This window comes from Streptomyces sp. NPDC031497 (assembly GCF_055580905.1).
In genome coordinates this window covers 135,257-191,085 of sequence record NZ_JBVIKO010000010.1, presented here as the reverse complement: position 1 = coordinate 191,085, position 55,829 = coordinate 135,257, and the positions used below count along the sequence as shown (strand labels likewise).

The 55,829-nt window shown below is 71.9% G+C and carries 50 protein-coding genes and 3 pseudogenes (1 of these 53 cut by a window edge); 29 read left to right on the top strand and 24 right to left on the bottom strand.

The window, feature by feature from the left end:
- Positions 1-778: the 3' portion of an N-acetylmuramoyl-L-alanine amidase gene (locus ACZ5K7_RS22570; protein WP_351698663.1), read on the top strand. Its footprint begins 1,214 nt before the window's first position; 778 of the gene's 1,992 nt are visible here — the last part of the coding sequence; its start codon lies beyond the left edge, outside the window; the stop codon is at positions 776-778.
- Between the two features lie 24 nt (positions 779-802).
- On the opposite strand, the gene ACZ5K7_RS22565 is transcribed toward ACZ5K7_RS22570, so the two are convergent.
- A complete protein-coding gene (locus tag ACZ5K7_RS22565; RefSeq protein WP_468915700.1) occupies positions 803-1,537 on the bottom strand; it encodes a hypothetical protein in 735 nt (244 codons plus the stop codon).
- A 238-nt stretch (positions 1,538-1,775) separates the two neighbouring features.
- Between ACZ5K7_RS22565 and ACZ5K7_RS22560 the strand changes: the two genes are divergently transcribed.
- The 4 genes from ACZ5K7_RS22560 to ACZ5K7_RS22545 all read left to right on the top strand — a co-directional run bounded on the left by ACZ5K7_RS22560 (position 1,776) and on the right by ACZ5K7_RS22545 (position 6,409).
- A complete protein-coding gene (locus ACZ5K7_RS22560) occupies positions 1,776-3,659 on the top strand; it encodes an ABC transporter transmembrane domain-containing protein (RefSeq protein ID WP_468915698.1) in 1,884 nt (627 codons plus the stop codon).
- The gene (locus ACZ5K7_RS22555; RefSeq protein ID WP_468915537.1) at positions 3,656-5,437 is read left to right on the top strand and encodes an ABC transporter ATP-binding protein; all 1,782 of its coding nucleotides are present in this window, start codon (positions 3,656-3,658) and stop codon (positions 5,435-5,437) included. The genes ACZ5K7_RS22560 and ACZ5K7_RS22555 overlap by 4 nt, the downstream gene beginning before the upstream one ends.
- Positions 5,438-5,632: 195 nt before the next feature.
- Positions 5,633-6,103 carry a DUF5709 domain-containing protein gene (locus tag ACZ5K7_RS22550; RefSeq protein ID WP_351698651.1) on the top strand — a complete coding sequence of 157 codons (471 nt, stop codon included), beginning with the start codon at positions 5,633-5,635 and terminating at the stop codon, positions 6,101-6,103.
- Between the two features lie 45 nt (positions 6,104-6,148).
- The gene (locus tag ACZ5K7_RS22545) at positions 6,149-6,409 is read left to right on the top strand and encodes a type B 50S ribosomal protein L31 (RefSeq protein WP_351698649.1); all 261 of its coding nucleotides are present in this window, start codon (positions 6,149-6,151) and stop codon (positions 6,407-6,409) included.
- Positions 6,410-6,426: 17 nt separating this feature from the next.
- On the opposite strand, the gene ACZ5K7_RS22540 is transcribed toward ACZ5K7_RS22545, so the two are convergent.
- Positions 6,427-7,221 (bottom strand): metal-dependent hydrolase, encoded by a 795-nt coding sequence (locus tag ACZ5K7_RS22540; protein ID WP_351698647.1) that lies wholly within the window; start codon positions 7,219-7,221, stop codon positions 6,427-6,429.
- Positions 7,222-7,366: 145 nt separating this feature from the next.
- Between ACZ5K7_RS22540 and ACZ5K7_RS22535 the strand changes: the two genes are divergently transcribed.
- Together ACZ5K7_RS22535 and ACZ5K7_RS22530 are read left to right on the top strand one after the other, a co-directional pair.
- Entirely contained in the window at positions 7,367-9,880 is a 2,514-nt protein-coding gene (locus tag ACZ5K7_RS22535) for a DEAD/DEAH box helicase (protein ID WP_468915534.1), read from the top strand.
- A 34-nt stretch (positions 9,881-9,914) separates the two neighbouring features.
- Entirely contained in the window at positions 9,915-10,781 is an 867-nt protein-coding gene (locus ACZ5K7_RS22530; RefSeq protein WP_351698643.1) for an acyl-CoA thioesterase, read from the top strand.
- A gap of 30 nt (positions 10,782-10,811) precedes the next feature.
- Here ACZ5K7_RS22530 and ACZ5K7_RS22525 read toward each other — a convergent pair whose 3' ends face one another.
- Positions 10,812-11,690 carry a DUF6397 family protein gene (locus tag ACZ5K7_RS22525; RefSeq protein WP_468915532.1) on the bottom strand — a complete coding sequence of 293 codons (879 nt, stop codon included), beginning with the start codon at positions 11,688-11,690 and terminating at the stop codon, positions 10,812-10,814.
- A gap of 126 nt (positions 11,691-11,816) precedes the next feature.
- Positions 11,817-12,230 carry a roadblock/LC7 domain-containing protein gene (locus tag ACZ5K7_RS22520; RefSeq protein ID WP_351698639.1) on the bottom strand — a complete coding sequence of 138 codons (414 nt, stop codon included), beginning with the start codon at positions 12,228-12,230 and terminating at the stop codon, positions 11,817-11,819.
- Positions 12,231-12,325: 95 nt separating this feature from the next.
- Here ACZ5K7_RS22520 and ACZ5K7_RS22515 point away from each other — a divergent pair, with 95 nt between their 5' ends.
- Positions 12,326-12,754, top strand: coding sequence for a PPOX class F420-dependent oxidoreductase (locus ACZ5K7_RS22515; RefSeq protein ID WP_351698637.1), 429 nt, complete (start codon positions 12,326-12,328; stop codon positions 12,752-12,754).
- A gap of 4 nt (positions 12,755-12,758) precedes the next feature.
- Here the strand turns inward: ACZ5K7_RS22515 and ACZ5K7_RS22510 are convergent, their stop codons facing one another.
- The 6 genes from ACZ5K7_RS22510 to ACZ5K7_RS22485 all read right to left on the bottom strand — a co-directional run bounded on the left by ACZ5K7_RS22510 (position 12,759) and on the right by ACZ5K7_RS22485 (position 17,922).
- Positions 12,759-13,370 (bottom strand): GTP-binding protein, encoded by a 612-nt coding sequence (locus tag ACZ5K7_RS22510; protein WP_351698635.1) that lies wholly within the window; start codon positions 13,368-13,370, stop codon positions 12,759-12,761.
- Positions 13,371-13,372: 2 nt separating this feature from the next.
- On the bottom strand, positions 13,373-13,600 hold the full coding sequence (locus ACZ5K7_RS22505; protein WP_468915529.1) for a hypothetical protein: 228 nt from the start codon (positions 13,598-13,600) through the stop codon (positions 13,373-13,375).
- Between the two features lie 84 nt (positions 13,601-13,684).
- Positions 13,685-14,098, bottom strand: a complete 414-nt coding sequence (locus ACZ5K7_RS22500) for a DUF742 domain-containing protein (protein ID WP_351698631.1) — start codon at positions 14,096-14,098, stop codon at positions 13,685-13,687.
- Between the two features lie 16 nt (positions 14,099-14,114).
- Positions 14,115-14,552, bottom strand: a complete 438-nt coding sequence (locus tag ACZ5K7_RS22495) for a roadblock/LC7 domain-containing protein (protein ID WP_351698629.1) — start codon at positions 14,550-14,552, stop codon at positions 14,115-14,117.
- Positions 14,549-17,053 carry a sensor histidine kinase gene (locus tag ACZ5K7_RS22490; RefSeq protein ID WP_351698627.1) on the bottom strand — a complete coding sequence of 835 codons (2,505 nt, stop codon included), beginning with the start codon at positions 17,051-17,053 and terminating at the stop codon, positions 14,549-14,551. The genes ACZ5K7_RS22495 and ACZ5K7_RS22490 overlap by 4 nt, the downstream gene beginning before the upstream one ends.
- A 95-nt stretch (positions 17,054-17,148) precedes the next feature.
- Positions 17,149-17,922 carry an MHYT domain-containing protein gene (locus tag ACZ5K7_RS22485; protein ID WP_351698625.1) on the bottom strand — a complete coding sequence of 258 codons (774 nt, stop codon included), beginning with the start codon at positions 17,920-17,922 and terminating at the stop codon, positions 17,149-17,151.
- A 150-nt stretch (positions 17,923-18,072) separates the two neighbouring features.
- Here ACZ5K7_RS22485 and ACZ5K7_RS22480 point away from each other — a divergent pair, with 150 nt between their 5' ends.
- Positions 18,073-18,672, top strand: coding sequence for a class I SAM-dependent methyltransferase (locus ACZ5K7_RS22480; RefSeq protein ID WP_468915526.1), 600 nt, complete (start codon positions 18,073-18,075; stop codon positions 18,670-18,672).
- Here ACZ5K7_RS22480 and ACZ5K7_RS22475 read toward each other — a convergent pair.
- Positions 18,669-19,418 (bottom strand): alpha/beta fold hydrolase, encoded by a 750-nt coding sequence (locus ACZ5K7_RS22475; RefSeq protein WP_468915524.1) that lies wholly within the window; start codon positions 19,416-19,418, stop codon positions 18,669-18,671. The genes ACZ5K7_RS22480 and ACZ5K7_RS22475 overlap by 4 nt on opposite strands.
- 117 nt (positions 19,419-19,535) lie before the next feature.
- Between ACZ5K7_RS22475 and ACZ5K7_RS22470 the strand changes: the two genes are divergently transcribed.
- From ACZ5K7_RS22470 to ACZ5K7_RS22460, 3 genes are all read left to right on the top strand, one after another.
- The gene (locus tag ACZ5K7_RS22470; protein ID WP_351742309.1) at positions 19,536-20,069 is read left to right on the top strand and encodes a PadR family transcriptional regulator; all 534 of its coding nucleotides are present in this window, start codon (positions 19,536-19,538) and stop codon (positions 20,067-20,069) included.
- A 105-nt stretch (positions 20,070-20,174) separates the two neighbouring features.
- Positions 20,175-20,471: a hypothetical protein gene (locus tag ACZ5K7_RS22465; RefSeq protein WP_468915523.1), complete on the top strand. Its 297-nt coding sequence runs from the start codon at positions 20,175-20,177 to the stop codon at positions 20,469-20,471.
- Between the two features lie 134 nt (positions 20,472-20,605).
- Positions 20,606-21,448 carry a hypothetical protein gene (locus tag ACZ5K7_RS22460; RefSeq protein ID WP_468915521.1) on the top strand — a complete coding sequence of 281 codons (843 nt, stop codon included), beginning with the start codon at positions 20,606-20,608 and terminating at the stop codon, positions 21,446-21,448.
- 52 nt (positions 21,449-21,500) lie between these two features.
- Here the strand turns inward: ACZ5K7_RS22460 and ACZ5K7_RS22455 are convergent, their stop codons facing one another.
- Complete coding sequence (locus ACZ5K7_RS22455; protein WP_181809683.1) at positions 21,501-21,683, bottom strand: hypothetical protein; 183 nt, start codon at positions 21,681-21,683, stop codon at positions 21,501-21,503.
- A gap of 189 nt (positions 21,684-21,872) precedes the next feature.
- Here ACZ5K7_RS22455 and ACZ5K7_RS22450 point away from each other — a divergent pair, with 189 nt between their 5' ends.
- Positions 21,873-22,277, top strand: coding sequence for a hypothetical protein (locus ACZ5K7_RS22450; protein ID WP_468915519.1), 405 nt, complete (start codon positions 21,873-21,875; stop codon positions 22,275-22,277).
- Between the two features lie 72 nt (positions 22,278-22,349).
- Positions 22,350-22,800 (top strand): annotated as a pseudogene (locus tag ACZ5K7_RS22445) (esterase-like activity of phytase family protein); the annotation flags it as partial.
- Between the two features lie 26 nt (positions 22,801-22,826).
- On the opposite strand, the gene ACZ5K7_RS22440 reads toward ACZ5K7_RS22445, so the two are convergent.
- A complete protein-coding gene (locus tag ACZ5K7_RS22440; protein WP_468915518.1) occupies positions 22,827-23,297 on the bottom strand; it encodes a hypothetical protein in 471 nt (156 codons plus the stop codon).
- A 206-nt stretch (positions 23,298-23,503) separates the two neighbouring features.
- On the bottom strand, positions 23,504-24,670 hold the full coding sequence (gene xylA / locus ACZ5K7_RS22435; RefSeq protein ID WP_351698609.1) for a xylose isomerase: 1,167 nt from the start codon (positions 24,668-24,670) through the stop codon (positions 23,504-23,506).
- Positions 24,671-24,888: 218 nt separating this feature from the next.
- Between xylA and xylB the strand changes: the two genes are divergently transcribed.
- From xylB to exaC, 7 genes are all read left to right on the top strand, one after another.
- A complete protein-coding gene (gene xylB / locus ACZ5K7_RS22430) occupies positions 24,889-26,334 on the top strand; it encodes a xylulokinase (protein WP_468915516.1) in 1,446 nt (481 codons plus the stop codon).
- A 54-nt stretch (positions 26,335-26,388) separates the two neighbouring features.
- A complete protein-coding gene (locus ACZ5K7_RS22425) occupies positions 26,389-27,597 on the top strand; it encodes an ROK family protein (protein ID WP_468915514.1) in 1,209 nt (402 codons plus the stop codon).
- A 346-nt stretch (positions 27,598-27,943) separates the two neighbouring features.
- On the top strand, positions 27,944-29,467 hold the full coding sequence (locus ACZ5K7_RS22420) for an APC family permease (protein ID WP_468915513.1): 1,524 nt from the start codon (positions 27,944-27,946) through the stop codon (positions 29,465-29,467).
- Complete coding sequence (locus ACZ5K7_RS22415) at positions 29,464-30,477, top strand: acetamidase/formamidase family protein (protein WP_468915511.1); 1,014 nt, start codon at positions 29,464-29,466, stop codon at positions 30,475-30,477. The genes ACZ5K7_RS22420 and ACZ5K7_RS22415 overlap by 4 nt, the downstream gene beginning before the upstream one ends.
- Positions 30,478-30,525: 48 nt before the next feature.
- On the top strand, positions 30,526-31,131 hold the full coding sequence (locus ACZ5K7_RS22410; RefSeq protein ID WP_351698599.1) for an N-acetylmuramoyl-L-alanine amidase: 606 nt from the start codon (positions 30,526-30,528) through the stop codon (positions 31,129-31,131).
- Between the two features lie 52 nt (positions 31,132-31,183).
- On the top strand, positions 31,184-32,476 hold the full coding sequence (locus tag ACZ5K7_RS22405; RefSeq protein WP_351698597.1) for a GAF domain-containing protein: 1,293 nt from the start codon (positions 31,184-31,186) through the stop codon (positions 32,474-32,476).
- A 95-nt stretch (positions 32,477-32,571) separates the two neighbouring features.
- Positions 32,572-34,095 (top strand): acetaldehyde dehydrogenase ExaC, encoded by a 1,524-nt coding sequence (gene exaC, locus ACZ5K7_RS22400; RefSeq protein WP_468915509.1) that lies wholly within the window; start codon positions 32,572-32,574, stop codon positions 34,093-34,095.
- Between the two features lie 161 nt (positions 34,096-34,256).
- Here exaC and ACZ5K7_RS22395 read toward each other — a convergent pair whose 3' ends face one another.
- The gene (locus tag ACZ5K7_RS22395; RefSeq protein WP_468915508.1) at positions 34,257-35,714 is read right to left on the bottom strand and encodes an enoyl-CoA hydratase/isomerase family protein; all 1,458 of its coding nucleotides are present in this window, start codon (positions 35,712-35,714) and stop codon (positions 34,257-34,259) included.
- A gap of 28 nt (positions 35,715-35,742) precedes the next feature.
- Between ACZ5K7_RS22395 and ACZ5K7_RS22390 the strand changes: the two genes are divergently transcribed.
- Positions 35,743-37,089, top strand: a complete 1,347-nt coding sequence (locus tag ACZ5K7_RS22390) for a CoA transferase (protein WP_468915506.1) — start codon at positions 35,743-35,745, stop codon at positions 37,087-37,089.
- Complete coding sequence (locus ACZ5K7_RS22385; RefSeq protein WP_468915504.1) at positions 37,086-38,486, top strand: amidohydrolase family protein; 1,401 nt, start codon at positions 37,086-37,088, stop codon at positions 38,484-38,486. The genes ACZ5K7_RS22390 and ACZ5K7_RS22385 overlap by 4 nt, the downstream gene beginning before the upstream one ends.
- Here ACZ5K7_RS22385 and ACZ5K7_RS22380 read toward each other — a convergent pair.
- Positions 38,418-38,837 carry an NAD-binding protein gene (locus tag ACZ5K7_RS22380; protein ID WP_468915696.1) on the bottom strand — a complete coding sequence of 140 codons (420 nt, stop codon included), beginning with the start codon at positions 38,835-38,837 and terminating at the stop codon, positions 38,418-38,420. The genes ACZ5K7_RS22385 and ACZ5K7_RS22380 overlap by 69 nt on opposite strands.
- 217 nt (positions 38,838-39,054) lie before the next feature.
- Positions 39,055-39,426, bottom strand: a pseudogene (locus tag ACZ5K7_RS22375) (hydroxylase); the annotation flags it as partial.
- 1,664 nt (positions 39,427-41,090) lie between these two features.
- Here ACZ5K7_RS22375 and ACZ5K7_RS22370 point away from each other — a divergent pair.
- The 4 genes from ACZ5K7_RS22370 to mgtA are packed head-to-tail and all read left to right on the top strand — an operon-like array spanning position 41,091 to position 47,730.
- Positions 41,091-41,939, top strand: a complete 849-nt coding sequence (locus tag ACZ5K7_RS22370) for a GAF and ANTAR domain-containing protein (protein WP_468915503.1) — start codon at positions 41,091-41,093, stop codon at positions 41,937-41,939.
- A gap of 31 nt (positions 41,940-41,970) precedes the next feature.
- Positions 41,971-42,696, top strand: a complete 726-nt coding sequence (locus ACZ5K7_RS22365; protein ID WP_468915501.1) for a GAF and ANTAR domain-containing protein — start codon at positions 41,971-41,973, stop codon at positions 42,694-42,696.
- 25 nt (positions 42,697-42,721) lie between these two features.
- On the top strand, positions 42,722-45,130 hold the full coding sequence (locus ACZ5K7_RS22360; protein ID WP_468915500.1) for a phosphoketolase family protein: 2,409 nt from the start codon (positions 42,722-42,724) through the stop codon (positions 45,128-45,130).
- Positions 45,112-47,730 carry a magnesium-translocating P-type ATPase gene (gene mgtA / locus ACZ5K7_RS22355; protein ID WP_468915498.1) on the top strand — a complete coding sequence of 873 codons (2,619 nt, stop codon included), beginning with the start codon at positions 45,112-45,114 and terminating at the stop codon, positions 47,728-47,730. The genes ACZ5K7_RS22360 and mgtA overlap by 19 nt, the downstream gene beginning before the upstream one ends.
- Positions 47,731-47,809: 79 nt before the next feature.
- Here mgtA and ACZ5K7_RS22350 read toward each other — a convergent pair whose 3' ends face one another.
- The 5 genes and pseudogenes from ACZ5K7_RS22350 to ACZ5K7_RS22330 all read right to left on the bottom strand — a co-directional run bounded on the left by ACZ5K7_RS22350 (position 47,810) and on the right by ACZ5K7_RS22330 (position 51,534).
- Positions 47,810-48,790 (bottom strand): slipin family protein, encoded by a 981-nt coding sequence (locus ACZ5K7_RS22350; protein WP_468915496.1) that lies wholly within the window; start codon positions 48,788-48,790, stop codon positions 47,810-47,812.
- 141 nt (positions 48,791-48,931) lie between these two features.
- Positions 48,932-49,341, bottom strand: a pseudogene (locus tag ACZ5K7_RS22345) (DUF5994 family protein).
- 43 nt (positions 49,342-49,384) lie between these two features.
- Complete coding sequence (locus tag ACZ5K7_RS22340) at positions 49,385-49,804, bottom strand: hypothetical protein (RefSeq protein ID WP_468915495.1); 420 nt, start codon at positions 49,802-49,804, stop codon at positions 49,385-49,387.
- A gap of 258 nt (positions 49,805-50,062) precedes the next feature.
- Positions 50,063-50,500: a DUF5994 family protein gene (locus ACZ5K7_RS22335; protein ID WP_450972337.1), complete on the bottom strand. Its 438-nt coding sequence runs from the start codon at positions 50,498-50,500 to the stop codon at positions 50,063-50,065.
- A 32-nt stretch (positions 50,501-50,532) separates the two neighbouring features.
- Positions 50,533-51,534 (bottom strand): acyl-CoA desaturase, encoded by a 1,002-nt coding sequence (locus ACZ5K7_RS22330; RefSeq protein WP_468915494.1) that lies wholly within the window; start codon positions 51,532-51,534, stop codon positions 50,533-50,535.
- A 915-nt stretch (positions 51,535-52,449) separates the two neighbouring features.
- Between ACZ5K7_RS22330 and ACZ5K7_RS22325 the strand changes: the two genes are divergently transcribed.
- Entirely contained in the window at positions 52,450-52,677 is a 228-nt protein-coding gene (locus ACZ5K7_RS22325) for a hypothetical protein (protein WP_468915493.1), read from the top strand.
- Here the strand turns inward: ACZ5K7_RS22325 and ACZ5K7_RS22320 are convergent.
- Both ACZ5K7_RS22320 and ACZ5K7_RS22315 read right to left on the bottom strand, forming a co-directional pair.
- Positions 52,647-54,107 carry a phytoene desaturase family protein gene (locus ACZ5K7_RS22320; protein WP_468915492.1) on the bottom strand — a complete coding sequence of 487 codons (1,461 nt, stop codon included), beginning with the start codon at positions 54,105-54,107 and terminating at the stop codon, positions 52,647-52,649. The genes ACZ5K7_RS22325 and ACZ5K7_RS22320 overlap by 31 nt on opposite strands.
- Complete coding sequence (locus tag ACZ5K7_RS22315; RefSeq protein WP_351698801.1) at positions 54,104-54,361, bottom strand: DUF3556 domain-containing protein; 258 nt, start codon at positions 54,359-54,361, stop codon at positions 54,104-54,106. The genes ACZ5K7_RS22320 and ACZ5K7_RS22315 overlap by 4 nt, the downstream gene beginning before the upstream one ends.
- Before the next feature lie 633 nt (positions 54,362-54,994).
- Here ACZ5K7_RS22315 and ACZ5K7_RS22310 point away from each other — a divergent pair.
- Positions 54,995-55,829: ice-binding family protein (locus ACZ5K7_RS22310; RefSeq protein ID WP_468915489.1), on the top strand; the 835-nt coding region annotated here is incomplete at its 3' end.

The following is a 55,829-nucleotide window of genomic DNA, read 5'->3' as shown; positions in this document are numbered from 1 at the left end:
CGAGATGCACGAGGACCCCGGGCCCTTCTGGGACTGGCAGCACTACTTCGACCTGCTCGGCGCGCCGTTGAAGGCCACGGCCGGACCGGACAGCGACATGGTGATGATCCTGCCGGACTACGCCACCCACAAACCGCGGTACACCGGGTGCGAGGGCGACGGGAAGCGGTGCCAGCCGCACGGCTCCAGCGCCGTCCGCCTGCACACCCAGCCGGCCGACGACGCCCCGCTGATCCAGGACCCGGGCCGCAGGCCGGACGGCGACGAGTCCACCGAGGACGTCAGCGACCTCGGTTCGCGCGTCTCCACCGGCCAGACGTTCGCCGTCGCCGACCGCAGCGGCGAGTGGACGGCGATCTGGTTCCAGGGCAACAAGGCCTGGTTCAAGAACCCCAAGGACCACCCGACGGCCGTCGGTGCCGGCGGTCGCATGGTGACACCCAAGGAGGGCCTGGACGAGATCCCGGTGTACGGGCGCGCCCTGCCGGAGGAGGAGGCCTACCCGGAGGGAATGGAGGAGGAGACCGACTCGCCGCTCCCGTACAGCCTCCGGGCGGGCCAGCGCTATGTGACACAGTCCGGCGTCGACAGTTCCTATGTCGACAGGTCGACCTTCTCCGGCACGCCCCAGCCCGTGGTACTGGGCCAGGAGAGGTACTACGAGATCCAGTTCGGTCACCGGCTCGCCTATGTCCGGGCCAACGACGTGGACCTGGTGCACGCGAGCACCGGCTCGGCGGGGGCGCCCGAGCAGCAGCCCGGCCCGGCCGGCCGGTGACCCCGCGCGGCACCCGGGGGCTCGTCAGGCCAGCAGGTCCGCCCGGTCCCCCATCACCACGACGGGATCACGGTCCGGGTCGAGCGTGCGGAGCAGGAACCGCATGGCCTCCCCGGAGAGGCTGACGCAGGCCGAGGTGCCGCTGCCGTGGTCGAGGTGCAGCCAGATGCCGCCGCCCCGCTCGGCACCCCAGGGGCGGGTGACGTCGTGCGGCGGTGCGCCCCGCAGCCGGTTGTAGTCGATGGCGATGACGTAGTCGAAGTCGTGCTGGTGCGCCGAGTCCCAGTAGTACGGGGGCGCGTAGGCGTCCACGTCGTGGGCGTAGGAGAGCCGGGTGCCCGGGTCTGGGAGCACACCGCCCGCGTCGGTAAGGGTGAACACGCCGACCGGACTGCGTCCGTCGCCCGCGTGGTGGTCGGTGGTCCAGCCGTTCCGCCCGTTGTGGGCGGGCCAACTGCCCACCGGGTGCCAGCCGTCGCCCCGCAGGCTGTACAGCACGACCGTGGCGTCGGCCGACTCCTCGCCCTCGCCGTACACCGCCAGGACCTGGCTGGAGCCGGCGGGGATCTCCGCGTGCAGCCGCTCGCCGACGCCGGGCAGCGCGGTCGGATCGCCTACGGGGACCGCCGGCCTCGGCTGCGCGGCCCGGCCCGGCCCGGCGGCTCCGCCGGGCGTCCCCGGTACGCCGTTCTTCGCGCCGCCGCCGCTCTCCGGTCCCCCGCAGGCACTGAGGGCCATCAGGACGGTTCCGAGGGCCATCGCCGTCACGGCGGTCGCGCGCCGAACGCTCTTGATCTGCACCCGGCCATCCTGGCATCACATATGCAACTATCAACCGAATTTCCTGACATGGTCCGTGTGTTGGGCGGCACGCTCTGGCCGGAAGACGGTGGATTCTGCCGATCGCCCGGGAAAACCGTTTGATTTCGACCACGCTCCGACGCGAACCTTTCACGGCTTGTCGCCACCTTCCCCCGACACGAGCCGCTGGGACGTCATGCACATTCAAGATCTTCCGTATTCCGATCCGGGCGTGCCGGACGCACGTTCGGGTCCTCGCTTCCTGTGGTGGCTCGGGCGCAATCAGCTGGGTGGCCAGCTCAAGGCGCTGGCCTGGGGATTGCTGCACTTCGTGGCCGTCTCCGCGCTCCCCTTCTGCGTGGGGTTCGCCGTCCAGGCGGTCGTCGACCGCTCAGGCACCCGGCTGGCGCTGACGGGCGGTCTGCTCGTGCTGTGCGGCGCCGCGATCGCCCTCGGCGACACCTTCCTGCACCGGGCCGCCGTCACCAACTGGATCACCGCGGCCGCCCGCGTCCAGCAGCTGCTCGCCCGCAAGGCCGCCCAGCTGGGCTCGGCGCTGACCCGGCGGGTGGCGGCCGGCGAGGTGGTCGCCGTCTCCACCGGCGACGTCGAGAAGATCGGCTGGTTCGTCGAGGCGGTCTCCCGGTTCACCGCGGCCGCGCTGACGGTCGTCGTGGTCGGCGTGGGGCTGCTCTTCTACCAGCCCGCGCTCGGCTGGATGGTCGCCGCCGGGCTGCCGCTGGTGGCGCTGGCCGTGCTGCCGCTGCTGCCCCGGGCGACCCGGCGCGCCGACTTCCAGCGCGCGAAGGCCGGCCGGGCCACCGAGCTGGCCTCGGACACCGTGGCGGGGCTGCGCGTGCTGCGCGGCATCGGCGGCGAGGACCTCTTCCTCGACCGTTACCGCCGCGCCTCCCAGGAGGTGCGGCGGGCCGCCGTGCGCAGCGCCCGGATGTGGTCCCTGATCGCCGCGATCCAGGTGCTGGTGCCCGGGCTGCTGCTGATCGCGGTGGTCTGGCACGGCGTCCACCTCGCCCGGCAGGGCCGTGTCACCGTCGGCGAACTGGTCACCGTCTACAGCTCGGTCATGATCCTCAACTACCCGTTGCAGCACTTCACGGAGATCGCCATGGCGTACTCCTTCTCGCGCCCCTCGGCGAAACGGGCCGCCCGGGTGCTCTCCCTGGAACGGGCCACCGACACCGGCGGCTCGCGCGCGGCCGCGGTGCCGGACGGCGACCTGTACGACCCGGACACCGGTCTGCTGGCCCCCGCGGGCCGACTGACCGCCGTGGTCTGCGGCGACCCCGACGCGGCCGGCCGCCTCGCCGAACGGCTGGGCGGCCACCCCGCCGAGGCCTCCGCCTCGGTGCTGCTCGGCGGCGTACCGCTCGACGAACTGCCTCTGGACACCGCCCGCACCGCGGTGCTCGTCCAGGACAAGGACCCGGTGCTGCTCTCCGGTTCGCTGCGCGAACTGCTCGACGTGCCGGCCTCCGGCGCCGTGCGACCCGAGGACGCGCTGGCCGCCGCCCAGTGCGCGGACGTCCTGGAGGCCCTGGTCCAGGGCTCGTTGGACGTCACCGACCCGCTGGACGCCCGGATCACCGAGCGGGGCCGCTCCCTGTCGGGCGGCCAGCGCCAGCGGCTCGCGCTGGCCCGGTCGCTGATCACCGACCCCGAGGTGCTCGTCCTGGACGAGCCGACCTCCGCCGTCGACTCGCACACCGAGGCGCGGATCGCGGAGGGCATCCGCGAGGTGCGGTCCGGCCGTACGACCGTGCTGTTCACCTCCTCGCCGCTGCTGCTCGACCGGGCCGACCGGGTCGTCCTCGTCCACGAGGGCGAGGTCGGGGCGGTCGGCGTGCACCGCGAACTGGTGCGCACCGAGCCCCGGTACCGGGCGGTGGTGACCCGGGAGACGGACGACGAAGCCGCTCTCCGGAACACGAGGGACGAAGACGGCGCGCTGCGAGGCGGCGTGCTCAAGGAAAAAGAGGCCGTGCTGCGAGGCGGCACCCCCGAGGAGAACGAAGCCGCGCTGCTGGGCGGCGCGCTGGAAGAGATCGAGGAAAGCGCATGATCGGCGTCGCACCCCCGGCGTACGACCCGGCGGCCCCGACAACGGCCACCACCCTGCCCGTCGGCGCCACCTCGACCGTGCGCGCCTACGTGGCCGAACTGTTCCGCCGGCATCGCCGGGCCTTCTCCGTGCTCATCATGGTCAACACGGTGGCCGTGATCGCCTCCATGGCCGGCCCGTACCTGCTCGGCGGACTGATCGAGCGGGTGTCGGACGGTGCCCGTGAACTCCACCTGGGCCTGACCATCGGCCTGTTCGCGCTCGCGCTCGCCGTCCAGGCCGTCTTCGTGCGCGAGGTGCGACTGCGCGGCGCCGTGCTCGGCGAGCGGATGCTGGCCGACCTGCGCGAGGACTTCCTCGTCCGGTCCGTCGGGCTGCCGCCGGGCGTCCTGGAGCGGGCGGGCACGGGCGATCTGCTGTCCCGGATCACCACCGACATCGACCGCCTCGCCAACGCCATGCGGGAGGCCGTGCCGCAGCTGTCGATCGGCATCGTGTGGGTGGTGCTGCTGCTCGGCGGCCTCGTGGTCACGGCGCCGCCGCTGGCCGCCGCGGTGCTGCTCGCCCTGCCGATCCTGGTGATCGTCTGCCGCTGGTACTTCAGGCGGGCGCCGTCCGGCTACCGCTCCGAGGCCGCCGGGTACGCGTCCGTGGCCGCCGCCCTCGCGGAGACCGTGGACGCCGGGCACACCGTCGAGGCGCACCGGCTCGGCGTCCGGCGCATCGCCCTGTCGGACCGCCGGGTCAAGGAGTGGACGGCATGGGAGCGCTACACGCTGTGGCTGCGGTCGGTGCTGTTCCCGGCCATGAACGCCACCCACACCACCGTGCTGGGCTCCGTGCTGATGATCGGCGGCGTCCTGGTCCTCGACGGCCGGCTCGACGTGGGACAGCTGACCACGGGCGCGCTCATCGCCCAGATGCTCGTCGAGCCGGTGAACCTGATCCTGCGCTGGTACGACGAGGTCCAGGTCGCCCAGGTGTCGCTGGCCCGGCTGGTCGGCGTCCGCGACATCGAGCCGGACGCCGGTGACGCCACGCTGGCCCCCGACGGCCGGGAGGTGCACGCGGACCAGGTCCGCTTCGGCTACCTGCAGGGCGTCGACGTGCTGCGCGAGGTCTCCCTGGAGGTCGCGCCCGGCACCCGGCTCGCCCTGGTCGGCCCCTCGGGCGCCGGCAAGTCCACCCTGGGCCGGCTGCTCGCCGGGATCTACGCGCCCCGCGACGGCCGGATCACCCTCGGCGGCGCCGAGCTGTCCCGGATGACCGCCGATCGGGTCCGCTCCCATGTCGCCCTCGTCAACCAGGAGCACCACGTCTTCGTGGGCTCCCTGCGCGACAACCTGCTGCTCGCCCGGACCGGCGCCGAGGACGCCGAGCTGTGGGCGGCGCTGGGCGCGGTCGACGCGGACGGCTGGGCGCGGGCCCTGGAACAGGGCCTGGACACCGAGGTCGGCTCCGGCGGCCTCACGCTGACCCCGGCGCAGGCCCAGCAGATCGCGCTGGCCCGGCTGGTGCTGGCCGACCCGCACACCCTGGTCCTGGACGAGGCGACCTCGCTCCTCGACCCGCGCGCGGCCCGCCATCTGGAGCGGTCCCTGGCCCGGGTTCTCGACGGCCGCACCGTGGTCGCCATCGCGCACCGGCTGCACACCGCCCATGACGCGGATGTCATCGCCGTGGTCGAGAACGGCCGGATCAGCGAGCTCGGCAGCCACGACGAGCTGGTGGCGGCCGACGGCGCCTACGCGGCGCTGTGGCGGTCGTGGCACGGGTGACGGGCCGTGGCACGGGGTATGCGCCGCAGGTCGCGCCCCGTGCCGTTGCGCGGGTACGAGCAGGGGTGGAAGGCTGGAGAGCGGCACCGGTTCGGGGACGGGCCGGGAACCCCACGGTTCACGGCGCGTGAGGCCCGTGCCGAGCGTGCCGGCGGCCCGCCCCTCGGACCGCCGCCTCACCCCCTGGAGGTAGCCGTGACCACCGCCGACGGATGGGGGGACGACGTCTACCAGCCCGACGGATCCGAGATTCGCGAGGACACGGGACTCCTCGACGTGGAGGACACGCTGGAGTCCGACGGCGTCAGCGATCCCCTGGACCGCGGCTGGTCCCCGCCCGAGCGGCCGTGGGCCGTGGAGCACACCGGGGTCACCGCGGCGGAGGGCCACCGGGGCGAGACCCTGGACCAGCGGCTCGCCGAGGAGCTGCCCGACGCGGCCGCGCCCGACGGCGACGGTATCGGCGACTGTCAGGGCAGCGACGGCGAGCTGCTGGACAACGAGGTCGGCGACCTGCGCTCCGGCCGCCTCGTGGCTCCCGACGAGGGGGCGCACGAGGACGACGAGAACGGTCTGGTCGCGACCGACATCGGCATCGACGGTGCCGGGGCCTCCGCCGAGGAGGCCGCGATGCACATCGTCGACGAGGACACCTCCTACGGCTGAGCACCCCGGCCGTCCCCGCCCGCACGCCCCGTCCGAGGAGCCGCCATGCAGCAGGACAAGCACCCCGACTACCACCCCGTGGTCTTCCGCGACCGCGCCGCCGGATACGCCTTCCTGACCCGGTCCACCGCGACGAGCGACCAGACCATCGACTGGGACGACGGCGAGACCTACCCGGTGGTCGACGTGGAGATCTCCTCCGAGAGCCACCCCTTCTACACCGGGAAGGCCCGCACGGTGGACACCGAGGGCCGTGTCGCCGCGTTCGAGCGGCGCTACGGAGGCGGCTCCGGGGACGCCGGCTGACCCTGGGGTCCCTGCGGTCAGATCACGTTCAGGGCGGCCGCGCAGCCTATGCCGCCCAGCACCATGAACACGGGCATCAGCACCTTGAGCTCGACCCAGCTGCCGGCGCGGAACCGCATCACCTTCGGCGGGCCCAGCGGGTACCAGCGCTTGCGGCCGATCGGGATGGGCCACAGGATCGGGCAGCCGGAGACGGTCAGGGCGTCCCCGATGTCGTGGACCAGCGCCCCCAGCACCACCGGCAGCCCCAGCCACAGGTACTCCTGGCCGGGCTGGGTGAACAGCCAGTCCGAGCCGTTGCCCGGCTTGTCCAGGACGCCCGCCAGGATCCAGGCGCTAGTCCCCGCGAGCAGCCACACCAGTATGTCGCTGCTGGAGCCGCGGGCGGCCCGCCACAGCAGGCCCTCGATCGCCAGCACCATGTGCGCGAAGAGGATCGCCAGGACCGCCCAGCGGCCGCCGAGGATCGCCGCGGCGGAGCAGCCCCCGCCGATCAGCACCGCCCACACCCAGGTGTGGGTCAGCGTCCGGTGGCCGCCGTTGCGGCGCGGGTCGCCCGGCTTCCGGGTCGCCTTGTAGACGGCGTAGGAGAGCTTGTCGACGATCTCGCAGACCCAGCGGGACAGCGGTCCGAATGCGCGCGAGATGGTGGCGGCCTTGTGGTCGAGATCCGGGGCGAGCGCGGCGCCGGCGCAGATCAGTGCCCCCACCAGGAGCACCGGCCAGGGCATTCCGTGCCCGGCCGCGGCGGCCGCGGCTCCGACGCCGAGCCAGGCGGCGGCTCCCGATAGTGAGTGTGCTGGTCCCATCATGGCCGCTGTGCGCCCCATTCCTCGTATGCCGCTGTCCAGTTGACCGGGTGCGATGACGCTCCGTCGGCGACACAGCATAGGGGTCGTGATCTTCGGGCTCGCAGCCGATTCCCCCCTCGGCGGTCGGGCCAGGCAAGATGGGTGCGTGACCCTCATCGATCGACTGCCGCCGACCGCCGACCCCGACGCCCTGTACGAAGCCTTCGAGTCCTGGGCTCAGGAGCGCGGTCTCACGCTCTACCCCCACCAGGAGGAGGCGCTGATCGAGGCGGTCTCCGGGGCGAACGTGATCGTGTCGACGCCGACCGGCTCCGGCAAGAGCATGATCGCCGCGGGCGCGCACTTCGCCGCCCTGGCCCGGGACGAGGTCACCTTCTACACGGCGCCGATCAAGGCGCTGGTGTCGGAGAAGTTCTTCGAGCTGTGCAAGATCTTCGGCACCGAGAACGTCGGCATGCTCACCGGCGACGCCTCCGTGAACTCCGACGCGCCCGTCATCTGCTGCACCGCCGAGGTGCTCGCCTCCATCGCCCTGCGCGACGGCAAACAGGCGGACGTCGGCCAGGTCGTCATGGACGAGTTCCACTTCTACGCCGAGGGCGACCGCGGCTGGGCCTGGCAGATCCCGCTCCTCGAACTGCCGCAGGCGCAGTTCATCCTGATGTCCGCCACCCTCGGCGACGTCTCCTTCTTCGAGCAGGACCTCGCCCGCCGCACCGGCCGTCCCACCTCGGTGGTCCGGTCGGCGACCCGCCCGGTGCCGCTCTCCTACGAGTACAAGTTCACCCCGCTCACCGAGACGCTCACCGAGCTGCTGGAGAGCAGGCAGGCGCCGGTGTACATCGTGCACTTCACCCAGGCGCAGGCGGTGGAGCGGGCGCAGGCGCTGATGAGCATCAACATGTGCTCGAAGGCGGAGAAGGAGCAGATCGCCGAGCTGATCGGCAACTTCCGCTTCACCACCAAGTTCGGCCAGAACCTCTCCCGGTACGTCCGGCACGGCATCGGCGTGCACCACGCCGGCATGCTCCCCAAGTACCGGCGGTTGGTGGAGAAGCTCGCGCAGGCCGGTCTGCTGAAGGTCATCTGCGGCACCGACACCCTGGGCGTGGGTGTCAACGTGCCCATCCGCACGGTGTTGTTCACGGCCCTCACCAAGTACGACGGCAACCGGGTGCGCACGCTGCGTGCCCGGGAGTTCCACCAGATCGCCGGCCGGGCGGGCCGGGCCGGCTTCGACACGGCCGGGCTGGTGGTCGCGCAGGCGCCGGAGCACGTCATCGAGAACGAGAAGGCGCTGGCGAAGGCGGGCGACGACCCGAAGAAGCGGCGCAAGGTGGTGCGCAAGAAGGCGCCGGAGGGCTTCGTCGCGTGGACGGAGACCACGTTCGAGAAGCTGATCGCGTCCGAGCCGGAGCCGCTGACCTCGCGTTTCCGGGTGACGCACACCATGCTGCTGTCGGTGATCGCCCGCCCGGGCAACGCCTTCGAGGCGATGCGTCATCTGCTGGAGGACAACCACGAGCCGCGCAAGCAGCAGCTGCGGCACATCCGCCGGGCGATCGCCATCTACCGCTCGCTCCTCGACGGCGGCATCGTCGAGAAGCTGGACGAGCCCGACGCCACCGGCCGTATCGTCCGCCTCACGGTCGACCTCCAGCAGGACTTCGCGCTCAACCAGCCGCTGTCCACGTTCGCCCTCGCCGCGTTCGAACTCCTCGACCCCGAATCGCCGTCCTACGCCCTCGACATGGTGTCCGTCGTGGAGTCCACCCTGGACGATCCGCGGCAGATCCTGGTCGCCCAGCTGAACAAGGCGAAGGGCGAGGCGGTGGCCGCGATGAAGGCGGACGGCGTCGAGTACGAGGAGCGCATGGAGCGCCTCCAGGACGTCACCTACCCGAAGCCCCTGGAAGAGCTGCTCTTCCACGCGTACGACACCTACCGCAAGAGCCACCCCTGGGTCGGCGACCATCCGCTGTCGCCCAAGTCGGTCATCCGGGACATGTACGAACGGGCGATGTCCTTCACGGAGTTGGTGTCCTTCTACGAGCTGGCCCGCACCGAGGGCATCGTGCTGCGCTACCTGGCGAGCGCGTACAAGACGCTGGACCACAACATCCCCGACGACCTCAAGTCCGAGGACCTGCAGGACCTGATCGAGTGGCTGGGCGAGATGGTCCGCCAGGTCGACTCCAGTCTGCTGGACGAGTGGGAACAGCTCGCCAACCCGGAGGAGATGACGGCCGAGGAGGCCCAGGAGAAGGCCGACGAGGTCAAGCCGGTCACCGCCAACGCGCGCGCCTTCCGGGTCCTGGTCCGCAACGCGATGTTCCGCCGCGTGGAGCTGGCCGCCCTCGACCACGTCGACGAACTGGGCGAGCTGGACGCGGAGTCCGGCTGGGACGCCGAGGCCTGGGGCGAGGCCATGGACAAGTACTGGGACGAGTACGAGGACCTGGGCACCGGCCCCGACGCCCGCGGCCCCAAGCTGCTCGTGATCCAGGAGGAGCCGCAGAACGCGCTGTGGCGTGTCCGGCAGATCTTCGACGACCCGAACGACGACCACGACTGGGGCATCAGCGCGGAGGTCGACCTGACGGCCTCCGACGCCGAAGGCCGCGCGGTCGTCCGCGTCACCGATGTCGGCCAGCTCTGACCCGGCCCGTTCTGACCACAGGAGAACCCCACCCATGACGAACCCGGCCGAGAGACTGGTCGACCTGCTCGACCTCGAGCAGATCGAGGTCAACATCTTCCGTGGCCGCAGTCCCCAGGAGTCCATCCAGCGGGTCTTCGGCGGCCAGGTGGCGGGCCAGGCGCTGGTCGCCGCCGGCCGCACCACGGAGGGGGACCGCCCGGTGCACTCGCTGCACGCGTACTTCCTGCGCCCGGGCCGGCCCGGCGTGCCGATCGTGTACCAGGTCGAACGGATCCGGGACGGGCGGTCGTTCACGACGCGCCGGGTCACCGCCGTGCAGCACGGCCGCACGATCTTCAATCTGACCGCCTCCTTCCACAAGCCTGAGGTGGGAGCTTTCGAGCACCAGCTGCCGCCGGCCCGCGAGGTGCCGCACCCGGAGTCGCTGCCGACGCTCGCCGACGAGATCCGCAAGTATCTGGGCGAGCTGCCAGAGCAGTTGGAGCGGATGGCGCGCCGCCAGCCCTTCGACATCCGCTATGTCGACCGGCTGCGCTGGAACCCCGAGGAGATAGCGGGCGCCGAGCCGCGCAGTGCGGTGTGGATGCGTGCGGTCGGCCCGCTGGGCGACGATCCGCTGGTGCACACCTGCGCGCTGACCTACGCCAGCGACATGACCCTCCTGGACGCGGTGCGGGTCCCCGTCGAGCCCCTGTGGGGGCCGCGGAACTTCGACATGGCCTCGCTGGACCACGCCATGTGGTTCCACCGGCCGTTCCGTGCGGACGAGTGGTTCCTGTACGAGCAGGAGTCCCCCATCGCCACGGGTGGCCTGGGCCTGGCTCGCGGGCGGGTCTACGACCTGGAGGGGCGACTGCTGGTTTCGGTCGTTCAGGAGGGCCTGTTCAGGGCTCTGTAGGAGAGAAGAGCCCTTGGGCCCGGAGTTCTCTCAGGGCGTCCTCAGTGGGCGAGGCGGGGGGGTTCTGCGGCGCAGCCAGCCACGCAGGCCGTGCGCGGGCCTCGGTTGGGCCGGTGCCGGGTGCTGCCCATGCGTGACAGGGCGGGGCACGGGGTGGGATGTGCGGGCCTCCGCCACGGCCCGTGCCAGGTCGTTCCGGAACCAGTCGATCTCCTCCGGCTCGTCCGCCGTCATCAGCTCCTCGGCGAGCAGCGCGGCCGGCGAGCCCGGTGCGCCGTGAGCGGGCGGGGCGGGCCGGAAAACCTGCACGTACGCCCGCTCGTGAGGATCCGTCAGAGCATCTTCGATCTCACCGGGGTCCAGGAAACCGGCCACCACCCCGGCCCGCTCCCACGGCCCGGCCGCCGCCCGCAGCAGGAAACCGCAGTGGCGCCCGCGCCAGTTGCGGGCCCGCTGGTCCGCTCCCGCCCTGAGCCGGTCACGCAACTCCTCGGGTGTACGGCCGGTGAGCAGCCGTGCGTTTTTCTCGTCGGCCGCGAACTGCCGTAGCTCCTCCGCCAGATAGAGCCAGACCACGGCCCGATAGCGGTTCGGATACCAGGTCACGGGAGTCACCAGGCCGAGTTTCGCGAAGCGGGTGAACCTGCCTGCCGGGATCTCCATCAGGGCCGCGCCCTCGGTCGTACCGACGGCTCGCACGCTCTCGCGGAGGGTTTCTGCGCTGTCCTGGAGCCGCTCGATCTCGCTCCGGGAAACGCGGCGGCCTCCGCCGCCCTCGTCGGGCACTGTGCGGATCCGGCCAAGATGTACCGCGAGGTCGAACTCGCCTCGCCTGAGGCCCAGTTCACGTGCGGCGCGGCTGAACGTGCAGGTGAGCCGGCGGGGTCGGGCGATGGTGGTGCCGGACATGGTCGTTCTCCCCCGTGGAGCGGGTGGCTCGCGCCGGGTGCGCTCGCCGTGGAAAAACCGTAGCCGCTCCGGCGAATCTCGTGGCGGGCCTGTGGATAACTCCGCAGCAGGGGGCGAAACAGCAGGTCAGAGGTCTATCACCGAGGAACGCTCCGGTTGCCGGGCGTCCACGCCGAGGTGTTCGCCGACCCGGTTGACGAGCAGAGTCATCTCGTAGGCGATCTGGCCGATGTCCGCCTCCGCGCCACTGAGAACACACAGACAGCTGCCGGTTCCGGCGGCGGTGACGAACAGGACGGCTTCGTCGTACTCGATCATCGTCTGACGGACCTGGCCCGCGCCGAAGTGGCGTCCCGAGCCCTTGGCAAGGCTGTGCAGCCCGGAGGCGACGGCGGCCAGATGCTCCGCGTCCTCCCGGCGAAGGCCCGTGCTCGCTCCGGTGACCAGCCCGTCGTTCGACAGGACCAGCGCGTGACGTACGTGCTCCACGCGCTCGGTCAGGTCGTCGAGCAGCCAGCCGAGTCCCTGGTTCTGCGCCATGTCGTAGCGTCTCCCCGTGTGCCGTCTCCCCCTGGCTGGAGGATCTCCCCGCCAGCCTTCACCACCACCGGCCTCCGGGCAAGGAGGATGAGGACATGGCACAGAAGATGACCGACGAGGAATGGCGGGCGTTCGTCTCGCACGGCACCCGCACCGGCAAACTGTCCACCGTCAACGCCGACGGCAGCCCGCACGTGGCACCCGTCTGGTTCCTGCTCGACGGGGACGACCTGGTCTTCAACACCGGCAAGGAGACCGTGAAGGGCCGCAATCTCACCCGCGACGGGCGGGTCGCCCTGTGCGTGGACGACGACCGGCCCCCCTTCCATTTCGTGGTGCTGAACGGGCGCGCCCGGCTGTCCGAGGAACCGGGTGAGCTGCGTGATACGGCCACCCGGATCGCGGCCCGCTACATGGGAGAGGAGCGCGCGGAGGAGTTCGGCGCCCGCAACGGCGTCCCGGGCGAGCTGGTGGTCCGGGTCACCGTGGAGAAAGTGGTGGCGCTCAAGGACCTCACGGGCTGAGGCCTCAGCCCACCGAGTCGAGGAGCCGGGCGGTGTGCATCCGCCCGGCGTACTCGACGAGCCGGATCAGCACTTCCTTGCCGGAGTCGCGGTCCCGGGCGTCGCACAGCACCACGGGCGTGCCCTGGTCCAGGTCCAGGGCGCGGGAGACGTCGCGTGCGCCGTAGGTCCGGGTGCCGACGAAGCAGTTGACGGCGACGACGAACGGGATGTGCCGGTGCTCGAAGTAGTCGACCGCCGGGAAGCAGTCCTCCAGGCGGCGGGTGTCGGCGAGCACGACGGCCCCGAGGGCTCCTTGCGACAGTTCGTCCCAGAGGAACCAGAATCGGTCCTGGCCCGGGGTGCCGAAGAGGTAGAGGGAGAGCCCGGAGCGGATGGTGATGCGGCCGAAGTCCATGGCGACGGTGGTGGTGACCTTCTGGTCCACCCCGTCCGTGTCGTCCACCAGCTGGCCTGCTTCGCTGAGCATTTCCTCGGTGCGCAGGGGCCGGATCTCGCTGACGGCGCCGACCAGGGTCGTCTTCCCGACGCCGAAGCCGCCGGCGACCAATATCTTGAGCGCCAGGGCCGACGTGTCGTCGTCGTCGGCAGCGGGCTCGGAGTACTCGGAGACCATGATCACTTCTCTCGTGAAGGCCGGCTGTGGTCGACATGCTCGGGAGGCTCGGGGGTCGGGGTGGGCCGCCGGCACGGCTCGCGCTGCGCCGGACGCCGCTCGGTCGGCTTGGCCGGGTCGGTGCGTTTGGTCCGCAAGGGCCGCTTGGTCCACTCGGTGCGTTTGGTCCGCACGGTCCGCTTGGTCCGCTCGGTCAGCTCGGTCAGCTCGGGACGTGAAGCCAGCATCATGACAACTGTGGCTCCCTCGCGGGCGGTTGTACCGGAACGTGCCTGTTCTGACCGGCGCGCGTCCGGTTGGTTCCGGATGCTCATCTACAGTGCCCGCAATCCCGCGATGACCTCGCGCAGAATCCGTTCGTCGGGAAGCTGGGCCGGCGGCACCGGACGGCTCACGGTGACAGAGCCCAGTTCCAGCAGGTCGCCCAGGAGCACCCGGACCACGCCCACGGGAAGGTCGGCGCCGGCCGCGAGTTCGGCGACGGACTGCGTCTCCACCCGGCACAGGTCGATCAGCGCCCGGTGTTCGGGGCCGAGCGCGGTGTCGTCGTCGACGCCGGGCGCGCCCGGGTCGAGTGTGACCAGGGCGATCAGGTCGAACCGCACTCCGGTGGGGCCGGGTCTGGTGCGGCCGCCGGTCATGGCGTAGGGGCGGACGAGTGGCCCGGCCTCGCCGTCGTACCACTGGCTGCCCGGCTCGCGCGGGGCGCCGATCGTGTATTCGGTCATCGGTGATGCTTCCGGGTCATCCGGCAGCGGGCGGCCGGACGGCGACCCGCGGCGCGGTGTAGAGGTGTTCGCCGACGCGCTTGACGAGGCGTGCCATCTCGTAGGCGACCAGGCCGATGTCGGCGGTGACGGCGGTGAGCACGGCGAGGCAGGAGCCGTCGCCGGCGGCGGCCACGAACAGGAAGGCGTCGTCCATCTCGACCATGGTCTGGCGCACTCCGCCCGCTCCGAAGTGCCGTCCCGTGCCCTTGGCGAGGCTGTTGAAGCCGGAGGCGACAGCGGCGAGGTGCTCGGCGTCCTCACGCCCAAGGGCGGTCGAGGCGCCGACGGCGAGGCCGTCGTTGGACAGCACCACGGCATGCTGTACTTCCTCGACGCGCAGCACCAGGTCGTCCAGCAGCCAGTCGAGTTCGCCGGAGCGGCGGTCGGCCCTCATGCTCGGGTCCTGGATCATGCGCGGTCTCCTTCGGTGCTGTCGGTGCCCTCTTCGGGTTCCGGGGTGGCTGCGCGGCCGGGTTGCCTGCCGCCGCCGCGCGCCCAGCCGTCGCGGTAGGCCGCCATGCGGTCGCGGACGAGTTCGGGGCTGCGCTCGTCCCGTCGCCGGGCGGGCGCGGGTTCCTCGGTACGTGGATCGCGCAGTTGGGGGGCGAGGTTCGCCTGCCGTACCCGGCGTGGGAGGTCGTCGTCGCCGGCCTCGGAGTCGTGCGGTGGGCGGCGGTTGGGCCTCAAGGTCGTGACTCCGGGGGGTGGTGGCTCGGGCACCGGGTGCGGGGTGGTGTGGGTGGTGGCGAGGGCGGGACGGGCGGCGGGGGCGGCGGCCTGGGGAAAGGGGGTACCGGGCACGCGCGCGTACTCGCGCTCCGGTGCCTGTTCGATGCCGACCGCCGGACGGCCGGAACGTTCCGCCGCACCACCGTGGAGCAGGGCCTTCGGCAGCAGGACCACCGCGGTGGTGCCGCCGTAGGGGGAGGTGCGCAGGTGCACCTTGATGCCGTGGCGGGCCGCGAGCCTGCTGACGACGAAGAGGCCGAGCCGGTCGCTGTCGAACAGGTCGAGGGCCTCGGACTGCTCGATGCGCCGGTTGGCTTCGGCGAGGGTCTCCTCGCCCATGCCGAGTCCGCGGTCCTCGACCTCCAGGGCGTAGCCGTTGCCGACGGGCTCCCCGGTGACGCGCACGCGCGTGTGCGGGGGTGAGAACTGGGCGGCGTTCTCGACGACCTCGGCGAGCAGATGGGTGAGGTCGGCGACGGCCGTGCCGACGACGGCCGCCTCGGGGAGTTGGCGTACCTCCACGCGCGCGTAGTCCTCGACTTCGGACACGGCGGCCCGTACGACATTGGTCAGGGACACCGGCATGCGCCAGGCCCTGCCCGGGGCCGCCCCGGAGAGGATGATCAGGCTCTCCGCGTGGCGGCGCATGCGGGTGGTGAGGTGGTCGAGGCGGAAGAGGTCGCTCAGTTCGTTGGGGTCGTCGGAGCGGCGTTCCATGCTGTCCAGCAGGCTCAGCTGACGGTGGACCAGGACCTGGCTGCGGCGGGCGAGGTTGACGAACACGCCCGAGATGCCGCTGGCCAGTTCGGCGCGCTCCACGGCGGCACGCAGGGCCGCACGGTGGACGGTGCCGAGGGCCTCCGCGACCTGTGCGGTCTCGTCCTCCGCGGGCGGCCCCGGGGGTGCCTCCGCGCGGATGTCGATCTCCTCTCCGGCCCGCAGTCTGCGCATAGCCTCGGGGAGTTTGCGCCGGGCGATCTCCAGAGCACCGTTGCGCAGGCTCACCAGCTCGACCACGAGGCCGCGTCCGATGCGTACGGAGATGACGAGCGAGGCGGCCACCGCGAGGAGACCGAGCAGGACGGCGGCTCCGGCCGGGGTGAGCAGACCGCGTGCGAACGGATCGGCCCGGCCCGCGACCGCGTGTGCCGTTCCGGTCTGGACGGTCCGCATTCCGTCCTGCACGCGCGCGTGAGCGGTGTTCCAGGTCGCTTCCGGGGCCGCGTCAAGTGCCTTGGCTCCGGGTTGACTCGCGAGGATCTTGTCCTCGGCGGCTCCCAGCGCGGTGTAGTCGTCGCCGTGGGCGAACCGGTGCCAGACGGTGCGCTGGGCGCCGGGCAGGTCGGCGACGGCCGTGTCGGTGAGGACACGGCGGGTGTCGACGGCGCCGGTGAACAGCCGCAGTCGCTCGCCGTCCAGGCCGCCGGCCGGCCGGGCGCCGGCGAGGATCGCGTCCTCCTGGGCCAGCGCCTCCCCCGCGCGGGAGAATTCGAGCAGCACGCGCGCGTCGGCGCCCATGTCGTCGGCCTGGATGCCGGTGAGGGCGCCGTCCACGGCGAAGGCCGCGGCGATGGCCTGTGTGTACCGCCCGTAGGTCTCGTCCCAGCCGGCGCCCCGGTTCCGTACCGCCGCGCGCAGTGTGCGCAGTTGCTCGGCGCCGGTGACGAAGGTCCGGAGGCGCTGGGCGACACCGGAGGGCAGTTCCTCGCTGTCGGCAACGGTGCTGTCCTTGCCGAGCCGCAGTTCGGCCACTGCCTGGTCGGTACGGGCACCGAGCCTCTTGAGGTCGCCGGCCTGTTCGGCGGTGGGGTCGGTCGCGTACCGGACGGCTGCGGTGCGCTCGGCCTGGAGCGCGGCGACGGCGTCGGCGACCGGGGTCCGCAACGCGGCGTCGACACGTTGGGACTGACGGAGCCGGGAGACGTCCTGTGCGGTGGTGACCGTCGCGTACGCCCACAGGGCGAGCAGGGACATGACCGGCACCATGAGCAGGCAGACGACCTTGGCCCGCACGGTCCGGGGACGGATCCGCCAGCCTCCGGTGGGCGCGTTGCCGTCCGCGCTGCCGACGACGTCGTCGACCGGTTCGTCGGCGGGTGGTCCGGCGTGCGCGCGGCGGCCTCGGGATGGCCGCTGGGAGGGTGTCGGCGGGCCTGCTGTGGGGGTCCTACGGGGTGTACGCATGGCCTCCTCGCTCGGGAGTGGGTCGGTGGACCGTGGGGCCGGGCCGGATCAGCGTGCGACGCTCGGTCGCGGCGCGGGGCCGGGACCGGGGCCGGTCAGCGTGCGGGGCTCGTGACGGGCCGCTGGGCCGAGGCGGACGCCTCGCGCTCCCCGGCCGTGGGCGAGAGCGCGACGAAGGCCGAGGTGAGGAACAGGTAGGACCCGAGGCCGACGGCGAGGGGGAAGATGAACTGCATCGCCGTGGCCCCGGGCAGGGGGGTGCCGGAGGGCGTGACGTGCACGCTGACCGCGAACATCCCGGTGTAGTGCATGCTGCTGACGGCCGCCCCCATGACCAGGGAGGCGATGGTGACCGCGACGGGTGACTCGATGTTGAGCGCCGCCCACAGGGCCGCGGTCGCGGCGGCCACGGCGATGAGTACGGAGAGCCCGACGAGCATCGGGTCGTAGTGCACGTCACCGTGGAGCCGGACCGCCGCCATGCCGAGGTAGTGCATGCTGGCGACGCCCAGGCCGGTGGTGAGCCCGCCCAGCAGAAGTGCTCGGTTGCGGTCACGGCTGTAGCCGACGGCGAAGACGCCGGCGGTGACCACGATGACGGCGACGAGCAGGCTGAGGATGGTCAGCGGCACGTCGTAGCGGATGTCGGTGCCGCTGACGCCGAAGCCGAGCATGGCCACGAAGTGCATGGTCCAGATGCCGGTGCCGAGCGCGGAGGCCGCGGTGAGGAGCCAGTTGCGGCGCGAGCGGCCGGTGCTGCCGAGTGCGCGGACGGTGCAGCGCAGCCCCAGTGCGGCGCCTATGCAGGCCATGACGTACGACAGTACGGGGGTCAGCCAGCCGAAGGTGGCGTGGTCCAGGTGTCCCATGGCCAAGGGACGCTAGGGGGCACGGAAGCACAAAGGGGGCGCATTTCGAAAGGTGTTGCAATATGACTCAGAGATGCGCTTGAACGATCGCGTCCGGCTCGAACGTGCGCGCAGGTTCGTCCTCCGTGACGGTGAGGGAATATGCGGAACATGAGCGATGACCACACGCACGTCCAGGAGTTCTTCGCCGCGCGAGTGGCCGACTGGGACACCAAATTCCCCGACGACGGTCCCGCGTACGCGGCGGCCGTGACCGAGTTGGGGCTGCGCGCGGGTGACCGCGTGCTCGACGCGGGCTGCGGCACGGGCCGCGCGCTGCCACCGCTGCGCGCGGCTGTGGGGCCCTCGGGCGCGGTCCTCGGGATGGACCTGACCTCGGCGATGCTCCGGGCCGCCGTGCGGGCCGGGCGGCACCGTGACGGGCGGTTGCTGCTCGCCGACGTCGCCGCGCTGCCGGTGCGCTCGCGGTCCCTCGACGCCGTGTTCGCCGCGGGTCTGATCGCACATCTGCCGCGGCCCGCCCGGAATCTGCGGGAGTTGGCCCGCGTGGTCCGCCCCGGCGGCACGCTCGCCCTGTTCCACCCCATCGGCCGGGCCGCCCTGGCGGCGCGCCAGGGACGGCGGATCACATCCGACGACCTGCGCGCGGAAAGCAACCTCGGGCCGCTGCTGGCCGGTTCGGGCTGGCACATGGCCTCGTACGTGGACGAGGACGCCCGATTCCTCGCCCTGGCGGTTCGCGGAGGCTAGCCGGCGACCGCCGCGGCGAAGGCGTCGGGACGGTCGAACATGATGTTGTGCCCGGCGCCCGGCACCGTCACCACCCGCACCCCGGACTCCTCCAGCCGGTCCCGCCCGGCGAGTTCACCGCTGAGCTCGCCCTGGAGGTAGACGCGGTCGACCGTCAGCCCCTGCAGAAGGGTGCGCATGACCGGGTCCGAGCCGCGCCGGAGGCCCACCGCGCTGCGGTGCAGTGCACGCGGGTCGGCCAGCCGCATGGTCGCCGCCCAGATGGGCCCCACCGTGTCGAGCACGCGCGCGTGGCCGCCGTCGACGAACTCGTCCTCCCCGTAGGCGGCGATTCCGCTGCTGCCGGCGGTCGGCGGCGGAGACGCGTCCAGGTTGGCCTCAGTGAGCACCAGCCGCGAGACCAACTCCGGCCGCCGGTGGGCGAGCACGACGGCGACGGAGCCGCCCATACTGTGCGCGATCAACTCGGCGCCGGCGACTCCCGCCGCGTCCAGTGCGGCGGCCAGCGCGGCGGCGTGGTCGTCCAGCGTGTACCCGAAGTCGGCGGGCCGGTCGCTGACGCCGTGCCCGGGCAGATCGACGAACAGACTGCGTCTGCCGGAGAGTTCGGGACGGGCCGCGATGTGCGCGTGGTACGCGGCCGATGCCGCCCCGAGCCCGTGGACATACACGCGCGCGGGCTCCGCACCGGGCGACTCCGTCCAGCGGATCCGGCTTCCCCTGCCGTCGAACTCGGCCTGCCGCACAGCACCCTCCCCGATGTCGTCACCGCGTACACCTCAGAATATACATCGATGCCGAGGTATTGCACGCCCGATGTATCCGAGGGTGGATGTACAGCGGGAGTGCGGAACAATGCCCGCATGCTGGAACTCGCCATCCTCGGATTCCTGTACGACGCCCCCTTGCACGGCTATGTCCTGCGCAAGCACATCGCCGCACTGACCGGGCATGTGCGGCCCGTCGCCGAAGGCACGCTGTATCCGGCGATCAAGCGCCTCGAGAAGGCGGGCCTGCTGGCCCGGACCACCGAGCCCGGCTCCGTGGCCGCACCACGTCATGTGCTCACACTCACCGAGGACGGCAGGAGCGAGCTGCGCCGGCGTCTGGCCGAACCGGCGGAGCGCGACATCACCGACGAGAACCGCTGGTTCACGGTGCTCGCCTTCCTCCGTCACCTCGACGACCCCGCCGCCCAGACGGCCGTACTGCGCCGACGGCTGGCCTTCCTCGAGGAGCCCTCCAGCTTCTTCTACGACGGCGACCGGCCGGTGCGCGCCGAGGAGGTGGACGATCCGTTCCGGCGCGGCATCCTCACCATCGCGCGCGCCACGAGCCGCGCCGAACTCGCCTGGCTGCGCGCCACCGTCGCCTCCCTCGAGGCCGAGACCGGCTGAGGCGCGCCGTCGGCGCCCTCTTCTGTTGCCGGAGCTTCAACCGTACGTTCGACGGGGGAAGACGAATGTTCGCAAGGGACAGCCGACAGGGGGAAGGTGGCCGGAGTGTTCGACCGGATACGCAAGTACGCAGACCGATTTCGCGGCACCGGAGGCGCGGAGCCGCCGACGCGACGTGAGAAGCGTGGGCACAACTTGTTCGAGGCCGCGGCCTGCTATGTCGCGGCCCGCGCGGAGGACGACCAGGACCTGATCGAGGAGGCGGCGGGGTGGGTGTCGCCGGAGGCGCTGTCGTTCGGGGTGAGTGAACTGGCCTGTCGTGCCGTCGTCGCGCTGGCGCGGGAGCGCGGGCAGTCGCCGCGGACGGTGGCGCGCGACCTTCTCGGGCTGCCGGTCGCCTGAAGCTTCGCCCCGCCGAGGTCGTTTCGTCCCGTCCCGGTGGAAAACTGCAGCTCCGGGTGTGGTGGCGGGTCGTGACAACGGCCTTCCGGTCGCACTAAGGTGCGCGCCGTTGGACGAACGACTGGGAGGCAGGCATGGCCGGGACGGACGAGGAGGCCCTCGCCGCCGCGGACGAGGCGCTGTACGTGCTCACAGCGGTGCTGCTGACGCCGGCGCAGTTTCCGAGCGTGCTGGGCGACGACTACCCGGAGGCCTGCGCGTCCCTGGAGCTGGCACCGCGCGCCGACGGCTATGGCCTGGTCCTCGGCCAGGACGGCGCCGGGGCGCGCTGGACGGTCGTCGTCGACGACGTCTCGCTGGTCGCCGTGGCGATCGCGTCCTGGGACTGCGGCATGGAGCACGACCTCTCCCCGGACGAGCGCACGGTGGTCGCCGCCCTGCCCGGCTGGCCGCTCGCGGTCGCCGTGGCGGCCCCGAACGTGCCCGCACCGCACGACCCGGGCCCGGAGAGCGCGGACCGCGTCCCGCTGACCCCGCCGGACACCAGCTCCTGGGGCGCGGCGCAGCGGCGGCTGGGCGCGGACGAGATCGCCCTCCAGTGGGCGGTCTGGCGGGAGCAGATCGGCGACGACCACTTCCCGGCACCGGCGGCCGAGGCCCCTCAAGCCGCCGAGGACGCCTCCGGAGACGGCGAGGCGGCCCCGAAGGGCCACCTCGGGATCCGGCGGGTGCTGGCCGAGGCGCGGGCCTATGTGGACACGCCTCCACCGCTGGGCCGGGTCCGCTCCTCGTTCGCCCCGGGCGACGCCCGCACGCTGCGCGCCGACGGGCCCGGCTGGTCGATGGTGGCCCGCACCGACGACATCGCCTTCGTGCTTCTCGACGACGAGCCAGGCGAGGTCCTGCCAGTCGGCCGGGGCCCGCAGCTCCCCGGCCTCCTGGAAGCCCTCGACAAAATCGCCGTACGGCCCCTGTGAGCCCTCCCGAGCCGCCACCCCGCCGAGGGGGTCGCGGCCTCGGGCGGGCGGCTCAGCGGCCGATCTCCTTGCGCGTGACCCTGCGCAGCCTGCGGCGCTGCGAGGGGTCGAGGGTGAGGTAGGCGGCCACCGGGACGCCGACCACGATCAGGAACGTCACCCACCAAGGCAGCCATATCAGCAGGATGAGCCCGACCGCCACACCTCCTGCGGCGATCTTCGCGTTCTTCGACATCAGCGTCGCCTCCTTCGCGGCCACTGCCGCTCTCTGATCTGAAAACGGGCCCGTGCCTCCCACGGTTCCGGACCGCGACCCTGAGACATCCCTGAGGAGCGACCCCTACTGGTCCCCGAGACCGAGTCGAACAGCTTGTGAAGCAGTCCCGCTCTCAGCGTAGCCACTCCCGGTCGGCTGCCGGCCCAGGTGTTCAGAGCACCGTACGACCGCACGATCGAAGGCCTGCTCGACGGGACGCACAGCGGTCAGGAGGTCGTGGCCGGCACCCCGGACTTCCTCGACGGGCTTCTCACCCGCCGAGGCCGGGAAATGCTGGCCCACCCCACCGGAGGGCTGGCCACGGCCCTGCGGATCACCGACAGCGTCTGCACCGACTGGACGCCGAAGACTCCGGTGCGGCTCTACTACGCCGACGGGGACGAGCAGGCCGTCAACGCGAACACGGCCCGCTGCCACGCCGCTCTGCGGGACCACGGCGTCGACGCCCCGGTGGTCGGCCTCGGCACGCCGGACTACGGCGGCTCCCGCCATCTGGGCTCCCAGCAGGCCGGAACCGCCGCCGTGGTGCGATGGTTCGGGTCCCTGGGCTGAGCGGGACCTGCTGGATTCGCCGTACCGGCGGAGCCTCCGGCGAGCAGATGGCACACCGGAACCTGGTAGTCCGCCGTCCGGCGGCCGCTCTCCCTGCCCGACGAGGACGCGGGGGACGCCCTGCTCACGACGCGTCTGCTGCGCTTCTCGCCGCGCGAAAAGCGGTCACGTCCGAGTACGCCTACCGGTTCGACCCGGTGAACGGGGCGGACCCCCGCGAGGGCGACATCTGCGAGCTGAGGATCTCGTCGGTGCGACACCGCGTCCCCCTCGCCGGCGGCGGCCGGGCCGGCCGCCGCCGGTGTCCCGGTACGCGCCAACCGTCTGGTCGTCGACCTGAACACGGTGACGGGCGCGCCGCTGGAGATCGAGGGCATCGCGCGCGTGGACCACGACACGCTCGCCCTGATCAACGACAACGACTTCGGGATGGCCGACGGGGCGGACGCCTTCGCCGCGCAGGGCCGCCTGGTCAGCATCGGCGTCGAGACGACCCCTGGTGTACCTCCGGCTGCCCGTGGGGCCGCAGTCGGCTCCGGTCGGCTGTGGTCAACCCAGCAGTGAAGGCAGCAGCGAGTCCAGGCCGCTCGGCAGCTCACTGGGGAGTCCCGACGGCCAATCGGAGGGGAGTTCGCTCGGCAGTCCGGACGGCAGGCTGCTGGGCAGCCCCGTCGGGAGGCTGAAGGAGGGCCGCGACGAGGCGGAGGCGCTCGGTCCGCTCGTGGTGGGCTTCTCGCCGGGTGAGTCGCCGCCGCCGGACGCCATCAGGACGACGACGGCGACGGCCACGGCGGCCACCACGACGACCAGTACGGCGTACAGCGGGCCCCTGCGGCGACGGGGCGGCTCCGGGGGCGGCTGTGGCGTCCAGCCGACGGCGGTAGGCGGGTCGTAGTCGCCGAAGCCCCCTCCCGAGGGCGGGCCGAAACCTCCGTACGGAGGCGGGTCGTAGCCGCCGTCCGGCGGCGGGGTGCCGTTCGGCGGGCCGGGCGGGCGGGGCGGTACGGGTGGCATGGCCATACCGCCAAGAGTCACCGCGTACCGGTCATCGCGCGAGCTCCACGCGGGAGTTGATACGGACTCATGCAACGGACCGCACGATTCCGGAGCATTTCCCGCACGAACCGGTCGTGCGAGTGCGGGCAACTCGTACAGCGTGCGGGCAACGACACGCGCGCGTGCGGGCGTGCCGTTGCGAGAGCCGCCCTCACGCGCGCGTGCGCGCGTCAGCCCCGGGCGCCCAGGAGGTGGTCCATCGCCAGCTGGTCGAGCTGCTCGAAGGCCATCCCGCGCGCGGCGACCGAGTCCGCGTCGAACTCCTCGAAGGCCGTGCGGTCGGCCAGGAGCGCCTGGAGACCGTCGGCGGCCGTCGCCTGGGCCAGCTGGTCCAGGCGGGAGGCGCGCAGGGCCTCCTGGACCTCCGGGTCCGCGCGGAACGCGGCGGCGCGCTCCTTGAGGATCAGGTAGTTGCGCATGCAGCCGGCGGCGGAGGCCCACACGCCGTCGAGGTCCTCGGTCCGCGGCGGCTTGAAGTCGAAGTGCTTGGGTCCCTCGTAGCCGGCGCTCTCCAGGAGGTCGACCAGCCAGAAGGCGGCACGCAGGTCGCCGGCGCCGAAGCGCAGGTCCTGGTCGTACTTGATGCCGGACTGGCCGTTGAGGTCGATGTGGAAGAGCTTGCCCGCCCAGAGTGCCTGGGCGATGCCGTGCGGGAAGTTCAGGCCGGCCATCTGCTCGTGGCCCACCTCGGGGTTGACGCCGTACAGCTCGGGGCGCTCCAGGCGCTCGATGAAGGCGAGCGCGTGGCCGACGGTGGGAAGCAGAATGTCGCCGCGGGGCTCGTTCGGCTTGGGTTCGATGGCGAAGCGCAGGTCGTAGCCCTGGGAGGTGACGTACTCGCCGAGGAGGTCGAAGGCCTCCTTCATGCGGTCGAGAGCGACGCGCACGTCCTTGGCGGCGCCGGACTCCGCGCCCTCGCGGCCGCCCCAGGCGACGTACGTCTCGGCACCCAGCTCGGCGGCCAGGTCGATGTTGCGGATGGTCTTGCGCAGCGCGTAACGGCGCACGTCACGGTCGTTCGCGGTGAACGCGCCGTCCTTGAAGACCGGGTGAGTGAAGAGGTTGGTGGTGGCCATCGGCACCTTCATGCCGGTCGCGTCGAGGGCCTGGCGGAAACGCTTGATGTGCGATTCACGCTCGGTGTCCGAGGACCCGAAGGGGATCAGGTCGTCGTCGTGGAACGTCACACCGTGGGCGCCCAGTTCGGACAGGCGCTGCACCGTCTCGACCGGGTCGAGGGCGCGGCGGGTGGCGTCGCCGAACGGGTCCCTTCCCTGCCAGCCGACGGTCCACAGGCCGAAGGTGAACCTGTCCTCGGGGGTGGGCTGGTAGCTCATGCCGCGGCTCCTTGCTCGGGGGTTCTGCGCGAAGACTGTGCCGGACGACTGTCGTGCCGACTATTTCGTCATGGCGGTTTACAAATTAGTATGCCGACGCGTCCCTGGGAAGAGTCACCCTGTCCCCGAAGGACGGAAACCGGGTCGCGACACCCCCGTCGAACCGGGAAACTGCAGGTCAGATACACCGCGAGCCGCGGAAAAAGGGAGAGAGCCCGATGTCAGCAGCCGAGGGTCCGCTCGTCGTCGGCGTGGACACGTCCACCCAGTCCACCAAGGCGCTGGTGGTCGACGCGTCCACCGGCCAGGTCGTGGCGAGCGGCCAGGCACCGCACACCGTGTCCTCCGGCGCGGGCCGGGAGAGCGATCCGCGTCAGTGGTGGGACGCGCTGTGCGCGGCGCTGCACCAGTGCGGGGACGCGGCGCACGAGGCGGCGGCCGTGTCGATCGGCGGGCAGCAGCACGGTCTGGTCACGCTGGACGCGCGGGGCGAGCCGGTGCGGCCGGCCATGCTGTGGAACGACGTCCGTTCGGCGCCCCAGGCACAGCGGCTGATCGAGGAGCTGGGCGGCCCCAAGGCCTGGGCTGAGCGCACCGGCAGTGTTCCGGGCGCGTCGTTCACGGTCACGAAGTGGGCCTGGCTGGCGGAGCACGAGCCCGAGTCGGTCCGTGCGACCAGGGCGGTACGGCTCCCCCACGACTACCTCACCGAGCGCCTCACCGGCCAGGGCACGACCGACCGCGGCGACGCCTCCGGCACCGGCTGGTGGGCGTCGGCGACCGAGGCGTACGACGAGGAGACCCTCGCCCACGTGGGCCTGGACCCGGCGTTCCTGCCCCGGGTGGTCCGCCCCGGCGAGATCGCCGGCACTGTGCGCGACAGCCACGAACTGCCGTTCTCCAAGGGCACCCTGGTCGCACCCGGTACGGGCGACAACGCCGCGGCCGCGCTGGGGCTCGGGCTGCGCCCCGGCACCCCGGTGCTGAGCCTCGGCACGTCGGGCACGGTGTACGCGGTCTCGCGGCACCGCCCCGCCGACCCCACCGGCACCGTCGCTGGCTTCGCCGACGCGCACGGTGACTGGCTGCCGCTCGCCTGCACGCTGAACTGCACCCTCGCGGTCGACCGGGTCGCGGCGCTGCTCGGCCTGGACCGCGAGGCCGTCGAGCCCGGCACCTCGGTCACCCTGCTGCCGTACCTGGACGGCGAGCGCACCCCCAATCTGCCGAACGCCTCCGGGCTGCTGCACGGCCTGCGCCATGACACCACCGCCGGCCAGCTCCTGCAGGCCGCCTATGACGGCGCCGTGCACGCCCTGCTCGGCGCCCTGGACCTGGTGCTCGACGAGGACGCCGACCGGACCACGCCGCTGCTGCTGATCGGCGGCGGCGCCCGGGGTCGGGCCTGGCAGGAGACGGTCCGGCGGCTGTCGGGGCGCCCAGTGCAGGTGCCCGAGGCGAAGGAGCTGGTCGCCCTCGGCGCTGCGGCGCAGGCTGCCGGGCTGCTGACCGGTGAGGACCCGGCGGCGGTGGCGCGGCGCTGGAACACGGCGGCGGGGCCGGTGCTGGACGCGGTGGAGCGGGACGCGGCGACGCTGGCCAGGATCTCCGGGGTACTCTCCGACGCGGCCCCGCTGCTGGAGCGGGCGCCGGAGGACCGCTGACCACACGGGAGGCAGGTCGCGGACCGTCCGGGGGACTGAGGGATTGATGGAGGCATGACCGCACCACTGCACGAGGCCCGCCCCACGGCGACCGGCCGCGCCCTGCCGGACACCCAGCAGGGCATGCGCCGGCGCAACCTCGCGCGCGTGCTGCACGCGGTCAGTGCCGAGGGTTCGCTGTCGCGGGCCGCGGTCGCCTCGCGCATCGGTCTGACCAGGGCGGCGGTGTCGACCCTGGTGGACGAGCTGATCCGCTGGGGACTCCTGGAGGAGCTGGGCCCCGAGCGGCCCAGCCGCGTCGGGCGGCCGGGCTCGGCGCTCGCGGTGAGCGGACGCGGCCCGGCCGGTATCGGAGCGGAGGTCGGTGTCGACCATCTCGCCGTGTGCGCGATGGATCTGCGCGGCGAGGTACGCGCGCGTGCCGTGCGGCACGGCGCCAACCGGGGCCGGGCACCGGAGCCGGTGGTCGAGGAGCTGACCGCGCTGGTCCGGCGGGTCGTGACGGACGCGGAGCGGGAGGGCCTGTGGCCGGCCGGTCTCGCGGTCGCCGTCCCCGGCCTGGTGGCCCGTGACGGGCACACGGTCGTCCATGCCCCGAACCTCGACTGGCACGACACCGACCTCGGGGCGCTGCTGCCCGAGGACATCCCGCTGACGGTCGACAACGAGGCCAACTTCGGCGCCCTGGCGGAGCTGTGGCTCGGCGACGCCACCCCGCCGGATTTCCTGCACGTGTCCGCGGAGATCGGTATCGGCGCCGCGGTCGTCGTGGACGGTCAGTTGCTGCGCGGGAAGCGGGGTTTCGCGGGCGAGCTCGGCCATGTGCCGGTCCACCCCGACGGGCCGCACTGCGCCTGCGGCGGACGCGGGTGCCTGGAGCAGTACGCCGGCGAGGAGGCGGTGCTGCGCGCGGCCGGTCTCGAACCCCGCGAGGACGCGGTGGGCCTGCTCGCGCAGCGGGCGGGCGAGGACCACGAGGGAGTACGGCGCGCCCTGCACGACGCCGGTACGGCCCTCGGCATCGCCCTGACCGGTGCCGTCAACCTCCTCGACCCCGAGTCGGTGGTCCTGGGCGGCGCGCTGGCCGGCCTCGCTCCGTGGCTTCTCCCGTCCCTGCAAACCGAACTGGCCGACCGCACTACCGGCCCGGCCTGCCCGGTCACCGTCTCCCGCCTCGGCCCGGAAGGGCCCCTCCTGGGCGCCGCCCACTCGGTGGTCCGCGCCGTACTGGACGATCCGGCGACGGTGGCGGAAAGGGTCTGAGGGCCGACCGACCAACCAGTCGGAGCCCCGGCCCTCCAACCAGTCGTAGCCCGGTCCTCCAGCCGGTCTGAGCCCCGGCCCTCCAACCAGTCGTAGCCCGGCCCCCAACCAGTCGGAGCCTCGACTGGCCAGCCGGTCTGTGGGCCGGGCCGACCAGCGGTTACCCGCGATCGACCGCGCACCCCGCGTTCCTTGCCTCACCCGTTCGGGTGGCGAGGTTTTCCACAACCGCCGCCCTGTCCACGGAATCACTCGGCGCTCTTCTGCCCAACCCGCGGGCGCCGTACCGTGATTCACGCGAAGCGGTCCGTGGGACCGATGGGTTCACGCACGTCGGGGGGTGTGTATGGCCGAGAAGACGGCCACAGGAGCGGCCGCGGGGCTGCGGCGGGACGCGGTCGGGTTGCGGGAGGTGCTGTTCCAGAGCGTCACGGCGATGGCGCCCGCCGCTGCCGTCGCCGCGTCCATTCCGTCGGGGGCGGCCTTCGCCGGAGGCAGTCTGCCGCTGGCCGTGGTCATCGCTCTGGTGGCCTGTCTGTTCACCGCGTCCTGTGTCGCCGAGCTGGCCCGGGAATTACCGGCGGCCGGCTCCGTGGCCACGTACGCGGCGCGGGGGCTGCATCCGGCCGTGGGGTTCCTGGTCGGCTGGGGCTACGTGTTCGTGGAGGCACTGATACCGCCGTTGCTGCTGCTCCAGCTCGGGTTCACCGCGGCGGGCACCCTGCATGACGAGTGGGCCTCCTGGCCAGCCGATCTGTGGTGGCCGTGGTCGCTCGCCGGTGCCGCCGTCATAGCCGTCACCGGGTATCTGGGGGTGCGTGCCTCGGCGCGTTTCGGAACCGTCCTCGGCGTCTTCGAGATCGCGGTCTTCCTCGTCTTCGCCATCTTGCTGATCGGCAAGGTCGGTGCCCACAACACCCTTTCCGTGTTCGGTACCTCGCACACGGCGGAGGGCTACCGGGGCATCAGCGGGGTCTTCGCGGGTTCCGTCTACACCGTGCTGGCGTTCGCCGGTTTCGAGGCGGCCGCGCCGCTCGCCGAGGAGACCCGCGACCCGCGCCGCACGATGCACCGCGCGGTCCTCGGCGCGGCCCTGGGGATCGGCCTGTTCTATGTGGTGACGACCTACGCGATGACCGTGTACTTCGGGCCGGACCGGTTCGCCGGCTTCGGCGCGGCGGGCGAGGCGTCCTGGGAGGGTGTCGCCCGGGCCTCCTTCGGGCTCTTCTGGGTCCTGGTGTTCCTCGCCGTGGTGAACTCGACGATCGCCAACGCCAACGCCTGTGCCAACGTGTCCACCCGGACGGCCTTCGCGCTGGCCCGCATCCGGGTCCTGCCGCGCGTCCTCGCCACGCTCCACCCCCGGTACCGCTCCCCCGTCGTCGGCATCGCGGTCCAGACGGTAGTGGCCGTCGGCGCCGTGCTGGGGCTGGGCTTCGGTTACGACCCGGTGACCGCGTTCCTGCTGCTGGCCACGGTGATCGTGACGGTGGTCGTCGGCGTCTACATCGTCGTCAATCTCGCCTGTGCGGGCTACTTCCTGCGCCGCGGCCGGGAGTCCCTCCGACCGGTACGGCATCTGCTCCTCCCGCTGCTGGGCATCGTGGCCTTCGTGCCCGCCTTGCTCACCGCGGCCGGCCTGCCCGTCTTCGACTTCGTGACGAAGCTGACCGCCCCGGTGTCGTACGCCGGTCCGGTGGTCGGCGTCTGGATGGCGACCGGCGTGGTCGTGCTCCTGGCGCTGATACGCCGTCACCCCGAGCGCATAGCCGAGACGGCACGCGTCCATCTCGAAGAACTCGAAGAACTCGAACAAGGCGACGACCGAGCAGACGCCGTCGACCGGCGGAACGGAGACCTCCCGCGATGACCGACCCCCTCATCCTCACCGTCCGGCCCGGACCGGGCGAATACGCGTGGACGTTCGGCGGAGTGCCGCCGGTGGCACGGATCGCGCCCGGCACCGTGCTCGACCTGTACACGGAGGACTGCTTCGCCGGACGGGTGCGGTCCGAGAAGGACCTGGTGTCCGAGGTGTGCGAGTTCCCGTTCCTCAACCCGCAGACCGGGCCCTTCCACATCGAGGGTGCGGAGCCGGGGGACACCGTCGCCGTGCACTTCGTGTCCATCGAACCGGCGCGGGACTGGGCGGCGTCCACGACGGTCCCCCTGTTCGGCGCGCTCACCTCGACGCACACCACGGCCACCCTGCAGCCGCCGCTCCCGGAGAAGGTCTGGATCTGGCAGCTGGACCGGACCCGGCGCACGGCCCTGTTCCGGGCCCACGAGGGCGGCATCGAGCTGGAGCTGCCGCTGGATCCGATGCACGGGACGGTCGGCGTGGCCCCGGCCAATCTGGAGGTCCGCTCGGCCCTGGTGCCCGACGCGCACGGCGGGAACATGGACACGCCCGAGATGCGGGAGGGCGTCACCTGCTATCTCGGGGTGAACGTCGAGGGCGCGCTGCTCAGTCTCGGTGACGGGCACGCCCGGCAGGGCGAGGGCGAGACCTGCGGGGTGGCCGTCGAGTGCGCGATGAACACCGTGGTGATCGTGGAGCTTCTGAAGGGGATCGCGACGCCGTGGCCCCGGCTGGAGTCGGACACGCACATCGTGTCGACGGGGTCCGCGCGTCCGCTGGAGGACGCCTTCCGGATATCGCAGCTCGACCTGGTGCAGTGGCTGGTGCGGGACTACGGATTCGCCGAACCGGACGCCTACCAGTACGCGACTCAGACGGTGGAATCACCGTTGGCCAACGTGTGCGACACCAACTACACGTGTGTGGCCAAGCTCCGCAAGGAGTGGCTGCCCGCGCGCGAGACTTACCGCGGACTGCACGCGCGGCTGCGCGAGACCGCGGCGGCCCTGCGCGGCTGACCGCGACTCCCCCAGGCTTCAGGCACGCTTCCGAAAGGCACCTCACCCATGGACCGGGCACGACCGCTCCCCAGCAGGCGATGGCTCCTGAAGGGCGCGGCTCTCGCCGCCGTCCCGTACGCGCTGCTCCCCGAGAGCCGCGCGGGCGCGCAGACCGGAGTCGTCGACTACCCGAAGGCCGAGTGGCAGGCGGCGAGCAGTGACAACCGCACATCGGCCCAGCGCCCCGACGAGTACGACGTCGACCGGGTGATCATCCACGTCACCCAGCAGGCGTACGCCGGCACGCTGTCCATCTTCCAGAACCCGAAGAAGCGGGTGTCCGCGCACTATCTGGTGCGTTCGGCGGACGGCCATGTGGCGCAGTGCGTCCGGGAGTCGGATGTCGCCTGGCACGCGGGGAACTGGGACTACAACACTCGCAGTGTCGGCATCGAGCACGAGGGCTGGGTGAACAAGCCGGAGTACTTCACCGACGCCCTGTACGCGGAGTCGGCGCGGCTGACGGCGTCGATCTGCGACAGATACGGCATCCCGAAGGACCGCGAACACATCATCGGCCATGTCGAGGTGCCGGGGACCGACCACACGGATCCGGGAAAGTACTGGGACTGGGTCCGTTACATGAGACTGGTCGGCCTGTCCTCGGAGTGAGAGCGAGTCAGGGCGGTCGAAACGGTTGTCGGCGCGAACACCCCGAGTGACGATGTCCCCAGCCGCATCGCCGTCCGGGGAGGCCGAGTTGACCGATCCGTGGGTGGCCCTGGAACCGGGGGCCGACCCTGCCGAGCGCGTCCGGGTGCTACGCCGGGCACACGAGACGTTCACCACGGCGGGTACCGTGCCGCGCCCGGTGCGGTCGGTGGTGGCCGAGTCGTGGCGGCGTTCGGTGCGGGCCGGGGTGGGACCGGACGGCGCGGCCCGGGTGGAGCTGACGGACGGCGACCTCGGGGCCTATCGCGCGGAGCATCCGCTGGCCAGGGTGATGCCGCTGGTCCGGGAGCTGATGGGCACGTTCGCGGCGGACGGCGAACATCTGCTGGCGGTGTGCGACGCGGACGGCAGGCTGCTCTGGGTGGAGGGGCATCCGGCGACCCGGCGCCGGGCGGACCGGATGAACTTCGTGCCGGGCGCGCGCTGGTCGGAGACGGCGGTCGGTACCAACGCGCCCGGGACGGCGGTGGCGGTGGACCGGCCGGTGCAGGTGTTCGCGGCGGAGCACTTCATCCGTCGGGTGCAGCCGTGGACGTGCGCGGCGGCACCGGTGCACGATCCGCGCACCGGGCGGGTGCTGGGCGCCGTCGACATCACCGGCGGCGACCGGCTGGCGCATCCGCACAGCCTGGGCTTCGTCCAGGCGGTGGCGCGGGCCGCCGAGTCACAGCTGGCGCTGCTGGATCCGCCGACACCCGCCGACGAGGCGCCCGCGCTGGCGGCGCTCGGCCGTGACGAGGCCGAACTCCGGCTGGCCGGGCACCGGATCAGGCTCGGCCGCCGGCACAGCGAGCTGCTGGTGCTGCTGTCCCGGCACCCGGAGGGACTGACGGGCGACGAGCTGCTGTGTGCGCTGTACGCGGACGAGTCGGTGACGCCGGTTACCCTGCGGGCCGAACTGGCACGGCTGCGAAGGCTGTTGGGGCCCGGGTTGCTGGCCTCCCGGCCGTACCGGCTGACCGCTCCGGTCGAGTCCGACGCGACCGTCGTCGAGCGGCGGCTGGAGGCGGGGGCGGTGGCCGCGGCCGTGACGGCGTACCCGGGGCCGTTGCTGCCCGGTTCGCAGGCGCCGGCGGTCGTACTGCTCAGGCAGCGGCTGGCGGACGGTCTGCGGGCCGCGCTGATCGCGCGCCGTGACCCCGATCTGCTGGCGGACTGGGCGCACGCTCCGTGGGGCGAGGACGACATCGAGGTGTGGCGGGCCCTCGCGGCGGTGCGGCCGACGGCGGTCGTACGCAGCCGGTTGACCTCGCTGGAGTCCGAGTTGGCGGCGCCCGCGCGCTGACCTGCGGTGCAACGTGGGCGCAACGTCCGCCCCACTAGCCTGCGCGCCGGAGCTGCCCAACGGCGGGCAGCGCATCTGCAAGGAGGCAGGCCACCATGACCCGTTTCGCGGCGCCCGGCACCGAGGGTGCGATCGTCTCCTACCAGACGCGCTACGACCACTTCATCGGCGGCGAGTATGTGCCGCCGGCCCGGGGACAGTACTTCGAGAACCCGTCGCCGGTGAACGGTCAGCCGTTCACCGAGGTCGCACGGGGCACCGCCGAGGACGTGGAGCGGGCACTGGACGCGGCACACGCGGCCGCGCCGGGCTGGGGCCGTACGTCGGTGACGGAGCGTTCCGACATCCTCCTCAAGATCGCCGACCGGATGGAGGCCCACCTCGAACCGCTCGCGGTCGCCGAGAGCTGGGAGAACGGCAAGCCGGTACGGGAGACGCTGGCCGCGGACATCCCGCTCGCCATCGACCACTTCCGCTACTTCGCGGGCGCGATCCGCGCGCAGGAGGGTTCGCTGGGCGAGATCGACGACGACACGGTGGCGTACCACTTCCATGAGCCACTCGGGGTAGTGGCGCAGATCATCCCGTGGAACTTCCCGATCCTGATGGCCACTTGGAAGCTGGCGCCCGCCCTGGCCGCCGGCAACGCCGTCATCATCAAGCCGGCCGAGCAGACCCCCGCCTCCATCCACTACTGGATGAGCCTGATCGCGGACCTGCTGCCGCCGGGCGTGGTGAACATCGTCAACGGCTTCGGTGTGGAGGCGGGCAAGCCGCTGGCGTCCAGTCCGCGGGTGGCGAAGGTCGCCTTCACCGGGGAGACCACCACCGGGCGGCTGATCATGCAGTACGCCTCGGAGAACATCAAGCCGGTCACCCTCGAACTGGGCGGCAAGTCCCCGAACCTCTTCTTCGACGACGTCTGGGCGCACGACGACGACTTCCGCGACAAGGCCCTCGAAGGCTTCACGATGTTCGCGCTCAACCAGGGCGAGGTCTGCACCTGCCCGTCCCGGGCGCTCGTCCAGCGCGGCCACTACGCCGAGTTCATGGCGGCGGCGGTCGCCCGCACCCAGCAGATCAAGCCGGGCCACCCTCTCGACACGGACACGATGATCGGCGCACAGGCCTCCAACGACCAGCTGGAGAAGATCCTCTCCTACCTGGACATCGGCAGGCAGGAGGGCGCGAAGATCCTCACAGGCGGCGAACGCGTCGAGTACGACGGCGAGTTGAAGGGCGGCTACTACGTCCAGCCGACCGTCTTCGAGGGTGACAACCGGATGCGGATCTTCCAGGAGGAGATCTTCGGCCCGGTCGTGTCGGTGGCGTCCTTCGACGACTTCGACGACGCCATCAAGATCGCGAACGACACACTGTACGGCCTCGGCGCGGGCGTCTGGACCCGCGACATCAACACCGCGTACCGCGCGGGCCGCGCGATCCAGGCGGGCCGGGTATGGACGAACTGCTACCACGCGTACCCCGCGCACGCGGCGTTCGGCGGCTACAAGCAGTCCGGGATCGGTCGCGAGACCCACAAGATGATGCTGGAGCACTACCAGCAGACGAAGAATCTTCTGGTGTCGTACTCGCCGCGCAAGCTGGGCTTCTTCTAGAGCCACACGAAAGGGTGCCTGACCTGGGAAATCTCCCGTCAGGCACCCTTCGCAGTCACCGTTCAAGCAGTATGGCGAAAAGACGCCCCACCTCCGTTTTGTCCCACCGGTGACCCAGTGTTGCCCACCTGATCCGGAATATTTCCGGACCAGATTCCGGGTCACCCGACCCCGTCAGGAGCCGGTGAGCCCTCCCCACGTTTCATCGACTCCTCAAGCAACTGGTCGGCACGGTCTCGGGCCCCAGCCAGGGGCTTCGCGTAGTAGCGGAAGAGGACCTGAATGCTCTGACCTGCCCTAGGAGCACATTCGGCGGGGTCCACACCGGAGGCCGGCCAGAAGGAGATGCCGGCGTGGCGCAGGTCGTACGGCCGCTTGGCGAGGTTCAGTGCGTGCTCGTCCAAGGTGAGTGCTGCTTCCCTGGCGCGTCCCCAGGTGACGTAGTGCGCCGCGTTGTCGATGTAGTTGCCGGCCGCGCCCTGGAAGATCCTTCCGTCGGCAGCCGCACCGAAACGGGCGATGTGGTCAAGGAGCATGCGCACGAGTACCGGCGGAACAGGAACCGGGCGAGTGACCTTGGCTGCGCGCCGCTTCAGAGAGGGGGAGGTGATCAGTCCCTGGGAACGGAGTGAGCAGCGGGAACTCACACCAGGGCTTGTTCTCAGCAGGGCGTTGAGATCCGGTAACCGGATGCGGAAGAGGTTCGGTCGCTTGGCAGTATGGGGCCGACAACCGGGAGGCGAAGGCCGGGAGTTCGATGCCCGCGCCGACACAGGTCCCGTGGATCCTGGCGGTGAGCCGCCCACCGAGGGCGTGCAGGCGCAGGGCGCACCCGTCCGGGTGCGGATCAGATGCGCGGCGGCGAGGTCCGTGGCGGTGCCGAACTCGTCCAGGTCGCCGCCGGAGCTGAAGCAAGGACCGTTGCCGTCCAGGACCACCTCACGCACGGTCTCGTCCCAGACGGCGATGTCCAAGGCCGCGACCAGGGCGTGCCGCAGCTGCGCGCCGTGCGCATTGCGCCGCTCGGGCCGGTCGAGCGTGATCCGCAGGACGTCGCCCGTACGGCGCACCAGCACGGGCTCGCCGGTCGCGGGCGGCGGTGCGGGCCTCGGGCCGCGCGCCGCGAGCCATCCGGCGAAGCCGGAACCGCCGAGCAAGGCCGAGTACGCCATCGACTCCAGGTCGAGTGCCTGTGGCACCGGCAACCGCCCTGTCATGCCGAGGACTTGGCGCAGCACCAAAGGCGCCTCGGGCTGTTCCTCGGCCCGTGCGCGCAGGAACTCCGCCTCGGCGGCCGGGTTCGTGACCGCCACCGTCGCCGCACTCCCGGCGGCGTCCGTCGCGCAGAGGCGGTCGCGGGGGGCCTGTACCAGCGTCAGGTCCAGGGCGCCGAGGAGGTCGTCGGGGCAGTCGGGAACCGGTCGACCGGTGCGTCCGACCAGCAGCCGGCTGCTGTCCCGGGCGCGGCGGACGGCGCGCTCCAGGTCGGCGGCAGCGGGTGCGGTCGCCGGGTCCAGATCGACGACCATCAGCGGCCGGGACGGTCTTGCGTGCGCGTCCAGGAGATCGGCGTCCGCCGCCCCGGCCGCGAGATCGGTCACTGAGATCGCTGTGGTCACGGGCACCTCTCTGATCTACCATCCCCGCATGGCCGACGACGCGGCATCCGGCGGTACGACTCGGTCCGCCGCCCGGCGCCGAGCACCCGGCCGCGCGTCGGCGCCTCCCTCGGGCCGGCCGCCCGCCGACGCGACGGCCCGGCCCTGGCCCGAGACCGAGCCTTCACGCCTCGCGGAGGACTGGGCCCGCAGCGGCATCCCCCTGCTGACCGGTCATGCCGACGGGCCCCCGCTGCTGCCGCCCGGCGGGGCGGCCACCTTCGCCTCCCTGCTGGCCGACCACGTCGCCGCCGCCGGTGGGGCGCGGCTCGACGGGGCCCGGCTCCTCGCCGAGCGGGCCGCGCTCAGTGGCCGGGGGCGGCGAGGCCGGCTGTCGCTGGGCGGCAGCTGCCGGCTGCTGCCCACTCGGGACGGCTGGGCCGCCGTCTCCGACGCGCGTCCGGACGATCCCCTGCTGTGGAGCGCGCTGATCGGCCGGGATCTCGAACCCGGGGCGCTGCCCGGCCGGTTGGCCGACTGGCTCGCCGCGCACGACGGCACCGAGCTGGACGAGCGCGTGGAACTCCTCGGTCTCGCGGGCGGTTCGGTCCGGCCCAGGCCCGGCCGGACCTGCCCGCTGCCCGGAAACCCGCGGGGTGCGGCGGGGCTGCTGGTGGTCGACTTCAGCGCCCTGTGGGCGGGGCCGCTCTGTGCGCATCTGCTCGGCACGGCGGGAGCGACGGTCGTCAAGGTGGAGACGCCGTCCCGTCCGGACGGCGCCCGCTTCGGCGATGCCGCCTTCTACGACCTACTGCACGCCGGGCATGCCTCGGTCGTCCTGGACCCCACGGACGCGCACGGCCGGGCCGCCCTGCACGAGCTGGTGAGCCGGGCGGACGTGGTCGTCGAGGCCTCCCGTCCCCGCGCCCTCGCCGGGTTCGGACTCGACGCCGAGGCGGAGGCGGCCCGCGGCTGCACCTGGGTATCGATCACGGCGTACGGGCGTGCCTCGGGGCGGGTCGGCTTCGGCGACGACGTCGCCGCCGCCCGCGGACTGCTCGGCGTGGACACGGACGCGCTGCCCGTGTTCGCCGGTGACGCCGTGGCCGACCCGCTCACCGGTCTGCTCGCCGCCGCGCTCGTCCTGTCAGAGCGGCCGGGCGGTGGCGGTGCGGCCCTGGACGTGGCGATGGCGGACGTGGTGTCCGCCTCCCTCGCCGTTTCCGGCGGCCGCGACACCCGTCTCGTCGGGCACGGCGAGGGCTGGCTGGTGGAGAGTGACGGTACGTCGTACCCGTTGGCCGCCCCGCGTCCGCGCCGGCCGGCCGCCACCGCCTCGGCGAGCGGCGCCGACACCGCCGCGGTGCTGCGCGGCCTGGGGATCCGGCTGCCGTGAGCGGGCTGCTGATCCGGGACGCGGAGGTCGACGGCCGACGGTGCTCCGCCCGCGTCCGGGACGGACGGGTCGCGGAGCTCGGTCCGGGGCTCGCGCGCGCACCCGGCGAGGAGGAGGTCGACGCGGCGGGCGGTGCTCTGCTAGCCGGGCTGACGGACCATCACCTCCACTTGTTCGCGCTGGCGGCCGCGCTCTCCTCCGTACGATGCGGCCCTCCCGACGTCCGCGACCGCGCGGCGCTGCGGGCGGCGCTGCACCGGGCGGCTCCGGACCGGCACGGCTGGGTCCGGGGCATCGGCTACGACGAACGGGTCGCCGGATCGCTGGACGCCGCCGGCCTCGACGCGCTGCGCGCGGACGTCCCGGTGCGTGTCCAGCACCGCAGTGGCGCCCTGTGGGTGCTCAACTCCCGTGCTGCCGAACGGGTCAGCCTCGCGCACGGGCGTCACCCCGGCATCGAAAAGGATGCCGCCGGACAGCCGACGGGGCGGGTGTGGCGGGCCGACGACTGGCTGCGCGAGCGGCTGCCCGGGGCCGTCGCGCCGTCCCTGGCGACGGTGGGCCGTCGGCTCGCCGGTTACGGCATCACGGCCGTGACGGACGCCACCCCGCGCCTGACCGCCCGGTCCTTCGCCGCGCTCGTCGCGGAGGCGGACAGTGGTCGCCTGCCCCAGCGGCTGCTCCTGCTAGGGGCACCACTCGGGACACCGTCGACCGCACGGCCGGTGCCCGGCCCCTGGAAGATCGTCCTCGCGGACTCCGGGCTGCCGGACTTCGACCGGCTGACCGAGGAGATCGACGCCGCGCACCGGCGAGGCCGTCCCGTCGCCGTGCACACGGTCACGGCCGTCTCCCTCGCCCTGCTCCTCGCGGCGCTGGAGGAGACCGGCGTGCTCCCCGGTGACCGCGTCGAACACGCGGCCGTGGTGCCGGCCGAGGCCGTACCCGTCGTACGACGCCTGGGGCTGAGGGTGGTCACCCAGCCCGGTTTCCTGTCCGACCGCGGCGACGACTTCCTCGACGGCTCCCCGCCGCACGAGCAGGCCGACCTGTACCGGTGTGCCTCGTTCCTGCGCGGCGGTGTCCCGCTGGCGCTGTCGAGCGACGCCCCGTACGGGCCGCTCGACCCCTGGTCCGTGATCCGGGCGGCGGCCACGAGACACGTCCCCGGCGGGCGGACCGCGAACCCCGCCGAACGCGTCACCGCCGCCGAGGCGCTGAACTCGTATCTCTCATCGCCCCACTCCCCCGGCTCCCCTCCGCCGCGCCTACGTCCCGGCTCGCCCGCCGACCTCGTCCTGCTCGCCGTCCCGTTGGCCGATGCCCTGTCACATCCGTCGGCCGGCCTTGTGCGGCTGACCCTCATCGAGGGGAGGGTCTGCCATACCGGGTTCTGAAGTGAGCCTGGGGCGTTGCCCGTTCATCAGGGCGAGGGCGGCGCCGGCGGCCGGCAGGACGACGGCGGGCTCGGCGCCACCCGTCTCGGTGACGTCGGTGAGCAGTCGGACGTCCTTGCGGAGCAGGGGCCCGGCGTGGGCGGCGAACCGGTCCAGGGTGCCGCCGGCCGCCGCCACCCGGTCCAGCGCGAAGCCGGCCGCGCTGCCGTGCGCGAGGACCCGGGCGAGGGCGGCTGGGTCGATCGCCAGGTCCCGGCCGAGGGCGAGGGTGTCGGCGGCGATGGCCAGGCTGGCCGTGAACAGGACGTTGTTGAGGAGTTTCGCGAGCTGGCCGGTGCCGAGCGGGCCCATGTGCACGACCGGGTCGGCCTAGGTCGCGAACACCGGTCGGCAGTAGGCGACCGTGCCGGGCTCGCCCCCTGCCATCACCACCAGTCTGCCCTCGGCGGCCGCCGGACCGCCGCCGCTGACCGGGGCGTCGATCAGCGTCACGCCGTGCGTGCGGGCGTCCAGCAGCAGTGCCGCGCTGGAGAGGTAGTCGCCGTATCCGCCGCGGTCCGACGTGCGCGTCCCGCCAGTAGCGCTGGATCGGGTTGCCGCGCCGGATCGCGTTGCCGCCGGACCGCGCGAAGATCTCGTCCAGGGCGGAGACGGCCCGCCAGGCACACCGGACCTGGTTGCGCCGTACGTTCGCCCGGTCCTCGATGGTGATCAGCTGACCGGCCTCGGCCTTGTCGTACATGCGGCTGATGCCGTCGATGAGCTGGACCCGGGAGGCGGCGATCTCGGCGGCGGCCTCCCCGGCCGCGTAGAGCACGTACGGGTCGTCGCGGACCTGGACACCGGTCACGGCGACCCGGTCCTTCTGCTGGCCGAGGTGCACGGCGAGCGCGCCCTCGCAGATGCCGATGACGGCCGCGGTGATCCCGAGCGGGAACATCGAGGCGAAGGGCAGCTTGTACAGCGTGTCGGTGAGCCCGATCGCCTCGGCGGCGGCCCCGTCCTGGACTGCCTCCTGCCGCACGGTGCGGTACTCGGGGATGAACGCCTTGTCGACGACGACGTCCTTGCTGCCGGTGCCGGACAGGCCGACGACGTCCCAGGTGCCGTCGACGATCTCGTAGTCCGAGCGGGGCAGCACCACGTGCATCACGGTGATCGGCCCGGCCGGCTTGCCCTTCCCGTCGCCGAGGAACGCGCCGAGGAAGTCCCAGCGGCAGTGGTCGCTGCCGGAGGAGAACGGCCAGCGGCCGCTGAGGACATAGCCGCCGTCCACCGGGTCGGCGATGCCGTTGGGCATGTAGGGGGAGGCGATCCAGGTGTCCGGGTCGTCGTCCCACACCTCGTGGGCGAGCCGCGGGTCCATCTGGGCCAGCTCCCACGGGTGGACCCCGACGACACCGCACACCCAGCCGGCGGCCCCGTCGTGCCGCGCGACCGCCATCACCGCTTCCGCGAAGTCCCGTGGATGAGCGCCGAAACCGCCGAACTCCTTGGGCTGCAGCAACGCCCCCGGTTGCTCCCACGCTTTCCGCAGCCGCCCGATCGTCAGATTCCGGCCCGCTCGGATCCACCGCGGCGCAGGGCTGGGGACTATGGTGGTGAACGGACGCCCAGGACCCCGGTGGACGCACGGCCTGCTGACCACGATGCCACGGGAGCGGAATCTCGTCCGGACCCGTCGCATCTTCGAGGAGATCCCTGTCGGGCACCGAGCCTCGGAGCGCGGAACCCCGACCTGGTGACCCACTCACGTCCTCGTACGCCCCGCCCTCGGTCGCACCCCGCCGGGTATGAAGCCCGGCGCCTCGCGGGCGGTGCCCGGTGGCGGTGCCGAGAACACCTGAACGGCTGGAACAGAGGTGTCATGCCTTATTCTGCGGCTGTCCATTCGCCGGCAGGGCTCGCGTCCGATCGCGCCGCCCTTGTCCCTTCCAGCGGGCGGGGGCGCCATGATCACCCCTCCGGCCCGCGGTCAGCCGTGGAGCGGAGGAGATGGCGAGCAGCCCGCTCGGGAAGCGCTGTGCCCGCGTCGGCCCAGTCGCCGGCAGGCCGCCTGTTCCCGCGGGGATCTCGCGGGTCCGTCGCCGAGTCCCGCGCAGCGGCGTTCGGCGAAGATGCTCGCGAGTCGAGCCCAAAAGTCCGTCCAGGACGTCTCGCCGTCGCCGTACGGCAGCCCGGATTCTCCGTGGTGATCGCGGAGACCGCGGCCCTGGAGGGCTGCGGGTTCGAATCTTCCCCGGGGCGGCGGAACCGGCGGCTCCCCCACGCGGCCCCAGCCCCCCGTGTCATAGGCGATGACGACTTCGGGCGGCCGGGATTCGACGGAGCGCTCCCGCCCGCCGTCGGCCGGATCACCGGCGCCGCCTTCGCCGGGCTCCTGGTTCACCCGCAAGAGCGGCACCGGGATGTGGCCCGACGGTTGCAGGAACCGCTCCTCTCCGAACCCCAGGCATCACTCGGTGTCGCCTCGGCGGGCCGGGCCGACGAGCCGATCGTGGCCTCCCTCCGCTCCTGGCTCAGGAAGGACGTCCGAAACGTCCGTCGACCGGCCGACGGTGCCGTGTTCCTGGCGCCGGCTCCCCCTTTGATCCGGTGGTCACCGTGATCCCCGGCAGCCGGTCGGCGCGGATCCAGGCTCTCGTGGCCGAGCAGGCGGCCCTGCGCGGCGCCCGGGTCGGCCTCCTCGACGTGTGTACGGCGGCGGTGACGGCGCTGCCGGTAGGCGGGGCCGGGGTGTCGGCGATGTCCCGCGGGCGGGCGAGTCATCCGCTGTGCAGCACCGACTCCGTCAGTCGGCAGCTGGAAGAACTCCAGCTCACCCTGGGCGAGGGGCCGTGCGTGGATGCCTTTGTCCTCGGCTCCTCGGTCCTCTGCACCGACTTGTTGGCCGGTGAACTCCAGCGGCATTGGGCGGTGTTCGCCGACGCGGCCCTGGAAGCCGGAGCCAGGGCGGTCTTCGCCTTCCCCCTGCAGATCGGGGCCATCAGCCCCGGCGTACTCGATCTGTACTCCAGCACCTCGGTCGAGCTGGACGCGGACGAGGTGGCCGACGCGATGGCCTTCGCCGACGCTGCCACGTTGCTTCTGCTCGACGCCGGGATCAGCGAGACAGGCGTCCCGTCCGACACCAGCGCGTCCGACACCGACGTGGCCGGCACGGACCGGCCGGACGCCGCACCCTTCGATGACCTGGGCGGTTACCGGGCCGAGATCGACCAGGCCACCGGCATCCTCATGGTCCAGCTCGGCGTCAGCGTCGAGGAGGCATTCATCCGGCTGCGCGCCCACGCGTACGCCCGGGGGATACGGATCTCGGTGGTCGCCGCCGACGTGGTCGCCCACCGGCTCCACTTCCCCCGGGAGACGACACCGTCCGACGTGAGACCGCCGGATGCGCGTCCCTCCGATACCAAACCGCCGGATGCGCGGCCGCCCGACGAGGAGCCCTGATGCTCACGCCCCACAAACAGAGGTGTGCACGATGAAGGAACAGCTGATGGCCCGGACGTTCGTCGAGCTGGCGGACAGTCTCGTCGCCGACTTCGACCTCATGGACTTCCTGCGTCTGCTCACCGACCGCTGTGTCGACCTGCTCGACGCGAGTGCGGCGGGCGTCCTGCTCGCCGACCGCGACGGCGTGCTGCGCGTCATGGCCGCCTCCGACGAACGGGTGCGCCTCCTCGAACTCTTCCAGCTCCAGAACCACGAAGGCCCCTGCCTGGACTGCTTCCACACCGGGATCACCGTCTCCGTTCCCGACCTGCGCGACGAAGCCGCGCGCTGGCCCCTGTTCACCGCCCAGGCCCGGCGCAGCGGCTTCACCGCCGTCCAGGCGCTGCCCATGCGCCTGCGCGACGAGGTCGTCGGCGCCCTCAACCTCTTCCACACCACCCCGGGGCCCATCAGCCCCGCCGCCACCCCCTTCGCACAGGCCCTCGCCGACGTCGCCACCATCAGCCTGCTGCAACAGCGCACCACCGAGCGCAGCACCCTCCTCAACGAACAGCTGCAGACGGCCCTCACCAGCCGCGTGCTGATCGAACAGGCCAAGGGAAAACTCGCCGAGCGCCGCCACACGGACATGGAGCAGGCCTTCACGACGCTGCGCGCCTACGCCCGCGCCCACAACCGCCGCTTGGCGGACGTCGCCCGCGCCTTCATCGAAGAAACCGAGCACCTCCCCGGTCTCAGTCCGGGAAGTTCCTGATCAGCCTCTGCGAGAAGGGTTCGTCATGCCACTCGGCCCCACTACCGGGACCTCCCTCGACACTCCGGGCACCCCCGACCACCTCGACGAGAAGGAGCTGAGCGCTCTGGACGCCCATTGGCGGGCGGCGAACTACCTGGCCGTCGGGCAGATCTACCTCATGTCCAACCCTCTGCTGACCGAGCCGTTGACGCCTGAGCACGTCAAACCGCGACTGCTGGGGCACTGGGGCACCTCACCGGGCCTGAACCTGGTCCACACCCACCTCAACAGGGTCGTCAAGGCGAGGAACCTGGACGCGATCTGTGTCTGGGGGCCAGGGCACGGCGGGCCGGCCGTGGTGGCGAACTCCTGGCTGGAGGGCAGCTACACCGAGACGTACCCGGACCTCACGCGGGACGCGGCGGGCATGACCCGCCTCTTCCGGCAGTTCTCCTTCCCGGGCGGCATCCCCAGTCATGTCGCACCCGAGACCCCCGGATCGATCCACGAGGGCGGCGAGCTGGGCTACTCCCTCTCGCACGCCTACGGGGCCGCGTTCGACAACCCGGGGCTCCTGGTGGCCTGCGTGATCGGCGACGGTGAGGCCGAGACGGGCCCGCTGGCCGCCTCCTGGCACTCCGACAAGTTCCTCGACCCGGTACGGGACGGTGTCGTCCTGCCGATCCTGCACCTCAACGGCTACAAGATCGCCAACCCGACGGTCCTGGCCCGGATACCGGAGCCCGAACTCGACTCCCTGCTCAGGGGATACGGCCACGAGCCCCTCCACGTGACCGGGGACGACCCCCGCGCCGTCCACCAGGCGATGGCCCACGCCATGGACGAGGCCCTGAACCGTATCGCCGCCTTCCAGTACGCCGCCCGCACGGAGGGCACCGCCGAACGCCCGCGCTGGCCGGTGATCGTGCTGCGCACGCCCAAGGGCTGGACCGGACCCGCCGAGGTCGACGGCCTCCCGATGGAGGGCACCTGGCGAGCACACCAGGTGCCGCTGCCGGCCGTACGCGAGAACCCGGACCATCTACGGCAGTTGGAGCGCTGGCTGCGCTCCTACCGGCCCGCGGAACTCTTCGACGAGCACGGACGCCCGCGGGAACAGGTCCTGGCCTGCGTCCCCGACGGCGCGCACCGCCTGGGCGCCAACCCGCACACCAACGGTGGCCTGCTGCTGCGCGACCTGCCCCTGCCGCCCCTGGAGCGGTTCGCCGTCCCGGTCGACAAGCCCGGCGCGACGGCGCACGAGCCGACCCGCGTCCTCGGCGACCTGCTGGCGCAGGTGATGGCCGACACGGGCGAGCGTCGCGACTTCCGGCTGGTCGGCCCGGACGAGACGGCCTCCAACCGCCTCCAGGCCGTCTACGAGGCGAGCGGCAAGGCGTGGGAGGCCCAGGTTCTGCCCACGGACGAGCACCTGGAGCGCGGCGGCCGGGTGGTGGAGATCCTCTCCGAACACACCTGCCAGGGCTGGCTGGAGGGCTATCTCCTCACCGGCCGGCACGGCCTGTTCTCCTGCTACGAGGCTTTCGTCCACATCGTCGACTCCATGGCGAACCAGCACATCAAGTGGCTGCGCGTCGCCCGCCGGCTCCCCTGGCGCCGCCCGATCGCCTCCCTCAACTACCTGCTGACCTCGCACGTGTGGCGTCAGGACAGCAACGGCTTCTCGCACCAGGACCCCGGTTTCGTCGACCACGTGCTCAACAAGTCGCCAGAGGTCGTGCGGGTCTACTACCCCCCGGACGCCAACACCCTGCTGTCCGTGGTGGACCACGTGCTGCGCAGCCGCGACTACGTCAACGTCGTCGTCGCGGGCAAGCAGCCCTGCTTCGACTGGCTCGACCTCGACGCCGCCCGCGCCCACTGCGCCCGCGGCGCCGGGATCTGGGACTGGGCCGGCACCGAGTCCGACCCCGGCGAGCCCGACGTGGTGCTCGCCTGCGCGGGGGACGTACCCACCCTCGAAGTGCTGGCCGCGGCCTCGCTGCTCCGCCGCCACCTGCCCGAACTCGCGGTACGGGTGGTAAACGTCGTGGACATCGCCCGGCTGCTGCCCGCGGAGGAACACCCCCACGGCATGCCCGACAGCGAGTACGACGCGCTGTTCACCCCCGACAAGCCTGTCGTCTTCGCCTACCACGGCTACCCGTGGCTGATCCACCGGCTCGCCTACCGCCGCGCCAACCACCCGCACCTGCACGTGCGGGGCTACAAGGAGGAGGGCACCACCACGACCCCGTTCGACATGGTCGTACGCAACGACCTCGACCGGTACCGGCTGGTCATGGACGTCATCGACCGGGTGCCCGGTCTCGCGGTCCGCGCGGCGTCGCTGCGCCAGCGGATGGTCGACGCCCGCTACCGCCATCACGACTGGATCCGCGCCCATGGGGCGGACCTGCCCGAGGTGGCCGAATGGACCTGGAGTCAGTGACCACCCCTACGGCAGAGCTGCGGGTGGGGGACGCCGCCGCCGAAGACGCGAAGGCCGTGCTGGCCGCGCTCGCGAGCAGCCCCGACGGCCTGTCGGGCGGCGAGACGGGTCAGGCGGCCGAACGGCTCGCGGCCCTCGGGCCGAACGCCGTACGCACGCACCACGTCCGCGTCCTGGCGGTCCTCGGGCGGCAGCTGCGCAGCGCCCTGCTGATCCTGCTGGCGGTGACGGCCGGGGTCTCGTACTTCTTCGGCGAGCGGACCGGCGCGATCATCATCGGGGGGATTCTGGTGCTGAGCGTGGCGCTGGGATTCGTCAACGAGTACCGGGCGGAGAAAGCGGCACAGGCCCTGCACTCGCGGGTGCGGCACACGGCCGTCGTGGTCCGGGGCGGCGCGGCCGTCGAGGTCGACGTGACCGAGCTGGTGCCGGGCGATGTCGTACGTCTGACACTGGGGCAGGTGGTGCCCGCGGACCTGCGCCTGCTGGAGTGCACCGCGTTCGCCTGCGACGAGAGCGTCCTCACCGGGGAGTCCGCCCCCGCCGACAAGGACCCGGAGCCGGTCGCCGCGGGGGCGCCCCTGGCCGAGCTGTCCTCCTGCGCGCTGATGGGGACCGTGGTGCACGGGGGCAGCGCGACCGGAGTGGTCGTCGCCACCGGGGGCCGCGCCGAGTTCGGGCGGATCGCGCTGGGGCTGGGAGAACGGCAGCCGGAGACCGACTTCCAGGCGGGGCTGCGCCGCTTCTCCATGCTGCTTCTCAAGGTCGCCGCCGCCCTCACCACCGGGATCTTCGTCATCAACCTCCTGCTCCACCGCCCGCTGCTAGACGCTCTGCTCTTCTCGCTGGCCATCGCGGTGGGTATCACCCCGCAGCTGCTGCCCGCCGTGGTGAGCACGAGCCTGGCCACCGGCTCACGGCAGCTGGCGCGCCGCAAGGTCCTCGTCAAACGGCTGGTGTGCATCGAGGACCTGGGCGACATGGACGTCCTGGTCACCGACAAGACCGGCACGCTCACCGAGGGCCGCATCCGTTTCGAGGCGGCCCTCGACCCGGCCGGTGCACCCTCCGACACGGTGCTGAAGCTGGGCCTGCTGGCCACCGAGGGCGACCTCGACCAGGTGGGCGGGAACGCGCTGGACGTCGCGCTGTGGCAGGCCACGGACACGCCCCCGGCCGGACACCACCGGCTCGCGCTGCTGCCCTTCGACCACGACCGGCAGCTGGGCTCCGCGCTCGTCCAGCGTCCGGACGGCAGCCGTCTGCTCGTCGCCAAGGGCGCGCCCGAAGCGGTCCTGGCCCGCTGCGACGACGTACCGGAGGCGGCCGCGGCGGTGCTCCAGGAGCACTTCGCGGCGGGCAGCCGGGTGGTCGCCGTGGCCACCCGGGACACGCACGGGCAGACGTCCCTCACGGCCGCCGACGAGTACCGGCTGCGTCTGGCCGGCTTCCTGGTCTTCCTCGACCCGCCCAAGACCGGTGCCGCCGCCTCACTGCGCCGCCTCGCCGACCTCGGCATCACCGTCAAGATCTGTACGGGCGACAACGCGCTCGTCGCCCAGAAGGTCTGCGCCGACCTCGGCCTGCCGCCCGGCCGCGCCCTGACCGGCCAGGACATCGGGGCGCTGGACGACGACCAGCTGACCAGGGCGGCCGAGACCACCACCGTCTTCGCCCGCGTCTCGCCCCAGGACAAGGCCCGAGTCGTACGGGCGCTGCGGCGCCGGGGCCGGGACATCGGATTCCTGGGCGACGGCGTGAACGACGCGCTGGCCCTGCACGCCGCCGACGTGGGGCTGTCCGTGGACACCGCGACCGACGTGGCCAAGGACGCGGCCGACGTCCTGCTCCTGGAGAAGGACCTCGGCGTCCTCGCCGACGGGGTCGCCGAGGGCCGCCGGATCTTCGCCAACACCATCAAGTACGTCCTGATGGGCACCTCCAGCAACTTCGGCAACATGTTCAGCGCGGCCGGAGCCTCCCTGGTGCTGTCTTTCCTGCCGATGCTGCCCTCGCAGATCCTGCTCAACAACCTCCTCTACGACGCAGGGCAGTTGACCATCCCCACCGACCACGTCGATCCGGAGCAACTGCGCGCGCCCTCGCACTGGGACATCGCCTTCATCCGTCGCTTCATGCTCTTCTTCGGGCCCGTCAGCTCCGTCTTCGACTTCCTCACCTTCGCCGTCATGATCGAGATCTTCCACACCGGCGCCGAGCTGTTCCGCTCCGGCTGGTTCGTGGAATCCCTCGCCACACAGGCACTGGTCGTCTTCGCCATCCGCACCCGCCGGGTGCCGTTCTACCGCAGTCGGCCCAGCCGCCCCCTGCTGGTCAGCGCCCTGGGTGTCGTCGCCGTCGGTGTCGCGCTGCCGATGTCCCCGCTCGCGGGACCGCTCGGTTTCCGGTCCCTGCCGCTCGGACTCGTCCTCGCGCTGGCCCTGATGGTCGTGCTCTACCTGGTGCTGATCGAGGGCGCCAAACACGTCTTCTACGCCCGCGCCGACGCGCGGGCCGCACTTCCACCGGTACGCCACCGCACCCTCCGGCATCGCATCCAACGCCGGGCCGGCCGCTTCAGCCATCCCGGACCGCTGTGACCCCGGTGACGCGCTGTCACCGGGGCCGTCAACAGCACCGCACCGCGACGATCACGTCACCCCGGGCGGCCCGGAACCGTCAACCGCTCAATGATTCCTCGGCGTCCCGCCGCGTCGGCCAGTCGTCCTGCCGCTTCCGGGCCACCTCCGCACGGCTGCCGAACCGCTCTCCGGGCAGGGAGACCGACGGTGCGAGGGCCGGTGCGGGGATGGCAGGCTCCGGGATCACGGCCCCTGCGGAGAGCGCGGCGTGCCTGTCGCTCCGGCGCACGAGCCGTCCGTCGGACTCGTCGTCGCTGTCCCTGCTCTGGTGCTCGAAGAAGCGGAGCATCTCCACCGGGAACGGCATCACGAGGGTGCTGTTCTTCTCGGCGGAGACGTCCACCACGGTCTGCAGCAGGCGCAGTTGGAGTGCTCCGGGGGTGTCGGCCATGGTCGCGGCGGCGTCGGTCAGCCGCTGGGACGCCTGGAACTCTCCGTCGGCGGCGATGACCCGGGCACGGCGTTCCCGCTCGGCCTCGGCCTGCTTGGACATGGAACGCATCATCGACTCCGGAAGGGCGATGTCCTTGATCTCCACGCGTTCGATGCGCAGTCCCCAGGGTTCCTCGGTGGGGGCGTCCATCACCTTCTTGAGCTCCGCGTTGATGTGGTCCCGGTCGGAGAGCAGTGTGTCCAGGTCGGCCCTGCCGATGACCGAGCGGAGCGACGTCTGGGCGATCTGGGAGACGGCGGCAGGATAGTTGCGCACGTTCACCAGGGCCTTGACGGGGTCGATGACCTTGAAGTAGACGACCGCGTCGACGGTGAGCGTCACGTTGTCGGCGGTGATGGACCCTTGCGGCGGGATGCCGAGGACCTCGGTCTGGACGGAAACCTTCCGCATCCGGTCCCCGATCGGCCGGATGACGCGCAGGCCGGGCCCGCGGATGTCCGGCAGCAGCCGCCCGAAGCGGAACACCACGCCCTTCTCGTACTGCTGGACGTTGCGCAGGCTCAGGGCGAGCAGGACCAGCCCGGCCACGGCGCACACCACCAGCACGGTGATCAGAACACCCATGGTTCTCACTTTCCTTACGTCGATGACGGTGCCGGACCCGAGCGGTCCGGGAAGCACACGGCACGGGAGGACCCCGGCCTGTCGTCTGAGGTGCGGCCGGGGTCTCGGGCTGCTGTTGAGGCTCTGGTGTGTGGGCCCGGCTCAGCCGGGAGAACTCTGCAGTGCGTCGGTCCGGTCGGCCCGGGTGATGCCGGTGGCGGCCAGAATCCGCTCGGCCGAGACGCCGTTGTCATCCTGTACGGCCATGTCCGTCGCGGTGTGCGCGGGACCGGTCCCCGGCGGGATCACCAGGCACAGGAAGGGGTCCTGGTCGCCCCGGGTGACGATCATGATGCTGTCCCTCACGGCGGACCAGTCGATGCGGACCGTGTGCCCGTCGAAGAACAGATGGCCCGGGATCTCGTCCCAGTCGCTCGCGTCGAGGCCCACGCGGGCGCCGGGGCCCAGGGGGCCGTCAGTGCGGTGAGGAGACCCGACAGCCGGCTCCTGAGGTCCCGTGTCCGCAGCCACCACACGCCGTCGAACGTCCCCGGGTGCTTGGTCGTCTCCATCCGCCGGCTGCGGCCGTGGTGGCCACCAGGGTTCCCACGGCTCTCACCGCGCCGTCGGCGGCACGTATACGGCCGGGATCTGCGGGCGTGCTGCCGGATCGCGGACTTCGTGGTCTTCTTCGGAGTCCCAGGCCGTCTGCCCCGCCGGGTCGGCCTCCGACACCGTGCGCAGGTGCGCCGCCTCCATCATCAGCCGGTCCACGTGCGAGGTGCGCAGGCAGTCTCTGCCGGCGGCCATCAGCCAGAGGGCCGAGACGGGCGTCGGCTGTACCTGCCCGCCCATGGGCACCGCACCCGGGGAGGCCGGCCAGTACGGCTGGTTCGTCAGGCCCCCGGTGATCCGCCCCGGCAGCGGATCGAGCGCGGCCGTCGGCGAGGGACCGAGGGGAGCGGAAGGGATCCGGAGTGGCCTGGAGGAGGGCGTTATTCCGGGGATCGGCGTGGGGTAATCGGTCGCAGTCATGACGCGAACCCTGCTCCGGGCCGACGGGAACCGGCCCGGCGTGGTCAAATCGCCGAAAGTGACAACGACATGGAAGCCGGTGCACGAAATACCCTCGGTAACACCAGCGTACTCCGTCGACGGTCCGAGCGGACTCCCCCGTCCGGGCAGCGCGGCCGGCCCAGGACCGGGCACATGGAGCCTGCCCAGCCGGGTCCGGTGACAACAAGGCCCGCACCCGGGGTGCCGCGGACCCCGGGGGTGGTCCGACGGCCACCGTCAACGGACTGCCACTCCCAACCCCACACTGTCCTTCCAAGCGGTGGCCATACTCTCCGTCAGCCGCCCGGCCTCCGCGTCCGTGGCGGCGGGCGGCACCACCAGCAGGTCCCACCGGCCGCGGCCGGGCGCCAGCAGGCAGACGGTGGAAGGGAAGCGCTGCGTGGTCGTCCGGCGCAGGCGTACGGCCTGGTTGGCGACGAGCAGCCGGTTCGGGAACGGGGACCATGCGGCCTCGTCCACGAGGACGCTGGTGACCTGTCCCCAGGCGTGCGGCAGTCCGGCCAGCAGCCTGGGCAGTTCGGTCGCCAGATCGGGCGAGCGGGGCCACCAGGCGCCGTCGATGCGCCGGGGCATGTGGCCCTGTGCCGACTGGGACACCAGGCGCAGGCGGACGGCGGACGACGAGGAGAGCGGGGGCGGCGGGGCAAGTGTCATGAGAACTCCTGAACGGGATGCGGTCGCCCGGTTCACGCGCGGCGGGCTGCGATACGGTCCGGGGTGGGCCAGCGCACGTCCCGGACCCAGCCGAGGCGTTCGAAGAACCGGATCACGGCGGCGGACGGGTCGAGCTGGCCGCGGTCGACGCCGTGCCGGGCGCAGGTGGGGTCGGCGTGGTGGAGGTTGTGCCAGCTCTCGCCGAAAGAGAGCAGGGCCAGGGGCCACAGGTTGGTGGCGCGGTCGTGGCGACGGGTACGGAACGGGCGCTCACCGATCACATGGCAGAGGGAGTTCACGCTCCACGTGACGTGGTGGAGCAGTGCGATGCGGACAAGTCCCGCCCACAGCAGGGCGGTCAGTGCGGCCACCCAGCTGCCGCCGATCAGCCACCCCGCGGCGAAGGGCAGTGCGAGGGTGAGTACACACAGGGCCGGGAAGGCCCGGGAGACGGTCCGGATGTCACGGTCGGCCAGCAGATCGGGAGCGTAGCGCGCCGCGGACGTGGGGTCGTTGCGGAACAGCCAGCCGACGTGGGCATCCACCAGTCCGCGCAACTGGCCGCGTACAGAAGTGCCGTAGCGATACGGGGAGTGAGGATCGCCCGGCCGGTCGGTGAAGGCGTGGTGGCGGCGATGGATGGCGACCCAGCCGATCACGTCACCCTGGAAGCTCATCGACCCGGCCACGGCGAGCGCGGTGCGCAGCGGCCGGACGGCCCGATAGCTGCCGTGGGTCAGGCCACGGTGGAAGCCGACCGTGACGCCGAGGCCCGTGACGGTGTAGAGCACCGCGGCGAGCACGACATCGACGGGATGGATCAGGCGCCCCCACAGCAGCCAGACGGCCGGACTGAGTGCCAGGAACGGGAGGAAGACGATCAACGCCGTGATCGCCAGGGACAGCCGCTCGCTGCCGGTGCGCTCGGCAGCCGTTCCCTCGCGCGCGAAGGCTGCCCTCCCGTCGTACTCCGGGGACGGCTGGGCGCCTTCCGGCGGGACGGCGGATGGGGAGCGGAGGATATGGAGAGACATGCGCGGTCCTTGACCTCAGTGACGACAGTGCGGCCGGGGTCTTGGGCTGCGCCTCTTGGACGGTGGGTGCGTAACGGCATCGCAGAGAGCGGATGCGAGTCGCACGGACGGTGGATACGGGAGCTACACGGGCTTGGACTGGCTAGGACGTGGAGAGCGGGCGGCGGGGCCGTCAGGCGGTCTCGCCCTGGTGGGTGCCATCGGCGGGCGCTCTGGTGCAGTCGAGTCAAGAGCCGAGCGGACCGCCGACGCGCGAAGCGTCCGGTGTGAGGTGCAGTCGCGTGCCCGCTCCTGAGGGGCCGCGACGAGGACGAGACCGGTCCGAACACCGGCGCACGACGTGCCCTCGACGTTGTCAGCGTACTCCTGCCGCTCGGGACAGCCGCTCTGGCGCATCTTTGTGGTGCGGTGCCCGCCGAAACCACCGGCCGATGCCCGATGACGGGATGACAGGTTGGTCGATCATGAACTGCTCCCGGGACGACGAAGTGAATCCGCGACCGGTCACACTGTTGACCTTGCCGTCTCTCGTGTGGCAGCCCGGGGAGTCCCACTGACAGACCGGCTGCGACGACAATAGAGGTGGGCGGCGGGGCCGTCAGGTCGCCCTGGTAGTGAGATCGGCGGGTGCGGGCATCTGCGCCACCTGCCAACAGCTTCTGCCCGGCAGGACATATAAGTGCAGGGCGGTCCGGCCGAGATCTGTCCACGGCGTCCAGGCAGGTCGGCGGCGAGAGCCCGACGGCACCTGCGGCGGCACCGAGGCAAAACACCGGGAGTGTTCCTGACGAATACGAAAGCGCCGTGCGGGAGGGTCACAGAGGACATGCTCGGGTAACTGGCCGGCCTCGGACTGGAGTGGGCCGGGTCGGCCACGGGCTATCCAGGTGGGCCGTCATCAGGTGACGGCCCACCTTGTGGGATCGAGCAGCAGATCTTCAGCTCGTTGGGAGGGCGGGGGCATCGCTCGTCGCGGGCCCGGGCGCCTGCCACACGTGGACGGAGTGCAACCGTCTGATCGAACTCGGCCGCAAGGTCAACGGCGCCGTGGGCTGGAACCCGGGGTCCGGGCAGGTCTCCAACGGCCTGGGCTGCGCGAGCGAGGAGCGCCTCTACGTGCGCGAGTCCTGGGAGCGCTCCTGAGCCTGCCAGGTCGGGCGGCCCCCCAGGTGGCGCAGTGCTGATGCCGCTGCCCCGGCGCCGCACATGCCGTGCACCCCGGGGCCGGGTGGGGTGGCCGCTGAGCACAGGAACACTCCGGGCAGGCCAGTGGCGTACGGGTCCAGCGCCGGGCGGGCGCCCAGGAGGAGCTGGGAGACCGTCTTCGCTCCGGTGAGGATGTCGCCGCCGGTGAAGTTGGGGTTGGCCGCTTCGAAGTCGGCGGGGCGGGTGATGTGCCGGCCCACGATTCGTTCGTGCACGCCGGGGGCGAAGCGTTCGAGCTGCCGGAGGATCGCCTCCGTGGCATCGCCGTCGTAGCCGTGCGGGACGTGGGCGTACGTCCAGACGGGGTGGACGTCGCCGACCGACCGGGAGGGGTCGGCAAGGTACTGCTGGCCGACCAGGACGAAGGGCCGCTCGGGCATCCGGCCCTGCGTCACGTCCCGTTCCGCCTGGGCCACTTCGGCGAGCGGGCCGCCGAGGTGCACGGTCCCGGCCCGTCGTGCCCGCTCGTCCCTCCAAGGCACGCCGCCCTCGACGGCTAGGTCCACCTTGAAGGCGCCAGGGCCACGGCGGAAGCGCCGGTACGCGCCCGTCACGCGGGCGGGCAGCCTGTCGCCGTAGAGGGCGGCGACCTGGCCGGGGTCGAGGTCGAGCAGAGTCACGTCAGCGGGCGGGATCTGCCGCCGGGTGGTGATCCGCACGCCGGTCTCGATCGTGCCGCCGGCGGCGAGGAGAGCCGCGGCCATGCTGCGGGCGATGGACTGCGAGCCGCCCTCGGCGACGGCCCACCCGGCGGCGTGGCCGGAGGTGAGGATGCCGAGCCCGATCGCCGAGACGAGCGGGTCCCAGAACGGCCGGAACGCGTGCGCCGCCACCCCGGCCCACAGAGCCTGGGCCTGCGGGGTCCGGAAGAGGCGCGCGAGGACCGCGGGAGGCAGCACGGCCGGGAGGCCGAACCGGGCGAGCAGCAGCGGGTGCGCCGGGATCCGCAGCAGCGGACCCATCACGTCGTGCGCGAGAGCGTCCCAGCGCCGCACCAAGGGCTCCACCAGGGCCCGGTAACGGCGGCCGTCCGGGCCGAGCCCGGCGGCGGTCTCCGTGACGGAGCGCAGCAGGACCCCGGCCGTGCCGTCGTCCAGCGGGTGCACACAGTCGATCTCCGGCAGCCGCCAGCGCAGCCCGTGGCGTTCGAGGCCGAGGGCCCGGAGCGCGGGCGAGGTGACGGCCATGGGGTGGATGGCCGAGCAGTGGTCGTGCAGCAGGCCGGGCAGGATCGCCTCGTGGCTGCGCGTGCCGCCGCCGACCTCGTCGGCGGCCTCCAGCAGCGTGACGTCCAGGCCATCCCGCGCGAGGAGGGCCGCAGCAGCGAGCCCGTTGGGCCCGCCACCGACGACGACCGCGGTCGTCATGACGCCGACCCCATGCTCGGAACGCCGGGCGCCGAGCGCAGCGCACGACGAGACACGGCACCGCACACGGGACAGTCCGGGCCGTCGGCGGCCCCGGGCTGACGGGTCACCATGTCGCCCACCGTGACCTGGCCTTGTCCGAGCAGGCCAAGGGCGGCGTCGTGGATCTCATACGCCACAGTCTGCCGGTGGATGGGCTGCCCTTCCAAATGATCACTAACCTCAGCCGTGCTCTTGTTCCTCGGTGCTTCCATGAGCCGAGGGCCTTGGTGGGTCAGGGCGATCCTTGCCGGTTATCTGGTCAACTGATCAGGTCCTCACCGAAAGATGGGATTGCAGGGAAGGACCGCTCCGGCGACGCGCAGAGGTCGGTTCCCTTCCCTGTCCTCGCGCAAAGCCTTCATGTTCTTCTTGCGGTGTTCCTTCAGCTCCGCCAGTTCCGACTCTCCCCGGAGCTGCTCATTTACTCAACACGCCGGTGAGGCGTCGGGGGTCGGATGAGGGCGGTATCGGCCGAGGTGCTGCGGATGCATGAATTTCTTTGCTGCCTGGGCTGACCTGGGAAGTGACGTCACTGTGTCGGCCGTCTCGACTAAGCAGGCACGACCATTCGGCCTATTAAAAATTTTCTGAGCATTTGTGATCGGCTCGCCAGGTTGGGCGAAACCACGCGCGCGAGTTGCAAGTTGGGGCATGCGTCTGCGTAATATTCCAGGGGAAGAGACAGGCGATTCCGTGTGACCGAGAACCGCCGAATACGTCTCCATCCCCTCACAGGAGCTGGCCCTTCGATGACGCCCAATTTCCCTGTCGCGCCTATGCGGCGCGCTTTGTCGGTATGGATCGCGGCGGTACTTGCCGTGGTGATCTCCGCTGTCGTAGTCGCTGTGTCGCCGACACAGGCAAGTGCCCTCGCCACCTTTGTAGATCTGGGCAGGGCGGACAGCTTCGCGGTACTGGCCGGTTCGGCAACCACCAACACCGGCCCCTCGGTGATCACCGGGGATGTCGGAGTGTCTCCGGGAACGTCCATCACCGGATACGGGCCGCCCGCCGTGGTGAACGGGACCCAGCACTCTGCGGACACTGTGGCTCAGGACGCCCAGACCGACCTGATCACGGCGTACGACGACGCTGCCGGGCAGCCCTCCGACGGGGCACTTCCCCCGGACGCCGGTGGCCTGGAGCTGGATCCGGGCGTCTACACAGCCTCCACCACTCTCGGGCTCACCGGCACCCTCACCCTGAATGCCCACGGGGACCCCAACGCCGTCTGGGTGTTCCAGATCGGTTCGGGGCTGACGACGGCGTCCGGCAGCAGCGTGTCCCTCATCAACGGCGCCTCGCCGTGCAATGTGTTCTGGAAGGTGGGTAGTTCGGCCACTCTTGGCACCAGCACCGCCTTCGTGGGCAACATCCTGGCCATGACCTCGATCACTGCCACCACGAGCGCGACCATCGAGGGACGGGCGCTGGCCCGTAACGGTGCCGTGACGCTGGACACCAACACGATCACCCGGCCGCAGTGCGCGGCTGGCACTACGGGTGGCACCACGACGACCGGCACTACCGGTGCGACGACCACCGGCACCACCGGTGCCACGACCACCGGCACCACCGGTGCCACGACCACCGGCACCACGGGTGCCACCACGACGGCCGGCACTACCGGGGCCACCACCACCGGCACCACCGGTGCGACGACCACCGGCACCACCGGAG

Excerpts from the sequence above, each read along its gene's own strand:
- ACZ5K7_RS22565 (WP_468915700.1), bottom strand. The coding sequence starts at position 1,537 with ATGGCCCTCGGAACCGTCCTGATGGCCCTCAGTGCCTGCGGGGGACCG.
- ACZ5K7_RS22560 (WP_468915698.1), top strand. The coding sequence starts at position 1,776 with ATGCACATTCAAGATCTTCCGTATTCCGATCCGGGCGTGCCGGACGCA.
- ACZ5K7_RS22555 (WP_468915537.1), top strand. The coding sequence starts at position 3,656 with ATGATCGGCGTCGCACCCCCGGCGTACGACCCGGCGGCCCCGACAACG.
- ACZ5K7_RS22545 (WP_351698649.1), top strand. The coding sequence starts at position 6,149 with ATGCAGCAGGACAAGCACCCCGACTACCACCCCGTGGTCTTCCGCGAC.
- ACZ5K7_RS22540 (WP_351698647.1), bottom strand. The coding sequence starts at position 7,221 with ATGATGGGACCAGCACACTCACTATCGGGAGCCGCCGCCTGGCTCGGC.
- ACZ5K7_RS22530 (WP_351698643.1), top strand. The coding sequence starts at position 9,915 with ATGACGAACCCGGCCGAGAGACTGGTCGACCTGCTCGACCTCGAGCAG.
- ACZ5K7_RS22525 (WP_468915532.1), bottom strand. The coding sequence starts at position 11,690 with ATGTCCGGCACCACCATCGCCCGACCCCGCCGGCTCACCTGCACGTTC.
- ACZ5K7_RS22520 (WP_351698639.1), bottom strand. The coding sequence starts at position 12,230 with ATGGCGCAGAACCAGGGACTCGGCTGGCTGCTCGACGACCTGACCGAG.
- ACZ5K7_RS22515 (WP_351698637.1), top strand. The coding sequence starts at position 12,326 with ATGGCACAGAAGATGACCGACGAGGAATGGCGGGCGTTCGTCTCGCAC.
- ACZ5K7_RS22510 (WP_351698635.1), bottom strand. The coding sequence starts at position 13,370 with ATGGTCTCCGAGTACTCCGAGCCCGCTGCCGACGACGACGACACGTCG.
- ACZ5K7_RS22505 (WP_468915529.1), bottom strand. The coding sequence starts at position 13,600 with ATGATGCTGGCTTCACGTCCCGAGCTGACCGAGCTGACCGAGCGGACC.
- ACZ5K7_RS22500 (WP_351698631.1), bottom strand. The coding sequence starts at position 14,098 with ATGACCGAATACACGATCGGCGCCCCGCGCGAGCCGGGCAGCCAGTGG.
- ACZ5K7_RS22495 (WP_351698629.1), bottom strand. The coding sequence starts at position 14,552 with ATGATCCAGGACCCGAGCATGAGGGCCGACCGCCGCTCCGGCGAACTC.
- ACZ5K7_RS22490 (WP_351698627.1), bottom strand. The coding sequence starts at position 17,053 with ATGCGTACACCCCGTAGGACCCCCACAGCAGGCCCGCCGACACCCTCC.
- ACZ5K7_RS22485 (WP_351698625.1), bottom strand. The coding sequence starts at position 17,922 with ATGGGACACCTGGACCACGCCACCTTCGGCTGGCTGACCCCCGTACTG.
- ACZ5K7_RS22480 (WP_468915526.1), top strand. The coding sequence starts at position 18,073 with ATGAGCGATGACCACACGCACGTCCAGGAGTTCTTCGCCGCGCGAGTG.
- ACZ5K7_RS22470 (WP_351742309.1), top strand. The coding sequence starts at position 19,536 with ATGCTGGAACTCGCCATCCTCGGATTCCTGTACGACGCCCCCTTGCAC.
- ACZ5K7_RS22460 (WP_468915521.1), top strand. The coding sequence starts at position 20,606 with ATGGCCGGGACGGACGAGGAGGCCCTCGCCGCCGCGGACGAGGCGCTG.
- ACZ5K7_RS22455 (WP_181809683.1), bottom strand. The coding sequence starts at position 21,683 with ATGTCGAAGAACGCGAAGATCGCCGCAGGAGGTGTGGCGGTCGGGCTC.
- ACZ5K7_RS22440 (WP_468915518.1), bottom strand. The coding sequence starts at position 23,297 with ATGGCCATGCCACCCGTACCGCCCCGCCCGCCCGGCCCGCCGAACGGC.
- xylA (WP_351698609.1), bottom strand. The coding sequence starts at position 24,670 with ATGAGCTACCAGCCCACCCCCGAGGACAGGTTCACCTTCGGCCTGTGG.
- xylB (WP_468915516.1), top strand. The coding sequence starts at position 24,889 with ATGTCAGCAGCCGAGGGTCCGCTCGTCGTCGGCGTGGACACGTCCACC.
- ACZ5K7_RS22425 (WP_468915514.1), top strand. The coding sequence starts at position 26,389 with ATGACCGCACCACTGCACGAGGCCCGCCCCACGGCGACCGGCCGCGCC.
- ACZ5K7_RS22420 (WP_468915513.1), top strand. The coding sequence starts at position 27,944 with ATGGCCGAGAAGACGGCCACAGGAGCGGCCGCGGGGCTGCGGCGGGAC.
- ACZ5K7_RS22415 (WP_468915511.1), top strand. The coding sequence starts at position 29,464 with ATGACCGACCCCCTCATCCTCACCGTCCGGCCCGGACCGGGCGAATAC.
- ACZ5K7_RS22410 (WP_351698599.1), top strand. The coding sequence starts at position 30,526 with ATGGACCGGGCACGACCGCTCCCCAGCAGGCGATGGCTCCTGAAGGGC.
- ACZ5K7_RS22405 (WP_351698597.1), top strand. The coding sequence starts at position 31,184 with ATGTCCCCAGCCGCATCGCCGTCCGGGGAGGCCGAGTTGACCGATCCG.
- exaC (WP_468915509.1), top strand. The coding sequence starts at position 32,572 with ATGACCCGTTTCGCGGCGCCCGGCACCGAGGGTGCGATCGTCTCCTAC.
- ACZ5K7_RS22390 (WP_468915506.1), top strand. The coding sequence starts at position 35,743 with ATGGCCGACGACGCGGCATCCGGCGGTACGACTCGGTCCGCCGCCCGG.
- ACZ5K7_RS22380 (WP_468915696.1), bottom strand. The coding sequence starts at position 38,837 with ATGGGCCCGCTCGGCACCGGCCAGCTCGCGAAACTCCTCAACAACGTC.
- ACZ5K7_RS22365 (WP_468915501.1), top strand. The coding sequence starts at position 41,971 with ATGAAGGAACAGCTGATGGCCCGGACGTTCGTCGAGCTGGCGGACAGT.
- ACZ5K7_RS22360 (WP_468915500.1), top strand. The coding sequence starts at position 42,722 with ATGCCACTCGGCCCCACTACCGGGACCTCCCTCGACACTCCGGGCACC.
- mgtA (WP_468915498.1), top strand. The coding sequence starts at position 45,112 with ATGGACCTGGAGTCAGTGACCACCCCTACGGCAGAGCTGCGGGTGGGG.
- ACZ5K7_RS22350 (WP_468915496.1), bottom strand. The coding sequence starts at position 48,790 with ATGGGTGTTCTGATCACCGTGCTGGTGGTGTGCGCCGTGGCCGGGCTG.
- ACZ5K7_RS22340 (WP_468915495.1), bottom strand. The coding sequence starts at position 49,804 with ATGACTGCGACCGATTACCCCACGCCGATCCCCGGAATAACGCCCTCC.
- ACZ5K7_RS22335 (WP_450972337.1), bottom strand. The coding sequence starts at position 50,500 with ATGACACTTGCCCCGCCGCCCCCGCTCTCCTCGTCGTCCGCCGTCCGC.
- ACZ5K7_RS22330 (WP_468915494.1), bottom strand. The coding sequence starts at position 51,534 with ATGTCTCTCCATATCCTCCGCTCCCCATCCGCCGTCCCGCCGGAAGGC.
- ACZ5K7_RS22320 (WP_468915492.1), bottom strand. The coding sequence starts at position 54,107 with ATGACGACCGCGGTCGTCGTCGGTGGCGGGCCCAACGGGCTCGCTGCT.
- ACZ5K7_RS22315 (WP_351698801.1), bottom strand. The coding sequence starts at position 54,361 with ATGGAAGCACCGAGGAACAAGAGCACGGCTGAGGTTAGTGATCATTTG.